Raw genomic sequence first — 56,279 nt, forward strand, 5'->3', positions numbered from 1 at the left:
AGAGTTCTGCGTGATGGCGCGAGGCTCGGCCGACACCAGCACCTCTGCAACGCCTGTTTCAGCGATAAACAGTGCGTATGCCACTCAACCGTCACAAAGCTGTAACAAGAGTGCTGCAATGTGTGCGGGCCATCACACGGAGCGCCTTTTCCATGATACGCCTGATGAAGTCTGCTGCACTTGCCGTTGCGGTATCTCTTAGCGCCACTTCGGCAACCTTCGCCGCAGAAAACGTGCGCCTGACCGGTTCCGGCGCCAGTTTCCCAGCACCGATCTACCTGACCTGGTTCAAGGATTTCAGCAAGAACACTGCTGGCGTCACCGTTGACTACCAATCCAAGGGGAGCGGGGCAGGGGTTCAGGACTTCCTGAACAAGACCGTCGACTTCGCCGCCAGTGACTCGGCGATGAAAGACGAAGACATCGCCAAGGTCGGCGAAGGCGTACAAATGCTGCCAATGACCGCCGGCGAAATCGTTCTGGCCTACAACCTGCCAGGCAATCCCAAGGGGCTGAAACTGTCGCGTGAAGTGTATTCGAACATCTTCCTCGGCAAGGTCACCCAGTGGAACGACCCACAGATCGTTGCCGCCAACCCCGATCTGAAGCTGCCTGCCACGCCGATCACCGTAGTTGTTCGTGCTGACTCCAGCGGTACCACCGCGGTGTTCACCAAACACCTGTCGGCAATCAACCCTGCGTTCAAAGAAGCACTGGGTGAAGGCAATACCGTCAACTGGCCAGCCACTGACAAGTTCATCAAGTCGCCGAAAAACGACGGTGTAACCGCTACTGTTCGCCAGACCCCAGGCGCCATTGGCTACATCGAATACGGCTTCGCCAAGCTGGCCAAGGTCGACTTCGCCCAGCTGGAAAACAAAGCCGGCAAATACGTCGTGCCTAACGCCGAGAGCGGTGCCGAAGCGTTGGCTGCGGTGAAAATGCCGGAAAGCCTGGTCGCTTGGCTTCCTGATCCGGACGGTGCCAAGTCGTACCCGATCACTTCCTACACCTGGATGCTGTTCCGCAAGGACAACGGCAACCCGGCCAAGGCCAAGGCGATGCGTGAAATGGTCGAGTACAGCCTGACCAAGGGCCAGCAGATCGCCGACTCGATGGGCTACATCCCGCTGCCGCCGTCGGTTGTAGAGCAAGTACGCAAAGCCTCTGCAAACATCCAGTAACACTGCCAGGTCGCTGCGGACTGAGCCTTCAGCCCGCAGCGTTTGCTCCCTGTCCCGGAACTCGCCAATGAACACACCTTTTGCCATACCGGATAACCCCGACTCGGCGTGCCGGCCACCGTCCACCAAGGATTTTCTGGTTGACCGCGCCTTCCGCGCGCTCGCCCGCATCGGCGTGGTGCTGATCCTGGCGCTGGTGGTTGCGCTGGTTTTCGAAGTCGGCCGCAAGGCACTGCCCGGTATGGAGAAGCACGGTTTCGACGTGCTGTTCGGCACCGTCTGGGATGTCAACCAAGGCAAGTACGGCATTCTTCCCGCTATTTGGGGCACGCTTTACAGCGCCCTGATCGCCTTGCTGATCGCAGGCTTTTTCGGCGTCAGCATGGCCATTTTCCTGACCCAGGACTTCCTCCCTGCAAAGCTAGCAGCGGTGTTTCGTACCATCGTCGAGCTGCTCGCCGCGATCCCCAGCGTCGTTTACGGCCTGTGGGGCATCTACGTGGTGATCCCGGCGATCCGTCCGTTGACCGCGTGGCTGAACAGCGAACTGGGCTGGATCCCCTTTTTCGGCTCGTCCCTGAGCGGCCCAGGCTTGCTGCCTGCGGCGCTGGTACTGGCCATCATGATTCTGCCAACCATTGCCGCTGTGTCCCAGGACGCCCTGACCAGCGTGCCGATGAAAACCAAGCAGGCCGCCTACGGCATGGGTACCACCCACTGGGAGGCCATCCTCAAGGTGATGGTGCCAGCCGCTGCAACCGGCATCTTTGGCTCGCTGGTGCTTGGTCTGGGCCGCGCTCTGGGTGAAACCATGGCTTTGGCGATGTTGGTGGGCAACGCCAACACCATCACCCTGTCGCTGTTCGCCCCGGCCAACACCCTGGCCGCCTTGCTCGCGCTGAACTTCCCGGAAGCCGGGCCGAACGAGGTCGAGGTGCTGATGTACGCCGCACTGGTGCTGATGTTCATCACCCTGCTGGTGAACGTGCTCGGCTCGATGATCATGCTTTACGCGCAACGGGGTAACAAATAATGACTGACCTCTCGTCGCCAACAGCTGCAGTGCCAAGCCTGCAGCGCCGGTTCGAAGGGCGCGCCCTGCGTAGCTTGAGCCTGACCACGCTGGTCTGGTGCACGGCGTTTCTGGCCAGCGTGCCGCTGATTTCCGTGCTGTACATGCTGATCATGCGCGGCGGTGCTCGTTTGAGCCTGGAAGTGTTCACCGAACTGCCACCGACCGGTTTCGAAATGGGTGGCGGTTTCGGTAACGCCATGGCTGGTACCTTCGTCATGGTCGGCATCGCTGCCGCCATCGCCGTTCCGGTTGGCATTCTGGCCGCCGTGTTTCTTGCCGAACTGGGCCCTGAGAGCAAGCTGGCAAACGCCTCGCGCTTCGCCGCACGGATGCTCACCGGCCTGCCTTCGATCCTGGCCGGGGTGTTTGCCTATGCGCTGGTGGTCATGACTACTGGCACCTATTCGGCACCGGCCGGTGGCGTGGCGCTGGCGGTGTTGATGCTGCCGATCGTGGTGCTGACCGCTGAAGAAGCCATGAAAATGGTGCCCAAGATCATGAAAGACGCCGCCTACGGCATGGGCTGCACCCGCGCCCAGGTGATCTGGAAGATCGTGCTGCCCACCGGCCTGCCGGCGATCCTCACCGGCGTTATGCTGGCGGTTGCCCGCGCTGCCGGCGAGACCGCACCGCTGCTGTTCACGGCGCTGTTCAGCAACTACTGGATCTACCATGACGGCAGCCTGGCCGTGATGAACCCGACGGCATCGCTTGCCGTACTTATCTACAACTTCTCCGGCATGCCCTTCGACAATCAGCTCGAACTGGCATGGGCCGCCTCGTTGGTATTGGTGATGATCGTGCTGGTAGTCAATGTCGTCAGCCGTATCTTCGGCAAGCCCAAGTACTGAACTCAGGAGCAACTGAATTGAACGTATCCACTGCGCGAAAAGCCGCTCCGTTTGTCAGCCAGGCACCCGTGGTAATGGACTGCAAACTGGACAAGATTTTCTACGGCAACTTCCTCGCTGTGCGCGACAGCCATGTGCCGATCGAGAAGAACAAGATCACCGGTTTCATCGGCCCGTCTGGCTGCGGCAAGAGTACTGTGCTGCGTAGCCTCAACCGCATGAATGATCTGGTCAAAGGCTTCCGCTTCGAAGGCCATGTGCACTTCCTCGGCCAGGATGTGTATGGCAAGGGCGTCGACCCGGTCGTCGTGCGTCGGTATATCGGCATGGTGTTCCAGCAGCCCAACCCGTTCTCGATGAGCATCTTCGACAATGTGGCGTTTGGTCTGCGCCTGAACCGTTACAAGGGTGACCTCGGCGATCGCGTCAAGCACGCGCTGCAGGGCGCTGCACTGTGGGACGAGGTCAAGGACAAGCTAAAGGCCAGCGGCCTGTCGCTGTCCGGTGGCCAGCAACAACGGCTGTGCATTGCCCGTGCCATTGCCACCGAGCCTGAAGTGCTGTTGCTGGATGAACCATGCTCGGCGCTGGACCCTATTGCTACCCGCCGGGTGGAAGAGTTGATGGTCGAGCTGAAGAAGGACTACACCATCGCCCTGGTGACCCACAACATGCAGCAGGCGATCCGTGTTGCTGATACCACGGCGTTCTTCTCGGTGGACATTTCCCAAGGCACACGCACTGGTTATCTGGTCGAGATGGGGCCGACCACGCAGATCTTCGAAAGCCCGCGTGAGCAGCTGACCAATGACTACATCAGCGGCAAGTTCAGTTGATTCGAGCCAGTTTCAGCGCTGTCGCCTTTGTTAAATTGTTTCTCGGGATTGCCAATGTCTGCAACACGTCGTCTTGATCTACGCGCTATAGAGCGCGCACTGCGGGAGGTGCAGAGCCGCTTCGGCGAGCTCAGCCAGCACTTCACCGAGCAGCGCGATCCGTTCACCGACGAGGTGCTGCAGAATGTGCTGGAAGGCTATGCCCTGGTAGACGATTATGTTGCCCGCGGCATCGACCTGTTCGACCTGCAGCAGCTGAACCTGATGCTCGAGATCAACGCCACCGTGCTCTGTGGCCGCGACCCGGCACGGCGGGTGGAGTTCGCTCAGCACCTGGCTGCAACTGAAGAACACTTCTTCAACAACGTCGAAGGCGGCATCAAGGATTTGTACAACTGGTACTGCTCGTACCACAGCGATTCGGTGTGGAAGCGCGCAGCCGGTGTGTATGTGCGCATCCTCAGCAAGCCGCAGCTGTTTATCGAAGGTAACAACCGCACGGGCTCGCTCCTGGTCAGTTACCTGTTGATGCGCGAAGGGCTGCCGCCGTTTGTGCTGACGCTGGACAACGCCGAGGGTTATTTCAACCCGTCCTCGGTCATCCGCAACTCCGCCAAACACGGTGTCAAAGCCTTGTACGAATTGCCCAAGATCAAAAAGAAGTACGCCGCCTTCCTCGAGGCGAAAGCACCGGCCGCTACGGTGTTCTTCCTCAATACGCCGCCTGCGCGCCGTTATCAGGGGACTCACCGATGAGCCGCTCGCCAGTGCTGCAAAAGTGCCAGGCCGGCATTGCTCGTGGCTGGCAAGCGGCAACGCGCCTGCTGGGCCGCCCACAGGTTCGTATTTCGTTTGATATCGACGACACCTTGGCCTGCCACCACCACAATTGCCCGGCCGAGAGCAGCAAGCTGCCAGGGTTCATACATGACTGGCTGGGTGAACCGCTGCGCGCTGGTACTCGTGAGCTGATTCGCGACCTGCGCCGGCAGAATTGCAGCGTTTGGATCTACACCTCGTCCGGCCGCACCCCGGCCTACATCAAACGCTGGCTGCTGCTCTATGGCATCCGCGTCGACGGCGTGGTCAACAATGACCGGCATTTGCACATGATGGCCGAGCATGGGCTGTCACGGCCGCCGTCCAAGCATCCGGGCCTGTTCGACATAGATCTGCATGTGGATGATTCTGACGGGGTTCGGGCTGAGGGTATCGATCACGGTTTCCGCGTCGTGGTCGTCTCTGCGCAGGATGACAACTGGACGCAGAAGGTCTTGGATGCCACTGCCAAGGTGCATGCGCAGCTAGCTTGGCATCAACCGCAGCGCTACGGCCAGCTGACTCGCCAAAGTGTGGCGCCGCAGTGGTCCGCAAATCAGTCGCTTGGCCAGTAGGTTGTCGAAGCTGGCCGTGTATCTGCGCGGAGCCGGCGCGGTAGCAGCCATCGAAAGAGCATCCTGTTCCGTATGCGGAGGATAAAGCGCAGCGACGGTTGCCTGCGAGTGATCGGCACCGCTCAGGCAGTCATGCCTGGAACTTGTTGGGCAACCACAACGCTATCTGTGGAAAAAGCACCAACAGCGCAATTAGTACCAGCAGGGCAAGGCAGAATGGTAGTGCACCGTATATCACGTCGATGAATTTGCCCCGCCCGCGGATACTCTGCACCACGAACAGGTTCATGCCGAACGGCGGAGTGATCTGGCCCATTTCGCACAGGACGATCAGCACGACGCCAAACCACAAGGGATCGAAGCCGAGGCTGACAACGATGGGCACGATCAGAGGGGCGGTGGTGATCAGCATCGCCAGCGTGTCCATGAAACAGCCCAGGACGACATAGAACAGAACGATCGCTATCAGCGTAGCCGTGGGCGAAAGCTGCAACTCGGTGACGAAATTCACCAGTGTGGTGGTCAGCCCGATCGAGGCCAGCACAAAGTTGAGAAAGAACGCCGACAAGGTGATGAAGATGATCATGCCAGTGGTGCGCAGGGTCGCTTCGAACGCCTGGCCCAGGCTCTCCCAGGTCAATGCCCTGCGCCAGAGACCCAGCCCCAGCGCGCTGAGTACGCCAAGTGCGGCAGACTCGCTGGCAGTGGCGAAGCCACTGTAGATAGAGCCGATCACCAACGTAAAGATAGCCAATGGAGGCAGCAGGTCAGGGATGCACGCCAGGCGTTCGGCCCAGGCAGTGTGTTCCTTGCGCCCACCCAGTTGCGGGCGCACCAGGCAAGCACTGACGATCAGAGCGACGAACAACAGGCTGAGGATGATGCTTGGGATGGTTGCGGCCAGATACAGCCTGGGCACCGAGACGTTGGCGATCAAAGCGAACAGGATCATGTTGATCGACGGCGGGATGAGAATGCCCAGCGTGCCGCCGGCGGCGATCGAACCCAGAAACAGCGGCGCGTTATAGCCTTTGCGCTCCTGCTCGGGAATTGCCAGGGTAGAGATGGTGGCGGCGGTCGCCACGCTGGAGCCGCTGGTGGTGGCAAACAGGGCACTGGCACCGATGTTAGCGTTCATCAAGCCGCCTGGCAGCCACGACAGCCATTTCTCGACTGCCTGGTACATACGCCCGGCCACGCCTGAGCAAACCAGCAGCTCGCCCATCAGGATGTACAGCGGGATAGCGACCAGCAGGAACTCGGTGCTGGTGTTCCAGGCGATCTCGCCCATCGCACTGCTCAGTGGCAGGCCTGAAAACAACTGCGACAGCGACATGCCGAGCAGGCCTACGCTGACGGCTGCAGCAACGCTCAGCGCCAGCAGGGCGAGCAACAGCAAGAGAGTGAGGCTCAGCATTGCGTCTGCTCCTTGGCCGGGTTACCTATGGTGTGAAGCTCTTTCTCGATTTCCTGTTCAATGGTGTTGATGCCGATCAGCGTGCTGACGGCCTGCCAGCGCCCGCGCAAGAGGTGGCCGAGGCAGGTGATCATCAAACTGAGCAGGGCTAGAGCGAAAAATGCATAGCCGGCAAACCACAGCGTCTGCGGTATCCATTGCGGCACCTGCAGTGGCGTGTTGGATACCGAGTTGTAGTCGATCGAATCCCCCAACACGCTCCAGGCGTGGTAAACCAGCGCACTGACCATCAGGCCCATGCAAGTCAAGGCGAACAGGTCGAGCATCACGCGGGGTTTGAGGCCAAGGCGGGCATAGACGATGTCGACGCGGATGTGCGAACGCTTGAGCAAGGTCACCGGAAATGCCCACGCGCTGGTAATCGCCAGCACGTAGGCGGCAATCTCGTCGGCACCGCCCACTGATACGCCCAGAGTTTTGCGCAAGATCAAGTCGATACTGATCAGCAGGGCGCATCCGAGCAGGGCGAATCCTCCGACCCAGCTGCTCACCTTGGCCATGGCGTTGATCGCCGTCATGCTGGTACAGGCTGTCTTCATGGCGGTGAACTCCGAGGAAAGTGCTTCATGGGGTCAGGCGCATGCTGATGGCGTTGCCGACAGTGGCGTTCCAGCGCTCGACGCAGGCTACGCCGCAGCGCTTGCCCCAGTCGTTGGCAATCTGCAGTGCAGCCTGGCGCAGGGTCTTCAACTCCTGTGGGTCTGGAGCCGTGACCGTCATGTGGGCGGGTTGATGGATCTGGCAGTCTGCTCTGCCCAGATTGCAGGCCAGGGCATAGCGATTCTCTCGGGCGGTCGCCTGCCACAAGGCGTCCTCCAGCACCTGGGCCTGAGTCTGCAGCAGTTGCTGCACGTCGGGTGGCAGGCGCTGCCAGCGCTTGAGGCCGATGCCATAGAAGCCGATCGACCAGTCCACCGGCAAGTCATACAGGTATTCGGCGACGTCGTACCATTTGGCGGCATTGCCCGAGCCAATACCGGTGATAGCACAGTCGATGACGCCGGTCTGCAGCGCGCTTACCACTTCGGCAAAAGGCAGGGTCACCGGCGCTGCGCCGATGGCCTTGACCAGTTCGGCCATATTGCGCCCGCGTGTGCGAACCTTGCGGCCCTTGAGGTCGGCCAGTGTCTGCACAGGTGCCCGGCAGAAGAACACCTGCGCGGTATAGGGCACGGTGGCCAGCAACTTGATACCGTGGCGCTCGGCCAGGCGCTGCTGCAGCACCGGCTTGTAGGCGTTGGCAATGATACGCGCGCTATCTACGTCGGCGGCCATGCCTGGCAGGTCGATGCCTTCGAAGCTGGCGTCATCACCGGCAACGAAGGCGAACACCGCCATGCCTATATCCACTGCGCCAAAGCGCATGAGACGAATGATCTCCGGGCCTTTCAGGCCGCTTTCGGACAGCCCCAACAGTTGTGCGGTGACTTTGCCATTGGATTGTTGTGGCAGCGTGGTGTTCCAGAATGGCTGCTCGACCGCGCGGAACGTGTAGTTGTGGCTGCCGCCGCCGACCACATTAAAGCGCATCTCGGGGTAGTCCTGGGCAGTTGCCAGCGGGCTTGTCAACACGGCGCCGAGCGCCAGCGGTCTTAGCAGCGAGCTGAGTTTCACGGTAGTCCTCTTGTTTTTGTTCGGGAGCTACGTCAACGCGGCGCCGGGGTCATTCGCGGGGGCGGGATGCCGCGTCGATGGTTGCCCGTGACCCGACAATATCCGGGAACTTCTCGCCTTTGGCCAGGCGCGCCAGGGTGTGCTTTTCGTTGCGCTGAAAATCGATCGCCCGCCGTGCGAGCGCGACCATTTGATCTGGCGGCAGGAAAACGATCCCGTTTTCATCCGCCACCACAGCATCGCCGGGGCGCACAACGACTCCGCCGCACTGGATGGCAGTGCAGAATTCGCCTTCCTGGCCCACCACTCGGGTGGTGATCGCGCTGGCGCCGCGTGACCACACCGGTACGCCATGCTCGCGCAATTCACCCAGATCAGTGACATAGCCGTCGACGATGATACCGGCCACACCGGCCTGCTGGGCGGCATACGCCATGGCGCCACCCAGCGCTGCCGTAATCGACTCGCCGCAGCGGTCCACCACCAGGAAGTCGCCGGGGCGCACACAGCCCATTGCGTAGTGAAGGATGCCACCATCGTTGCCGGGCATGCGCACTGTCACCGCAGTGCCGACGGCGCGAACATTCTGCAAGTGCGCCTTGATCTCTGGGCGAGGGATACCGTGGGTGATGAAGTGGCCGATCGTTGCCGGCTCGGCGTCGATCAATACCTCGAGTATGTCTGGATCGACCTGGGCGGGCAGTGCATGAATTAGATACATAGTGGGTTCTTGTTATGGCGGATGCATTTTCAAAAGGTTTCGGTCATCCTAACAATCACGTTGTGCGCTCGATAATAAAAATCCGTAAGCAGTCCCTGGAGCAGTTTTTATCATGCGTATCACACTGATGCAGATCGAGGCATTTTATTGGACCGCGCGTTTGGGCGGCGTTCATGCAGCGTCCCGGCATCTTCACCTGACCCAGCCGGCCGTGTCGGCACGCATCAAGGAAATGGAGTCGCTGCTCAGCGTCAAACTGTTTGACCGCAACAAGCAACGCATGACCCTGACCGCCGACGGGCATACGGCGTTGCGTCACGCTGAACTGGTGTTGAACAACAGCGCGCAACTTGAACAGTTCGCTGCACAGCAGAAAACACACCGGCGTTTGCGCCTGGGCGCCGACGAGTGTTCAGCCATGGTCGGGCTGACAGCGGTGATCAGTGAAATAAAACTGCACTTCCCGGAAATCACCCTGGAAATCAGCATCGATGTGGGCGCTGCCCTTAATCGAAAGCTGAATGATCATGAACTCGATATTGCGCTGTTGACCAATCCCTCGACGCGTGAAGACGTTACCGACGTGTTCCTCGGCTGGATGAACTTTCAATGGGTTGCCGCGCGGCACCTCGATATCGCCGATGGGCCGTTTCTGGCTCAGCACGCGCGGCAATATTCAATCGTGACCCACAGTGCACCGTCGACGTTGTATTCGGTGGTGGATCGTTGGCTGAAAGAAGGTGGCGCTGTGAGCCATGCCTTTCATTCGAGCAACTCGCTGGCCTTTATCGCCAAGATGGTCTCGGCCGGGCACGCCATCGGTATTCTGCCGGTGCCGCTGATCCGCGACATGCTCGCCGTAGACATGTTGAAAACCTTGCCGTGCGACCCGGTTATCCCGCCTGCAAAGTTCTGCCTGTCGTACCTGACCGAGCGACCGGACATGCAGTTGGGCGAACTTGTTTCAATCATTCGGGCGACCTTGGTCAAACAGAATTTTCTGCTCGATTGATCATGCAGAGGCACTGCCGACCTGGGCTTGCCCAGGCCGGCGATGCGCTCAGACGAGCGCTTGTTTCACTTGCGCAATGCGCTGCCCAGCCTGGTTGAGCCAGGACAGGTCACTGCCCATCAACAGCATGTCGCTACCCATGGCTACCAGCCGCCGGGCGCTTTCCTGGTCCGCTGGGGCGCACGGCACCATCACCTGGATACCACGGGCGTGGCATTTTTCGATGAGCAGCTCAAGGCGCTCCAGCACCTCGGGGTTGCCCAGCCGATAGTCGACCGGCAGTCGGCGTGACAACGAGTAGTCCGCTGGCCCGAAATGCACGGCGTCGATACCCTGTACATCCAGAATCTCATCGATGTTGTCGAAGAACTCATAGCTTTCGGCCATCGGTACAATCACGCTGCGAGCGTTTTCTGCCTCCGTGTAGTGCGCCCAGTCAAACCCCGGTCCGGCGAAACCTGCCGAGCGTACGGAGCTGTCGCCGCCACGGCGACCCAGCGGTGGAAATTTACTGAACTGGATGATCTGGCGCATCTGCGTGGCTGTATGTACCTGCGGTACGATCACTCCCGATGCACCCATTTCCAAGGCCTTGCGGATGTCCCACTCAAGCGTGCCGCGGACCCGTACCAGGCTGGGGATAGCCGCGCAGCGGGCTGCCAGCAGCAGCTTTTCCATGTCTCGATCCACCCCCAGGGCGGTGTGTTCGGCATCGATGAAGACAAAGTCCAGTCCCCAGTTGCCGGCCACTTCGATGGCCATGCAAGCGGTGCTGTAGATATTCATGCCAAAGGTAGTGCCACGCGCCATGCGCGCCGTCAGCGACGTCGGTGCAGTGTTATGGTTCATACTTGATTTCGCCTGGTTCAGATGCGATAGGTTGCGGGTAAACGGTCACGGAACGGGTGCACTTCGAACACGCCGGGATCGCGAATCAGCGACTTGTTGCGTGCTTTGGCCAGGTCGATGTCAACACTGTAGACGCCGTCTTCGAGCCCAGCGCGGACCAAGGTCTTGCCGGACGGTTCGATGATGTGGCTGGTGCCGATGAACTGCATGCCTTCATCCATGTCGTTGCGGTTCGGGGCGACGAAATAGACCATGTTCTCGGCAGCACGCACGGTGCTGAAGATGTCCGGCAACATGCGCGCCTGCTCCGGCCAGGCGGCCGGCAGCACGACGATGTCGGCGCCTTCGAGAGCCAGCGTGCGCACGACCTCGGGGAAGCGAATTTCATAGCAGATAGCTAGGCCGATCCGACCTATCTCGGTGTCGAACACCGGTGGTGTCCACTCGCTGGGGCGATCGGTGAAGCGATCGCCGATCATGAATGGCAGGTGGCGTTTACGGTGCAGGCCGATGATCCCTTGACGGCCGATCAAGGCGGCGGTGTTGAACACCTGATCGGCATGTCGCTCGTAGAAACCTACCACGATAAGGATGCCGCTTTCGGCCGATACCTCCAGCAGCGGTGCCAGCGCATCGAGCGTGATGGCACCACGCTCGAGGTCCTCGCGGCTGTCGAAGGCCCCGCCGGTGACAAGGCATTCGGCAAACGCGATCAGGCGTGAGCCTTCGGCAGCCGTCTGGCGTGCCAATGCGGCGATTCTCTCAAGAGTCTGTACCGGATTGCCGGCCACTGGGTGAATCTGCGCGACAGAGATTTTCATACTGTTCCTTATGGCAAATGATGTGCGCCGCCGAGTGCGGCGCGGAGGGATTCACTGCGCCTGATAGCCCATAGCCTGGTAGACCTTGCTCACCAGTTCGGGATTGATTTGTGCTGCGTACTTGTCGACCACGGGACGAATCTTCGTCTGGATGCGTGCTATTTCAGCGGGCGGCAGGTCGTTGACCTGCATGCCGCTGCTGCGTAATTCGGCGATAGCCTTGATGTCTGCCTCGCGGGAGATCCTGCGTTGCTCCAGGCGCACTTCCTGAGCGACCTCGCCGAGCAGCTGCTGCTCGTCGGGATTCAAGGTGTCCCAGAAGGTCTTGCTGATGAGCACAATCTGCGGGTTGTAGTTGTGTCGGGTAAGGCTCAGGTACTTCTGCACTTCGTTGAAGCGCGAAGCAAGGATCAGCGCTGCGGGGTTTTCCTGACCATCCACCGTGCCGGTTTCCAGCGCTGTATTGACCTCGGTGAAGGGCAGTGGCGTCGGGTTGGCACCCAACGCCCGCCATACATCGAGAAACAGCGGCGACTGCTGGGCGCGAATTTTCAGGCCGGCGATGTCCTCAAGTGTGCCGACCGGGCGGGTGTTGTTGGTCAGGTTGCGCACCCCCAGCTCCCAGAAAGCCAGGCCAACCAGATTGTTCTTGGGCAGTTGATCGGTAAGCATCTTGCCGACCTCGCCATCAAGCATGGCGTCGACCTTGGCGGTATCGGTGTAGAGGAAAGGGAAATCGAGAATGCCGAAATCAGTGACGTTATTGATCATCAAACCGGCATTCCAGGTCATCATCTCCACCACGCCGCCCTGCAACGACGACAGTACCTGCACATCGCCGCCGAGAACGCCGTTGGGGAATGTGCGGACCTTGATCTTGCCGTCGCTGCGCTCTGCTACCTTCTTTGCAAACAGTTCCATGCCGATCGCAGGAGGCGTGCCCTTGGGGCTGGTAGCGGCAAACTTGATGACCCGGGTGTTGTAATCGGCGGCCAGACTCAGGCTGCTGGACAACAGCAGCACGGCGATGAAGGCGAGCTTTTTCATATCGATACCTTTGTTGTAATTGGTTATCAGTGACTGAACCACTGGGCCGGGATGGTGACCAGTTCGGGGAAGATGACCAGCAGGAGCAGCACGATGATTTCTGCAATCAGGAACGGGAACGTGCCTTTGAGCAGCTCTTCGTAGCGCATTCGGCCGATGCCACAGACCACATTGAGTACCGTGCCTACCGGCGGGGTGATCAAACCGATCGAGCAATTGATCATGAACAGCACGCCGAAATAGATCGGGTCGATGTTCGCTGCTGTCACCACGGGCACCAGGATTGGCGCCAGCAGCAGGACAGTTGGCGTCAGGTCCATGACCATCGAGATCAGCAGAATCAGCAGCATCAGCACGACGATCAGCAGGCGCGGGTTATCCATGACGGGCTGGATCAGGTCGATGATTTGCCCAGGAATGTCAGCAATGGTGATCATCCACGCCGGAATCGAAGCGGCAGCGACCAGGAACATGACCGCTGCGGTGGTCTTGCCGGCGCGCAGCAGCAGCCCGTTGAGCGATTCAAGGCTGAGCTCGCGGTAGATGAAGGCGGACACCAGCAAGGCATAGACGCTGGCCACGGCGCCGGCTTCGGTCGGGGTGACCACGCCAAAACGCAGGCCAACCACGATGATCACCGGCAGCATCAACGCCCAGAAACTGTCGATCAGCGCTTTCAGACGCTCTTTGCCACTGGCCTTTGGGCTCAGCTCGACCTCGTTGTTACGCCGCGTCATCAACCACCAAGCAACGACCAGAGCGGCGGCGATCATCAGCCCTGGAGCGATACCGGCGAGGAACAGTTTGGTAATTGACAGGCCAGACGCGACGCCCATCACGACAAAACCAATACTCGGCGGGATGATCGAACCGAGCACCGAGACCGATGCGATCAGGCCACCGGAGCGATTACGGTTGTAGCCGGCGATGACCATCATTGGCAGCAGCAGGGCAGTCAGCGATGCGGCGTCGGCCAGCGCCGAGCCCGATAGGCTCGACAGCAGTACGCCGGCAAAGATAGCGACGTAGCCAAGCCCGCCGCGCAGATGCCCAACCAGCGTGATGGCCAATTTGATGATGCGCTTGGACAGGCCGCCGGTGTTCATCACCTCACCTGCAATGATGAACAGCGGAATGGCCAGCAGGGGAAAGCTGCCTGCTGAGTTGATGATGTTCTGCGCGATGATCTGGCCATCGAACAGGCCCAGCAACCACATCAGCGCTACGCCACAGAGAATCAACGCGTAGGCAATGGGCACACCGATCAGGATGGCGGCCATCAGCACGCCAACGAAAACAGACAGGGCCATTATTCGACTGCTCCATGCTCGGGAGAGGGGGACTGGTCTGAGACCGGCGTAGCGAGTGTGCCGGTTAGATTCCTGACCAATTGGATGCAGATCAGCACTGCGCTGCACACGGAAAACACCAGGCCTGCGCCGTAGAACAGCGCCATGGATACGCCCGTGGAGGGCGCACCGACGTGCAGGTTGATGATCGTCTGCTTCCAGCTACCGTCGAGGAACAACCAGGTGACGTACAGCATCAGTACCTGGGTCAGCGCCAGCAGGCACCGCGCCACCGGTGCCGAGACGCGACGGGTAAGGATGTCGACGCCGATGTGGCCATTTTCATGAAGCATCAACTGGGCGCCGGCGAAGACCAACCAGACGAACGCCAGCCGGGAAATTTCCTCGCTGAAGAACAAGCCCGAATTGAAGCCATAGCGCAGCACCACGTTGGTGAAGATCAGGCAGGTGATGCCGACCAGGCAGATCACCACCAGCGTCTTGAGCGCAATGAAGTAGCTATCGATAAGTGTTTTCATGGCGTCTCCTGGACTGTCATTGCCCAGGGGGCGCCCAGAGTGCCTGTAGCTAAAGTGCGGACAGCGAGGTCCACCGGTATCTGTGAGGGGGGCATGGGGTCACCTTTTTATTATTCGACATACGTTGTCGTATGACTGCCCCGATTGTTTCCGCAAATGCCACGTTCGTGCTGCCTCAAGATTCTTATCACCCAGATAAGAAATTGCGATCATTTTGCAGGGGCCCGGCGTGGGCACCCGCGAGATCAACACCCCTTACGCCTATCGGTTTCGAAAATCACAGGCTTCGTCTATAAGGCTCCTGTTATTATGCGTGGCTGCGCCGAACTATCATTGCTTGGCAGGTAAGCTAGCCTGAGAATTATTCTCGAGTTGGCGCAAGTCAGTGAAAGGAGGGGTATTGATGGAGGTCTGTTACGACCCTGAACGGATGACGCTGAGTTGCGCGCAATCTTCGACGACACTAGGTAGCAACGAAGGCGACATGTTGCTCGCCCTGCTCGAAGGTATAACAGAGAAAGAAACGCTGATCTCGCGGGTGTGGGGTGGGCGAGGGTTGGTCGTTTCTGACAGTAGCTATTACAAGACAGTGCACGCACTTCGCTCAAGCTTTGTTGAGATTGGCCTATCCCGTGACAGCTTGAAAACGTTACCTAAACGAGGGTTGGTGCTGCTGTGCGACATTGCACTGGTGTACACGGAAAATGTCCCTGTGCGCAAGGTGGCTGCTCAACTAGCGCGTGAGCAAGACCGAGTTGAAGAACTGACGGCTGGCGATGGGCGTGCTGTTGATGATCACAGTAAGCCGGCTCATTCGCATGCTCCCCTTGCCGAACCCAACAAGGGCTTGATGATTGACCCGCCTGCATCGCATGGCGGGGTGATAAGAAGAAACAGTCAGTTGTTGTTGCCTGTTCTGGTTGTCCTTGGCGCGTTGCTGCCACTGATTTATGCCTACCTCATATTTCATCAGCCGCCGGACCTGGAAGCATGGAAGCGTGTGTGGAAAGGTGAACATGCAACGCTCTACGCTGAACTCAGTGAAAATAGGTTGAAGGATGAGGTGTTGAAGGCAATGTCCGGGTTTGAGCCGCCGTTGCTGCTAAAAGACACCAACTATTATGTGCGCAAGCCTCTAAGTCAATTACTGGTAAGTTGTGTAAAGCCAGAGAGCCACGGGGAGGCACTGTGCGTAAACTATCTGCGCGTTGGCAAACAGTGATTGCGCTGGCCTCACTTTGCTCGATTGCGGTCTTCGGTGGTTTGATCGCCAGGTATGGCATCTCTGTCTATAGAGATATTCCGCGAGCGCCCTGTAGCGCCTCTATCGATTTCGTCCATGTAGAAGATGGCGTGGGCCTGTGGCGCGGGGTAGGGGACATGACGATTGATCCCAATGAAGGGGCAATCTATGCCTATTATCAGGTGACGTCCCCACAGGGCACCCACTATCTGTATGACCGACGTTTCGACCTGGTGATGACACACCTGGATACGTCCCGTTATCTGTTCAAGACGCGCGCTGTATCAACATTCGAAGGTGATACGGCTGGAGCGGATATTCCCTTCATGGCGCGTGGTTTTCAGGGCGGGGTAATGACATTCAATTTCTTCTCCGACTTTGAATACTACTTCAATGTGAATAACTTGATTGTCGGCGTGTGTCACGTGCCACGCTAGTGAGCGCCCCGGCTGACGCCGCTGGCTAGGCGGCTTGCAGTGCGCGGTAAGAGAAAGTAAGAGACCAGCATTCGAGCTGCTCGATGAGTAAGGTCAAGTAAGATTTAAGTAAAGCCCCTGCCGTTCAGGCCATGTATCGTGGCGTCCAAGTCAAGCAGGGTCTTCCATGACCCGTGCCTATAAAATCAATCTGAGCGCAGGCGTTAGCAGCTGCTGTCGCGTGCTATTACGTTTGTTGAAGTGGGCCGCAGTTCGAAATCAAGCGTTTGCGGGTTGACGAAAATCATGTGTGTGAATTGCGCATGTCTTTAGTAGGGCAGTCGGTGAGGGTCCAGTGTTTAAGGCTATTCTTTGCGGTGTGTTAGTTTTTTTGAGTGAATGCAATCTTTCTCTTGCGGATAACCTCAGGAGCTGCCAAGAGCAGAGAGACAATATTGTTTATGAAATGGATCAGGCAAAACGCTATGGCAACGTCCATAAGCAGCGCGGATTGGAATCGGCGTTGAGCCGAGTTGAACGTTACTGTCAAGACGATGAGCCCGACCAGCGCGTGGATCGATTGTCTCGTGCGCGCACGGATGTCCGCCGCAGAGAGGATCAACTAGAGGCGGCAATAGACTCCGGGTCGTCCCGCATGGTTGAAAAATACAAGAAGAAATTGGCGCAAGCGCGTGCAAGGCTGCGCGACCTGTCAGATGAATGAATGTAGCCGTTTTTCATAGGTTGAGGGTGGTGCTGAGTGGCAGTTGTAAAGTCTTTGATGTGTACGTATGCACTTGTGTTTTGCTCGCTGGTTGCGGGTTGTACTGCGAGCGATTGGGTAAATGTGGCGGGCGGCGTCATGCAGGGTCGGGACGACTATGGTAAATCCCAGCGAGCCACACGTTTGAAAAATGCTAATAACGTTGCCAAGCGAATGAAGGGGAATAATTGTGTTGGCCAATGTAAATAAACTGATTGTGTGCTGTGGTGTGTTGACTTTCATGATCTCAGGCTGTCAATCGACATCTGCGGTAACGACAATGTTCGCCTTCAGCGATACGCCGCTGGCACAGGCCACTGTTAAAACAGGGGTGACCCGCGAAGATATCTTGAAGGTAGCACAGCCCGAAAACAGAACCCGCCTCGCGAGTGGAGGCCTGTGCTTTGACTACACAATGCGTGGAAAAGGAAGAGTCTCACCTTATTATGTTGCTTTCACCACCAATGATCATGTCATGAACTACGGCTGGACAACCTGCGCCGCCGCCGATGCCCGGGGCAACCTGAGTTCTAACGAAGCGCTCAAATAACGGTTCTAATCTTCCTTTGCGAAGTCTCCACGTCTTTAGGTTCTTTTCATGCGCACGCTATGTCTTTCCCCCTTCTGTGGTCTTTTGCTGTTCTCGACTCAGGCGATGGCGATCAATGATTTCTGGGCCGAAACCCTGATTTCCAGTACCAGCACGGCAACTACCTACCTGACATCACGGGATAGAAAGCTGATAGGCACGGCTCAGGATGACGCAACCAGCTTCGTTGCAAGCGGCGGTGACGTCAAAGGGGTCTACCTTGAGGCAGCGATGGATAGGTTGCGCACGTCTTATCCGCAATTGCGTGCCAGTGACATGGACCTGGCGCAATACATACTGACCCGCGATCCTGCCCGATGATCCGCTCTGGATACCAATACGCGCGCTGATGCTTGCGCGTGCAGCGAAGAGAAATGACTTGGTATCGGACGCTATTGTTAAATAGAATCAATACCATTCATTGAAGTGCAGAGCCTCACCCCATGGTTGACGCCGTTACGCCACCCGATCAGCGCCTGAGCGTCCTGTACCGCGAGCATCGCAGCTGGCTGGAGAACTGGTTGCGCCACCGCGTCGGCAATAGCTGGGATGCGGCTGATCTGAGTCAGGATACCTTCCTGCGGGTACTCTCCAGCGCGCAAAAGCTCGAAGATTTACGCGAGCCACGGGCCTATCTGCTGACCGTGGGCAAGCGTCTGCTGAGCAACTTCTACAGCCGGCGTAGCCTGGAGGCGGCCTACCTCGAAGCGCTGGCGCAACTGCCTGAGGAGTGCGTACCGTCTCCAGAGCAGCGCTGGCTGCTGCTGGAAACGCTACAGGCGCTTGACGAACTGCTGGATGGCCTGCCACGGCTGGTGCGCCGGGCATTTCTCTGGAGCCAATTGCACGGCCTGGGCTATCGCGAGATCGCCGAGCGGCTCGACGTGTCGGAACGCACGGTCAAGCGCTATATGGCACAAGCCTACGAACACTGCTTGCTGGTGCAGCTTTGATACGCACGGCGCCCACCAGCGAGATGCAAGAGGTTGCCCGCGCAGCGGCGCGCTGGTTGGCGTTGCTGGAGTCAGGCACGGCCACCGAAGCAGATCACATTCGCCTCCAGCACTGGCGCAACAGCAGCGCCAACCATGAACACATCTGGCAGAAAGCGCAGCAACTGCGCCAGCGATTTGAAGCGCTGCCGCCGGCCTTGGCCATGGCTTCACTGGATCGTCCCGACCTTGCGCGCCGTGCCGCAATCAAGCGCGCATTGGGTATTGCCGCAGTCTTGCCAACCACCTGGTTGATCGCCCGGCAGGTGCCCGTGCAGGTGTGGCTGGCCGATGTGCACACCGCCATCGGCGAACAGAAAACCCTGCAACTGGCCGACGGCAACCTGCTGCAGTTGAACACCGACAGCGCGGTCAATGTCGACCTGAGTAAGCGTGAGCTGACCTTGGTGCGCGGTGAGATGGCACTCAGGGTGAATGACAGCGCTGGGCTGACCATTCACTTGCCGTACGGTCGGGTTGTGGTTGGCCGCAGTGATGTGTGCGTGCGCCTCAATGACCGCGACTGCCAGATCAAAGTCGCCAGCGGTGCAGCCCAATTACACCCGTTGCAGGGGCCGGCGCTGTTCTTGCGTGAAGGTGAGGAGGTCAGGTTGCGGCCTGGCGGGGCGGGTGAGGTCGGCCGCTTCGATGCTTCGCTGCCCGGATGGCGCGAGGGTGTGCTGATTGCCCAGAACCAGCCGCTGGGCGATTTCCTGCGCGAGCTGCGGCGCTTCCGCCCGGGGTTGTTGCGTTGGGCGCCTGAACTGGAAAACCTGCGGGTGATCGGCAGCTTTCGCGTGGACGATACCGACCGTGTGCTGTCTCTGCTGGCGGCGAGCCTGCCGCTCGAGGTGCAGTCACGCACCCGCTATTGGGTCACCTTGATGCCCCTAAACGCTCATGTGTAACAAAACTCAGGCGTAACCCATGTCCCTTTTTTTCGCCTCACCGGTCATTCCAGGTAAGTGAACTGAAAACGAGAGCTTGCCCCCATGTCCGTCGTGATGCCTTGCCGTTCAGGCCCCAGGTCTTTGTTGCGCGTAGGCCTGATGCTGAGCCTGAGCGCTACCCCAGTGTTCATCCCGGTCAGTTGGGCCGATAACGTTGACCGGCGCAGTTACGCAGTGTCAGCTGGTAGTCTGGGTGTCGCGCTGACCCGTTTTGCCACGCAATCAGGGGTGAGCCTGTCGGTGAGCCCTGCGTTGGTCAACGGGCGCTCCAGTGCCGGGCTTTCAGGCAGCTACAGCGTCGAGGAAGGCTTCGCCCAACTGCTCCAAGGCAGCGGATTACGGCTGCAGTCGACAGGCGCTGATGCGTACACCGTGGTGCCAGTAACAGAGGATGCCAGTACCCTGGAAATTGCGCCGACCACGATCAGCAGTGGGCACGTGGCCGATGACGGCGTGCCCTACGCCGGTGGCCAGGTCGCTCGCCGCAACTCGCAGGGCCTGCTTGGCTCGCGTGACTTCATGGACACGCCGTTCAGCATGACCACCTACACCAGCCAGACGGTGAAGAACCTGCAGGCGCGCACCCTCAATGACCTGGTCGCCAGCGACCCCTCGGTACGCGCGACCAACCCTGCAGGTGGCCGCTTCGAGCAGTTCACCATCCGTGGCCTGAGCCTGTTCAACAGCGACGTGTCCTACAACGGCCTGTACGGTGTATTGCCAACGTATTCCATCGACATGGAAATGGCCGACCGCGTCGATATCCTCAAAGGCCCCAGCCAACTGATCAATGGCATTTCGCCGCGCGGCAGCGTCGGCGGAGGCATCAACGTCGTGCCCAAGCGGGCAGGGGACAAACCGCTCACCGAGTTTACCGGTAGCTACGCCTCGGACAGCCAGGTGGGCGGCGCCGTGGATATCGCCCGCCGCTTCGGTGAGGGTGATCAGTTCGGCATGCGCTTCAACGCGGTCAAGCAGTCCGGTGACACCACCTGGGATCACCAGAGCGTCAACCGTGAAATGGCGGTGCTGGGCCTGGATTTTCGCGGTGAAAGGCTGCGCCTGTCCACCGACCTCGGCCACACCCAGCGCGACACCGACGCCCCGCAGGAGCGAGTGCTGATCGGTGCCGACGCCAAGGTGCCAGACGCAAAGGATGTACACCGCAACTACGCCCAGGCCTGGACCAAGGCGCGTACCGAGGACACCTTCGGCACAGTGAACGGCGAATATGACCTGAGCGATTCGCTGATGGCCTATGCCGCGTTCGGCGCGCGCGCGAGCAACCACGACTTTTTGCGCCACAACGTGCCGGTCAGCAATGACGCCGGCGATTTCAGTGTGCTGCCGCGCGATTTTACCCGCGACGAATCGGTGCGCACGGCAATGGCCGGACTGCGTAACTGGTTCACTACCGGCCCGGTCAGCCATGAGCTGAACCTGTCAGCCAGCTACTTCTACATGGACTTCACCAACGGCGGCGCACGCTATGCCGCAAGCCCCAGCAACCTGTATAACCCGGTCGCCATCCCGACACCCGGCACCCCGGCCCGCCCTGATGCCGAGGTGTACACCGAAAACCGGTTCACCGGTGTGGCGTTGGCCGATACCCTCGGCTTCTTTGACGACCGTGTATTGCTGACCCTGGGCGCGCGCTGGCAGCGGGTCGAAGTCGACGACTGGCGCAATGGCGCGAAAGGCCTCACCGGCTATGACGAGGAAAAGCTTTCGCCGTCGGGTGGTGTGGTGTTCAAGCTCAGCGAGCAGTTGTCGCTTTACGCCAGCTACATGGAAGGCCTGAGCCAGGGCAAGATTGCACCCTCGACCTCGCGCAATTCTGACGACATTTTCGCGCCCTTCATCAGCCGCCAGATCGAGGTAGGCGCCAAGTACGACCTCGGTACGTTCGGACTGACCGCCAGCGCCTTTCGCATCAAGCAACCTGCTTACGAAACCAACGCTGCCACGCGCGTGTTTGGCCCCAACGGCAAGCGTGAAAACAAGGGCATCGAGCTGAGTGTGTTCGGCGAGCCGCTCGAGGGCGTCCGCCTGCTCGGTGGCGTGATGTTCATCGACAGCGAGTTGACCGGCACGGTCGGCGGCATTGCCGACGGCAACCGCGCCCCGGCCACGCCTGAATACAACGTCAGCCTGGGCGCTGAATGGGACGTACCTGCGCTGCAAGGATTGACCCTGACCACGCGCGGCATTCACTCCAGCTCACAGTTCCTCGATCAGGCCAATAGCAAGAAAATCGACGGCTGGGAGCGCTTCGACCTCGGTGGGCGCTACGCCTTCAAGGTTTCGGACAAGGATGTGACGGTACGAGCAAGCGTCGAGAATGTGCTGGATGATCGCTCTTGGGTTTCGGCCGGGGCGTCGGATGACAGTGAGCCGGGTTTGAGCTTGTCGACGCCGCGGACGTATCTGGTTTCGGCGACTGTTGGGTTTTGATCGATAGGCTTGAAGGGCTGGCCCGGCACGGGAGTGTGGCGCCGGGCGGGTGTCCGTGACCGAGTCGTGGTCAGGTTGGTTTTCGTGCAGAACCTAGCCCGCAGGTACGAGAATCACGAAGTTCTTCTTCATGTCTTCCAGCACGGTCCATTTGCCCTTGGCGCCAGGTTCGATAATGAACGTGTCGCCAGCGGCCAATGTGACCGGGGCGCAGCCCTCAAGCTCGATGACGCAGCGGCCGCTCAGGACGTGGCAGAACTCCCAGACTTTGTAGGCGATGCGCCACGCGCCGATGCTGGCTTGCCATTCTCCGCAAATGCGACCTTGCTTTTCATCGTGATAGTACTTGGACGTCAGCGTGTGCGGGGTGCCTTCCAGGACTTCTTCGAAAAAGGGCAGGTCGAGGACCGGTTGGATATCCAGTTCGCGGAATACGGTGAGATTCTTGTTCATTGATTGTTCTCGGGCACGTTGTGGATAGGGCGATACATCAAATGGGCTTCACCGGTCACGCGCAGCATCGGGTGCGCAACGATCTGGCAGGTTTTAACGATTTGAAAACCGTGACGTTCGTAAAAGCGGCGGGCACCGTGGTTTTCTGCATAGTCGATCAGGCATAGCCCATCCAGCCCAGCCTCGTCAGCACGCTGCTGCGCGTGGCGGAGAAACTCGACGCCCAGCCCCTGGCTTCGCCATGCCTCATCCAGCGCCAGGCTAGAGATGTACAAGGTGTCGGGTATTTCCATGTCGGCATAAGGCGCGAGGACCGGGTCGGTCTCGGCAGGCGCGTCGTGGCTCGCGCGCAACGCATAGCTATGCATCATGCCGATGACGCGCCCGTTGGACGTGGCCATCAGGCAGTTCTTGTAGGAAAAGTCGCCTTGCTCCCGGGCATAGCGGGCCGCTCCGACACTCAGCAACGCTTCCCCTGGTGCGCCAAGCTTGCTCCAGATGTAATCGGCCATGCCCTCCGAAGTCAGTTGAAAGAAGCGCGCGATATCGTGCGCGTCCGAGGCGTGAGCGGGTCTGAAGTCGATAGACATGTGGGGTGCTTCCATGGGCTCGGGTGGTTAGTTTTGAAGGATTGCGCCTTAAACAGCGGGCAGGGTAGGCGAGTTGGACGCTACCCATCATGCTCTGGGCGAACACCGTCAGCACGACTTGCGACGTTGCGCTCATGCTCATGGTTGTCTGAGGAGTCCCTGTGCCTAGCTATTCTTGATCGGTCGCGCTGCCTTGCATTAGGCAGGTAAGGCCCCGCGCCGCAGCAAGTTGCTTGCTCAGCGCGCGGCGGTGCAGATCACCAGGTGAAGTTCACCGAGGTCAGCAGGGTGCGCTCGTCACCATAGCTGCAGGAGGTGAAGCTGCACTGTACGTAACGCTTGTCGGCCAGGTTGTTGGCATTGACGGTCACGGCCCAGTTGTCGTCGATCCGGTAGCGTGCCATGGCGTCGAACAGGGTATAGGCTGGGGTGGCCGAATCGACGCCCGAGGCCTGTGTTGTACCCATGTAACGGGCGCCGGCGCCCACAGTCAGTTGCGCAAGGCCCCAGTTGACGAAGTCATAGCTGGTCCACAGGGCTGCCTGGTGGTAGGGGGTCTCGTCGGTACGTTGACCCACTTCGGCGGCGATAGCGCTCTTGGTGGTGCGTGCATCGGTATAGGCGTAGGTAGCGATCATGCTGAGTGCCGAGGTGATATCCGCCTTGGCTTCCAGCTCCAGGCCGCGTGAGCGCACTTCGCCGGTCTGGCGGTACTCTTCGGTGGCTGGATCCTGCTTGAGTACATTGGTCTGAGTCAGCTCATAGACTGCTGCGCTTAGCAGCAGATTGCTGTCCTTGGGCTGATAGCGCACACCCACTTCGTACTGTTTGCCTTCGGTGGGATCAAATCTCTGGCCAGTGACTTGCGCAACGGAAACCGGGAAGAACGACTCGCTATAGCTAATGTAGGGCGCCAGGCCATTGTCCGCCAGGTAAACCAGGCCGGCGCGCCAAGTGGTGGCCTCGTCGCTCTGGCTGGCTTTGGCGCCATTGCGGTGCGCCTTCTGCTGCTGGTCGGCCCAGTCGTGGCGGCCACCCAACTGCAGCACCCACTTGTCGTCGAACTTGATCTGATTCTGGAAATAGACACCTTTTTGCAGCGTATCGAGCTGCGAGCCACGGTCTGTGGCGGGGTTTCTGTTGACCACTACGGGTTGACCATAGTTGTAGCGGCTCAAGTCCAGGCTGGGGGCTGACCCTCGGAAGTTATGCGAGTCGTAAGAGATATCGTAGCCGTCGAAACCGACCAGAGCAGTGTGCTCGACGCTGCCGAGCTGCCACTTGGATACGATGTTGGTATCGGTGGCCAAGGTCCGCGCACGCTCATGGCGATCGCTGTATTGCCGTGCAAGGATGCCGGTATTAGCGGCATTGCGGATAGCAGCCGCGGACGTCTGCGCTTGCAGGTATCTCCACTTCACATCGGACTCGGAATAACGCAGCTTGTGATTGACCGTGAAGTGCTCGTTGAAGTTGTGGCTGAACTCGTACCCCAGGGCCGACATCTCGCCGTTCATGTCGTCGTAGTCCGGCTCGCCGATAAAGTCGTGGCGACCGATAGTGAAAGCACCTTTGCCCACACCTTCGACCAACTGATAGGCCAGAGGCGCGGGGAAACGCGTGTCGGTCTTCTGGTAGAAGGACAGCAGAGTAAGTGATGTGTCTTCGTCAGGGCGCCAGGTCAGCGCCGGGGCGATGTAGAACCTGTCGTCGTTCAGATGATCCTGCTGGGTGTCGCTGTTGCGGCTAAGCAGGGTAAGGCGATAGCTGAGGGTGTCGCTACCGGCCAGTGGGCCGCTGAAATCGGCGGAGAGCTGCTTGCGGTCATTGGAGCCCGCCTGCAGATTCAGCTCATGCAGCGGCGCCTCGGTTGGGCGCTTGCTGACGCCGTTTACCATGCCACCGGGCGAGAGCTGGCCGTAGAGCACCGAGGCAGCGCCGCGAATGACCTCGACGCGCTCCAGGCCGTACGGTTCCTGAATGCCGTCGTAGGAGTTGGTCTGCAGACGCAGGCCGTCGCGCAGCGAGCCGCCGGTGGCGGATTCGACCGAGAAGCCGCGGATGCGGAAACGGTCTGCTGTGCGGTTGAAAGCGGTCGAGCTGGCGGTGAACCCAGGTGTATAGCTCAGCGCCTGGGCCATCGTTTCTGCCTGGCGGTCACGGATCTCGTCGCTGGTGACCACCGACAGCGACTGCGGCGTTTCGATGATCGGCGTGTCGGTCTTGGTCGCGCTCATGTTGCGTTTGGCGACGTAACCGAGCACATGCTCGGTGGGCCGTTCGAGGCTTTGCCCGGTAACATTGGTGGCGTCAATCTCCACGGGCGCGGGTCCCGGATTGGCCTCAGCGGCCTGCAGGCTGCCTGAGCAGAGGCTGGCCATGGCCAGTGCCAGTGCCGTAACGCTGAAGGCTGGGTGTCGGGCGGAACGTTCGGGGCTTGGGTGCGTAACTTGGCGCATGGCGAAGGAACATCCTTTGGTCTTCTAATTATGTTCGCGCGAAGCGGAGGACGATCTGTGGCCCTTCACGGCAGTGCGCGGTGGCAGTCAGCAGCAGCGCGCGAACTTTACATCTAAACAAGAAGTATTTGCACTAGCGCGATGATAATAGTTATTAATAGGTCATTACTGCAAGCTGTGGCCTTTATATGCTCCGAAGCTTGGATGCTGCCTGAAAGGAGATTGCCGGCCACGGCGTCGTGATCATTGATTACCTGATTGGGCCATGGCTGGACACATCAACGGGGTGCGCTGCATCGCTGGCGCCCTTGCTGCGCTATCAAGCAGCCACCACCCCTCGCACATCATTCCCAGCGATCAGGTGATCCTGGCAATTGGAACGTAACTCCCTTGCCACCAGCGGGATGTGCCGATAGTCCGAATAACCGGGATACGTCACGAACAGATTGGAGCCCATGCGGATTGTTTCGCGCACACCTGGGTGCAACTCTTGGATCACCCGGTCGGTGAAGCGCAGTTCCAACTCAGTGTGCCGTTGAATCTGCACGGTCTTGTAGGGCGTGTGTACGCCACTTTTCAGATTGTCTGCGTGGGTAATCGTGCCGTCCTCGAAACGTGACGCGACAACGCGGTTTCCGCGTGCGACCGCAGGATCAAAGCGTGATTGCGCCATGAACAGATAATTGTCGCCCGACTCGGCATAGATGTGCCTGGCCTCACGTTGTATATGTTCGATCACCGGATAAGCCGACCGATTGAGCCGGCATGACCAACCCATCGCAATCCTTCCCTTTCATGAGAGGAGGAGTTGCAAGCGCAGCCCAAAGCATTTGAAGAATGGATGAGCTTCGCTATCAGTATTACAAAGATATGTAAAACTTTTGGGTGAAGTTATACAAAAGTCCGTAAGTGTATAGATTTTCGCCGATTGTCAGATTCAGTTCTCAATTCCAGCGATTTCGGTTGTCTACTGGGATAGGTTCGCTATTTTAAGTACCTAGTAGGGAAGACAGGCGAAATTCTAAGGAGGCTTTATGAGAACTCGAGGACAAACGTACTGGGACTGGGCCGACCCTAGCCTTCACCACCGTACTCATGACGAAATTCTGGACGACGGCACCCAGATCGACGTGCAGGTCAGATTATCCCGCACAGGTACCACGCAGATGTTCATTGGTGTCTACGCGCCATCTGGGGTCACGCTGATTGAAGAAGCGTACGATTCCCGGCCTGGAGAGTCCATGACCAGGGCGCTAGCTTGGGGCGTGGGGCGCGCTCGCCGATTTGCTTGTGAGCCATCCTCCATCAAATCTAAGCCTGCTTTGGCGAGTGGAAGATAGCGGCACAACAAGGAGGAGACCAATATCTTCAGTTAACGAATTGAAAATTCCAGTTGGAGCAAGCATGTCGTATCTTTACTCCTGAGTTCAAGCGCGAAGCAGCCTGCCTGGTGCTCGAACAAGGTGAAGCAGCCCGTTCACTCGGCTTGGTCGAGTCGGCCCTGCGCCGGTGGATCAATCAGCTTCAGCAGAGCGCGGCGGCATTACGCCGGCCAGCAAATTGTTGACGCCAGAGCCGCAGTATGTTGCTGGCAACGAATTCAACTAGAGGGACTGGCAGCAATAAACGTCGTGCACGTAGCTATTTCTGGAGAGGAGAGGCCACGGCGCAACCCCTAGGCTGCCCGGATGATCGACTCCTTTGAGCTCTGGCAGTTCTCGCGGTCGGGCCTCAGTGAGTTAACATTGTGAATTTACGAAATGCGTAATCCTTCGATCGTTTCTATCAGTACCTCATATTGCACAGGCTTGGTCAGGTGCTGATCAAATCCGGATAAAGTAGAGGAAACCTTGTCACCATAGCCCGAAAGAGCGATGGCAGGCGTCTTCTGCAGATGGTTGATTTTGCGCAGTTCGCCAATCAGTTGATGCCCGTCCATACCCGGCATGCCAATATCCGAGATGATGACATCGTAGTGGGTAGCTTTGGCGTGCTCGACCACTTGCAAGGGATCATGAAATGCTGTGACCACAGCTTCTTCCATTTCAAGTAACTGTTTCATGATGTCCACTATTTCGGTCGAGTCGTCGACGAGCAAAATCCTGAAGCCGTGCAACCGCGCAGCTTGCACCGGGTGCTGGGAAGGTCCATTGACCGATGACTGAGCACAGAGCGGCAAAGTGATCGTAAAGGTACAGCCGAGGCCGATACCTGCGGAAGTGGCCGCAACGCTCCCACCATGGGCTTCAACCAGCTGCCGAACCAAAGACAAGCCAATGCCAAGGCCTTCCCGCTTGTGCGTGGAATGCTGATGCGCGGCTTGACTGAACAGGTTGAATACACGATCCAGATCCTGTTTCGACAGTCCGACCCCATTATCGACAAACTGTAGATTTACCGTGTCGTTGACTTGCTTGACAATGATGTGGATGACGGGATGCGCTGCGCAGAACTTCAGGGCATTATTGAGTAGATTCCAAATCACTTGTTCAAGGCGTGTGACATCGCCGTTAACCCAGCAGTCACCCCTGGCCTCAGGCTCGATCTCGAGCGTGATGTGGCCTTCAGGACACTCGCTGGAGGCGACGGCAAAAATTTCTTCTAGGATGGCCGTGATTTCAACCGGCTGCTTTTTGAGTTTCAGTTTGCCTGTGCGAATACGGGCGACGTCCAGCAAGTCGTCAATGATTCGCGCTTGGCTGGCAACCGCATCACTGATGGTTTTCACGGCCTTGCTGGCGCGCTCCGCTGCCCGAACTGCCGGTACGCGTCGCAAGATTTCAGCATTGAGCTGTATCAAGTTTAACGGGTGCTTCAGCTCATGAGACATCACAGCGAAAAATTCGTCCTTCATGTGACTGCTGGTCTGGGTTTCTTTAAGGATACGGCTTTGCTGTTCTTGCATGCGCTTGTGCCCAGTGAGGTCGCGGGCAATTTTTACATAACCGGAGAGTGAGTCGCTTGTCAAAGTGGCGACTTCGCCACTGCAGTAGAAGCGTTCGCCCCCTTTACGCACATGCCAACGCTCGTCTAGGCAGCGGCCCTCCAGGCGGGCCTTGCGCAGCTCCTCTGCCGGTACGCCGCTCGCGCGGTCTTCGGCGGAAAATATCAGCTCAAAGTACTTGCCGATAACTTCCTCTTTGACAAAACCAAAAATCATCTCTGCGCCCGTGTTCCAGTCGCTGATCATGCCGTGTTCGTCCATGACAATGATGGCGAAATCGTGGGTACTTTCCGCTACCAAGCGCATGCGTTCCTGCCCCAGTCGCAGACTTTCTTCAGCGGCGCGGCGCTTGGTAATATCGATGAACGTCAGGACCGTCCCATTGATCAGGTTTTCATTTGACCGGTACGGCAGCAAGCGGGCGATATACCAGCGCTGGTTGTTGCTGGGGACTTCGCGTTCGATGATATTCAACGTTTCAAAGACAGCCGCCGCATCGTCGGTAAGCTGCGGATAATCCAGCCGGTGGGTAATGTCGAGCAAGGAACGGCCCGTGTCGCTGGTCAACATGTTGAAAATGTCGGTGGTACGGGGCGTGAACCAGCGAATGCGCATGCTTTTATCGACAAAGATGGTCGCGATGTCGGTGGACGCTATCAAATTGCTAAGGTAGTCGTTGACTTTGTCGGTTTCTTCGACTTTGGTCTTCAGCTCGTAGTTGACGGTCAATAGTTCTTCATTGATCGACTGTAGCTCTTCCTTGCTGGTTTCCAATTCCTCCGTGGCTGAGCGCAGCTCTTCGTTGATGGCTTGGGCTTCCTCGTTCGAGGCTTTGAGTTCCTCACTCGAGACTTCCGACTGTTCAATGGTCTCCTGAAGCTGCAGTTTGGTTTGATGCAGTTCCTTTTCCAGCACGGCCAAGGCATGATCGTCTGCGCTCGACGATGCCTCTCGCCGCTCAGGCGAAGACGGCGGGCCAACCTGAAATACGACCAGGAACACGTCATGATCGGTGGCTTCGTCGCGGTATGGCTCAATGAGCACCCGTACACGTTCGTCGCCGAGTGTCGCCACGCGCGAACTCGCCCGCTTACCGCTTTGCTGGGCCTGGTAAAGCGTTGTGCGCAACTCCAGACGCAGCGCAGGATCGATCAAATTGACCAGATTGCGGTTAACTTCACCGGCGACATAACGCAGAAAGCGCCCCACCCCGTTATCCAGATGCAGAATATCCAAATTGCCGTCGACCACCAGGCTGGGCGGCTGGATGCTTTCCAGCGCCCGCCGATGGATATCGGCAAAGGAAATTTTTCCGGCACGCTTGGGCACCACTGGCACCGACTCATCGGTGCTGCTGCGCATATAGCCTGCGCGTGGAATGGTAGGCGAACGCCGTTCCGTACTGCTGAGTTTCGCGCGATAAATACGATTACGCTTATCAATGGCGACAAACAGTTCAGGGCACACATCGGCGGACTCGGATGAGCCCAGAAACAGGTAGCCCCCGGTACGAAGCGCGAAATGGAACATCTGCAGGACTTCACGCTGAACCTCGCGGTCCAGGTAGATCATCAGGTTGCGGCAGACAATCAAGTCGATTTGCGAGAACGGCGGATCCGCCAGGATGTTGTGCTTGGCAAACAAAACGATATCGCGCACTTCCTTGTTGATCCGGTAATGCGATCCTTCCTTGACGAAGTAGTGGCGTAAACGGGTAGGTGGGACGTCGGTCAAAATGGCTTCGGAGAACTGCCCGGCACGGCCTTTGGCAATGGCGCGCTCATCCACGTCGGTGGCGAACAGCTGAATTTTGCGCTCGCTGTTTTCCAGCGACTGATGCTCCATTGCCAAGATCGCGAGGCTATAGGCTTCTTCACCGCTCGAACAACCTGCCGACCAGACGCGAACCTCTTCTCGCTGGGATGGGTTCTGAGGCTTTCGTGCGAAAATTTCGCCGAGAACGCTTCGTTCCAAGGCTTCAAACGCTTCGCGATCTCGGAAGAAATTGGTGACGCCAATCAACATGTCGCCTAGTAGGGCTTTGGCTTCTTCGGCATGCGCTTCAATGTAGTTGAGGTAGGCGGCCAGATCAGCTTGCGTGGTCACCTGCAGGCGACGCTCGAGTCGCCTCAGCACTGTCGCGCGCTTGTAGTGTTTGAAATCATGCCCGGTACGGTTACGCAGCACAGCGAGTATTTGCCCCAGCAGTTGTTCATCGTCATATTCGGGGGAAACCGCGACGGCGTGGCAAGGCTGCACAGCATTGGAGGCAGGGAGTCGAATCGTTTGAGCGTTGCGCCACAGATCGAGTAGTTTTTGTGGCATCTCGGCAACTGGCAATATGACATCTACCAACTGCGTTTCGATTGCAGCCCGTGGCATGCCATCAAATTCCGCATCCTCCGGGTTTTGCACAAGCGTCACGCCGCCTTGCTCTTTGATTCGCGACAAACCCACCGCGCCGTCCGAACCGGTTCCCGAGAGCACCAAACAAAATGCACGGTGCTTGTGAACGTCTGCCAGGTCTCGAAAGAACAAATCGATGGCTACATGCGCCCCCTGAGGTCGGGTTGCAGCGCTGGCATGCAGGTAACCATCGTTCATCGCCAATTGCCTGGCCGGCGACAACACGTACACGTGATTAGGCTTGATCTCGCAACGCCCGGTCACTTGTTGAACTGGCATTTTGGTGCTCGAAGCGAGGATTCTGTCAATGACGCTTTCGTGATCGGGTGAGAGATGGAGCACCACCACGAATGCCATACCGTTTTCGGCTGGCATATTCTCGAGAAATCTTTTGAGCGCCTGAATGCCACCGGCCGACGCGCCGATGCCAACCACTGGAAACGGCAGCTCGCTCGGCATTACGCCTTTGCGCTGCGGTAATGCGGTTTTGTTCTCGTCAGCGCTCATAGCAAGGTTCTCATCGGAAGGACAAAAGCAGCCAGTCTAGCTCAGCCCGACGCGCAAAAAACAGGCTTGTAAGGACGGCCCTTTGTTCAATCGCTGAACGTAAGCGTACGAACGTTATAATGCTCGTCGTTCGTGGCGGCCGGTGCCGGCGCCAGGGTGTGTGCAACGTTGTTGCTGGCCGGGGGCTCAGGGAAGTCCCTGTCGATAATAGCGAGGTGTTCTAATGCATCTGCATAACAGCGCAGCGCTGAAGCTTTCAGTCGTTTATAGCGTTCGAACTGCTCCGCATCCAATTGGGTGTGAGTCAATATTTGTTCCGCGTCCTCGATGCGTCGATGCGCCTCGCCGAGCAGGCGTTGATTTTGCTCAAGCGCAAAGGCTCGGCATCGTTTCAGTTCATTCGCTTCATCAGGCTGCATCGCCGCGTTCTCCACATAATACCCTTTAACATGTGACTGGCTACGCATCAGTGGGGTGCTATGGAATGTGTTCGAAAATCTGAAACGTGTGAGCGCTTAACGCATCGATTTTTTCAACCGATAAGTTGCATATGGCTCGAGCATGCAACAGAAGCGAACAGGCAACTGATATCCCGAATCAGAGCCCGATGGGACAGGTATCTGCTGCAGCCGTTTGTCCATTTTTTGGCACTCTGCCGAAGGGCAAGTGTTCAACCGTTCACCTAGAGCCTTTCAGGAGCAACGGTCATGCCTCGTGGAGACAAAGACAAATATACCGAGAAGCAAAAACGCAAAGCTGAATACATCGAAGAAAGCTATGAACACAAAGGCGGTTCCAAAGATGAAGCAGAGTCCCGCGCTTGGGCCACTGTCAATAAACAGTCCGGTGGCGGAGAGAAAAAGGGCGGTTCGGGCAAGCACACGCCGGCGAACGAGAAGAAAACCGCGCGCTCCGATTCGGCCAGGCGCGCAGCTAAAACCCGAGAGGGCCACGCACGCACCTCGGGATCTTCGCTGCAAAGCCAGACCAAGGAAAGCCTGATGAAGGAAGCCCGCAGCAAAAACATCAAGGGGCGCTCAAGCATGTCCAAGGCGCAATTGATAGAGGCGCTGCAAAAACACGGCTGAATCGCCAGCATGGGTTGCTGCAAGGAGTTTACATGACGGGCGCCGTTCGCTCACCGTGGTGGAGGCACGCTGTGATCTACCAGATTTATCCACGCTCGTTCGCCGACAGCGACGCCGATGGTCTGGGTGATTTTCGCGGCATCTGCACCCGGCTCGACTACCTGCAGGCGTTGGGGGTCGATGCGTTATGGCTTTCTCCGATATTCCGCGCATGAGGTTCTGCGCTTCTGGCTCGGCCGTGGCGTGGACGGCTTTCGGGTGGATGTGGTGCATTGTATCGGCAAGGACCCCCACTTCGCCGACGACTCGCGCTGCCTGGCGGGTGAAGCGATGGTGCATATCAACGACCAGCCCTACAGCCACGAGATACTGCGAGGCTTGCGTCGGTTGGTCGACAGCTATAGCCCGGGGCGTGTGTTGATCGGTGAAGTCAACATACGCTCCACACGTCAGGTTGCCGCCTATTACGGTGCCAGTGACGAGCTGCATATGTCATTCAACTTTCCGCCGCTGGATGCCACCTGGGATCCGGTCATATTTCGTCTGTGTATCCGCGAAGTGGAAAGCGAGTTGGGTCCCTTGCAGGCTTGGCCGACGTGAGTGTTGTCCAATCATGACAACAGTCGCCACCGGACCCGTTATGGCGGCTCCGAGCTACGCGCCCGTGCAGCGGCAGTGCTCTTGCTGAGTTTGCGGGGCACGCCTTTCATCTACCAGGGTGAGGAACTCGGGCTGGAAGATGTGCTCGTCGACGCGCAGACGCGGGTCGACCCAGGCGGACGCGATGGCAGTCGGGCGCCGATTCCTTGGACGCTCCGCCCCCCGCACGGCTGGGCGGGAGGGTCGACCTGGCTGCCCTTTGCTCCCCAAGCGGGAGCGTCGTCGGTGCAGGCCCAGTCCGGGCAGGCAGGTTCGTTACTGGAGCTCTATCGTCGGTTGATTGCCTGCCGCCGCGCCAGCCTGGCGCTGACAACAGGCGCCTGGCAGGAATTACCTTCGCATCCGCAAGTGCTGGCCTATCGGCGCTGGTGTGATGACGACGAGCGCGTGGTGTGCATCAATTTCAGCGACACCGAACAGGTCTTTGCCCTCTCCGGGCAATGGCAAGTCCAGCTTGCCAGTGATAGGCAAGGTGAAGGCTGCCCGTTCACTGGGCGGCTGGCGGGCGAGCAGGCGGTCATTCTGTACAGAGGGCGTCATGACAACGAATTGGCATCTGACCACGATCATCTACCAGATTGATCCCTCGTTATTTCTGGACAGTGATGGCGACGGCTGTGGTGATCTGGGTGGCATTATCGAGAAGCTGGATTACCTGCAAGCGCTGGGGGTAGGTACGTTGTGGCTGACCCCCATCTACGAAGCCTGCTGGCGCGACGCCGGCTATGACGTGACCGACCATCGGGCGCTGGACAGGCGCTTCGGTAGTGAAACGCAGCTTCTTGAATTGGTGCACGAGGCCAAGCGACGAGGCATGCGTATCATCCTGGAGCTGGTCATGCAGCACGTCTGCGACCAGCACCCTTGGTTCGTCGCAGCGCGCAACGACCGAAGCAGCCCATACCGCGATTATTTCATTTGGTCCGACACGCCTGTTGACGATGGCAATCAGCCGATCTTTCCTTCCGTCGAAGACAGCATCTGGCAGTGGGATGATCAGGCAGGTCAGTATTATCGTCATCTTTTCTACCGTTACCAGCCAGACTTGAACCTGCGCAATCGGCATGTAATCAGGGAAATCGAGCGCATCATGTCGCGTTGGCTGGCGTTGGGCATCGATGGTTTTCGCCTCGATGCCGCATCGCATATGGTCGAGCAGGCGGGCCGCGGCCGTGAGGGCGAAGGTGTCTGGTTATTGCAGCGGCTGCATCGCTGGATCACCCGTATCAACCCAGAGGGTGTTCTGATGGGCGAGGTGGATGTCGAGCCTGAGCGTTTCCCGCATTATTTAGGTGATGGCCAGCGAATGAGTCTGGTGCTGGATTTCTGGCTCAACAATCATCTGTTCCTTGCCATGGCCAGGCAACACGCCGAACCCCTCTACCGGGCGATCGAGCAGAGGCCGCCAGCGCCCGAAAACGCTGGTTATGCGGTGTGGCTGCGTAACCATGATGAATTGGACCTGGAGCGGCTGAGCGAGCAAGAGCGTGCTGAAGTAATGCGCGTGTTCGCCCCTGAGGCGAACATGCGTGTGTATGGACGCGGAATCCGGCGTCGGCTGGCGCCAATGCTCCAAGGCAACATCGATAATCAGGCACTTGCCGTCGCGCTGCTGTTGTCATTGCCGGGGACGCCCATCCTGCGTTATGGCGATGAAATCGGAATGGGGGACGACCTCAACCTGCCCGAGCGTCTCTCGGTGCGCACGCCGATGCAGTGGACGCAAGGGGGCAACGCAGGGTTCTCTTCTACCACTGGCGAACTGGCCACGCCACTCATCGACCAAGGGCCTTTTGCGTATTCGATCATCAATGTGGCCGCCCAACTCCATGCCAAGGAGTCACTCTATGCAAGGGTCAACGCTTTATTGCGCGTGCGCGCTGGCCTGCCGGAAATTGCCAGTCAGCCCATGCGGTTGGTCAGGGTTGACCACCCGGCCGTGTTTGCCATTGCCTACGGCGAGCAGGTCAACGTATTGATGGTCGCTAATCTGGGCGGCACGCGTGCCAAGGTAACGCTAGCACATCAAGGCTTGAAGCCGATCATGGCCGATGCCGAATATGCCGAATATGCCGAATATGCCGAATATGCCGAATATGCCGAATATGCCGAATATGCCGAATATGCCGAATATGCCGAATACGCCGAATACGCCGAATCGCGACACGCCTCGCAAGAACTCAACCCTTATGGATACCGTTGGTTCAAACGCGTGCAGGGCGGGTCAGACCAATAAGCCGATCAATGCGGCGGTCAGGAACAGCGCCAGGATTGCGCCCCGCGCCGTCAAGGCCAACGCGCGGGTTCGCGCCCCGCGGGTGAAGCGTCCGGCGACCTCATGTAGTCCGCGTACCGGCTCGAACAAATTGTCTGCTTGAGCAGGTTGTTGCACTGGGCCTTCCATTTGACCGGTCCAGGCGTCCCGTGCCAGCTTGCGATCCAGCAGGGCGGGGAAGAAGAACGTGCCTACGATGGCACCTAGGGTGGGTAGGCCGACCCAGAGCTCGCGCGGTGGTGCATCGACCACACTTAGAATGGCCCGTGCCGCCACATAGGGATCATGGACAGGCGGAACAGGGCATACCCGCCTATTCAATTTATTGCATGCCCAATCGAACTGCGGTGTGTTGATGGCCGGCAGCTGTACCATGCACAGTTTGATCGCGCTGCGTTGATGAAGCAGCTCGCAGCGCAGCGCATCGGTAAACCCTCTTACCGCGAATTTTGCCCCGCAATAAGCGGCTTGCAGAGGTATTGCCCGATAGGCCAATGCCGAGCCAACCTGAATGATCAGGCCTCGATTACGCGGCCGCATGACAGTGAGCGCAGCCAGGGTGCCATGCACTGTGCCCAGATACGTAACGTCCGTGACCCGTTTGAGCTCGTCTGCTGCGAGCTGCTCTGCGGGCGAGAAAACCGTCACCATGGCTGAGTTGATCCAGATGGCAATGGGTCCAAGCTCGGCCTCCACGCGTCGGGCAGCTTCATCGAGCTCATGCGCATTGGCTACGTCCAGGCTGATAGCCAGCGTGCGCACGGGATAGACCTGCACATCTTCGACAGTTTGTGCCAAACCTTCGGTGCCCCGTGCAATCAGCGCCAAGGAATAGCCCGCCGCTGCAAACACAAGGGCAGTAGCGCGGCCGACGCCGGCGCTCGCCCCACAGATCACCACGACCGAACGATCACTGTTCATTCTGATTGCCTGAATTAACGGCTTCATTGCTGTAGAGACGCCTTGGCCGAAGGGGTTCAATGCACGGCTTCAACGCGTCGATGGGAGAGGGCGCTGATCAGCCCGCGCCAAGGCTCGGACTGATCAGCCATGCCAGCGTGAAACCAGGTCAGCATGCTGACCTGGCCTCAGTCACGCGAGGTCATTCACTTTTGCGACCACCACCGTGGCTGTGCTGGCCACCAACGCGGCCGGCTTCGGATGCACGTTCACGGTCATTGGCGAAGTTGCCGCCTGAAGCTTTCCCCCCTTTGCGCCCGGCCTCGGACGCCTTTTCCCGATCGTTTGCGAAATTGCCTGGGTTGTTTTGAGCAGTGCCGCCTTGATTGCCACGGTTACTTTGATTATTAGCCATGATCTTTCACCTCATGTCAGCACACAGGAAAGTCTGTGTTCAACTAGGACGGTAGGCGCGGCGCGATTGTCTCGGGTGATGTGGACATTTGCCGATGAGTTGCACTAAAGATAAAAGTCGGCAATCTATGGCGCTCAAATGCTTTGGCATCAAGGTATTAGGCAACGTCAACACGCTTTTGACTTGAACCTGAGCTGTAGGGAACCAGTCCACCGTCATATAGAATGGTGAAGGAGGTGGGCATGTCCAAGCCAGGCAGGCTCAGGTCAAGAGCAACAGTGTTGTGCTTTCGCGGGGCCAGGGTGTTGCTGGTGCGCCGCAAATCGCGCAAATGGAATTTTCCAGGGGGCGGCGTCAAGCCGCACGAGGCCCCGTTGAATGCGGCCATTCGCGAACTCCAAGAGGAAACAGGCATTTGCCGTGAGCGCTTGGTCCCGCTGTGTACCCTTCGTGCGGGCGATATTGTTCATCACATCTTCACGATGCAGATCGATGAGCGAGACCACCCTGTGCCGCAAAACGAGATCGTGGCGTGTAAGTGGGTACAGCGCGAAAAATTGGCACCGTCACTGCTCAAGCCCGCTGCTGCCGCACTGCTGGCACGCGAGCTACCCGCACTGATCGCCTGACACGGCTCAAGGACTTGAGCGGCTGTTGGCATCGTCTGGCCTCGGGGACGCTGCAGGGCTATGCACATGCTGGCCGGTCGGGTCCGTGAGCTGAATGATATTGCCGTGCTCCCACCCGTTGCGTGATGAACAACGGGCGTTATCTTTCAGTGCGGTTGCGCAGCACCGCGTAGGCGCAGGCGCCCACCAGCAACGACACGGCGACACCCACTAATAGGGGGACTTTTTGCTGGCCTTCACGCCATCCGCCATGTACCTGGCGCTCGCCGCTTGGCGGGGCGAACAGGTTTCCCGATGAAACGCTGACGGCGGGGCTGTGGCTCCATCCGAGACGCGCCAGCCAGCCTGCCATGTGGCCAAGCCGTGGAACGATATAGCTGGCCAGGTGCGCTACGCGGGCTGCGCTTCCCACCGTCGTGGAAGCCCTCGGTGTGATCGCACAGTTCACCATTGCCTTGGCTACGCGCTCGGGGTCATAGATTGGCCCTGGCGGCTTGAGTGCATGCCCGGTGTAGTTGCCACCGTCACGAAACCCCGGGGTATCCATCACGGCGGGGTAGATATCGCAGACATGAATATCTGCAAACTCGGCGAGCTCGCCGCGCAGGGCTTCGGTCAGGCCGCGCAAGCCAAACTTGCTGGCCGAATACGCAGCCGCATAGGGTTGAGCGACCCAGCTTCCCAGTGACAAGGTATTGATCAAGATGCCGCTTCGCTGCGCCTTGAAGTAAGGCAAGGCGACATAGGCACCGCGCAAGTAGCCGATCAGATCGGTCTGAATCACTTGCTCGTGGGCTTCAAGGGGTGTTTGGTCGAAACGCCCCACGGCACCCACACCTGCATTGTTGATCCATATATCGATGCGGCCTTTGCCGAATTCGGCGGCGCGCGCTGCCAACGCCTGCATATCCGCGCTTCGGGTAACGTCAGTGCTAACCGCAACGGCATCGGTACCGCACTCGGTGCATTCATCGAGTACTTCGAACAGGGCGTTTTCATCGCGTGCAGCGAGGACCAGGCGTGCGCCTTTGCAGGCAAACGCATGCGCTGCAGCGCGGCCAATGCCACTGGATGCACCGGTGATAACCACCACTTTGCCACGCAGCGGTCCTGTGAACGTTTTGCCGTTTGGCTCGCTCAAGGGCTGATCAGCCTCTGGCAATTCATCGTCCACACTGGAAGCAGACATATCAGCCTCGATTCGCGTCAGTTCGAGTGACGTCCCGTCGACCAGCTTCAACGTGAGGTTTTCAATGCGACCGGCAACCCGATCGGGGAAAACCGGTTCGCCCTCGGCATTCAGGCTGTCATAGATAAACCGCTGCCCGTCGAGCCAGCCAACGGCGCTCAGCAGCTCGGGCCCCAGATAATATTTACCGTCCAGAAAAAAGCCTGCAAATTGATGCGCACGTGCAACGTTCTCGACGCAATAGCGTTCTCCTGGCTTCATACCCGTTGCTTTATCGATCATGGCTGACACCTCTGCCTGGTTTCAATGGGTTATGGCGTGGGCATTGCCCAAGCGCATCAGCCATCGGACTGCTCTTCGGGTGGCACCTGATCGTCAGGCCAATCGGGAGCCTGTTGGCCAGGGTCGGGTTTGGGCGCGGGTTCACCTGGGTTCTGAGGGACATCATCGATATACGGGTCGTGTTCGTTGGGGGCTTCCATGGGGTGGCTCCTGTGCATTAGGTTTGCCTTCCATTAGGCAGCCGTCATGCTCTGGCTGTTCCATCTGATTGTTCGGCAATTCAACCCTTGCCGAGGTCCGGCAACTGATCGTAGTGTTTGCCGGCCTGTTGATGGTGGTACTGATCGTCGGGTTGGTGTCTCTCTACCGGATTGCCGGGTCACTTGATCAAACGTGTGCAGTGGGCTTTTGATGAAGACAACGTAGGCCCCACGCTGTTTACCGCTGACGGCGTGTTCGTACTCGATGAATGACGGCAGCCGCTACGCCATGGTCGATGGACGCACTGGGGGAATCGGGCGTTCGGTTGCACATGGATGACTTCGGCACCGGTTACTCTTCACTGGGCTATCTGAACCTACCCGTTGGACAGCATTCAGATCGACAAACGTTTCGTTCAATCCTTAGGCAAGAGTGCGAGTGCATGAAGTGCAAGGTTTCCTGCTCAGCAAACCGGTCGACATCGACACCCTGATACGGCTCATGCTCGCTCGACAGCCGAGAGCTGAAATGCCCCGATGCACTGATTAATGAAGCTACGGCTTATCTTGCCCGAATGTTTTGTGCCCAATATCTTCGAGCGTTTCGTCAGGGATCGCACAATTTCTTTCACCTTCAAGCCGTTGCTGCAGGTCATTAGTGAACACAGAACATCCTGTGTTAACGACATGAGGTGAAAGATCATGGCTAACAACCAAGACAATGACCGTAACAACCAGGGCGGCAACGCCAACACCAACCCAGGCAACTTTGCCAATGATCGGGAGAAAGCATCCGAAGCAGGTCATAAAGGTGGCCAAATGTCGGGCGGCAATTTCAAGAACGATCCTGAACGTGCGTCCGAAGCGGGTCACAAAGGTGGTCAAGCATCAGGCGGCAACTTCAAGAACGACCCTGAGCGTGCCTCAGAAGCAGGCCAGAAAGGCGGCCAGGCCTCTGGTGGCAACTTTGCCAACGACCGGGAAAAAGCCTCGGAGGCAGGCCGCAAAGGCGGCCAGCACAGCCATGGCGGCGGGCGCAAGAGCGATGACGATCGCTGATCACCGTTGAATCGACCGGGGCGGCTCTGGCCGCCCCGGCGAGCTGATGAGGATTTTGCCAATGTTCATGCACAACAAGCGATTGCAATATACCGTGCGGGTCGCCGAGCCCAACCCTGGGCTGGCCAACCTGCTGCTGGAACAATTCGGTGGCCCGCAGGGCGAACTGGCTGCGGCCATGCGCTATTTCACCCAGGCGGTGGCGGAGGACGACCCAGGGCGCAAGGACATGCTGTTCGACATTGCCACGGAAGAGTTGAGCCACTTGGAGATTATTGGCTCAATCGTGGTCATGCTCAACAAGGGGGCCAAGGGGCGCCTGGCCGAGGGGGTTGAAGCGGAAGGTGAGCTGTATCGCTCGCTGACCGGCGCCGGCAACGACTCGCATATCACCAGCTTGCTGTATGGCGGTGGTGCGGCCCTGGTGAACTCTGGCGGCATCCCTTGGACGGCCGCCTACATCGACACCATCGGCGAACCTACTGCCGACCTGCGTTCGAACATTGCCGCCGAGGCCAGGGCGAAGATAGTTTACGAGCGACTGATCAATGTCACTGATGACCCCGGTATCAAGGATGCCCTCGGCTTTTTGATGAGCCGGGAAATCGCCCACCAGATGTCGTTCGAAAAGGCCCTGCACTCGATTCAACCGAACTTCCCGCAGGGCAAGCTGCCCGGTGATCCGGCCTTCAACCGCACCTACTTCAATATGTCTGATGGGGCAGAAGTGCGGGGGTCGTGGAACGAGGGACCGGATTGGAATTACGTCGACCAGCCAGAACCTGCCGTGGATGGCGGCGATGGCATGGCAAGTGTTCAGCTTGACCAGGCTTCGGCTGCGGCTGCCGATGCCATGAAAGTCAGAACTCAATCCAATCCCGAAGCACAACCCTTGACCGGCGCTGAACTGGGCAAGGTCAACGGCGACCAGCCGGCCTGAAAATACCCGCAGCGGAGAGTGTCCGCTGCGGGCCTCATTCTAGCGTTTGGCCTCGGTGTCCGGGTTGGCAGACCGGGCCAGGAACGCCCGGGTAATTTCCGGCAGGTGATCCTTGAGCCACTGAGCCATCGCTTCTTCTTCCTTGAGTATGGACCTGCAGGCTTGCGCGGTGGCGGTGTCACCGGCCGCTTCGGCCGCCTCTATCAATACCGTGTACGACGCGATCTCCATGTTTTCGAATACGTAGCCAGACATGGCGCCCTTGACCACTTCATCGCTCATGACCATGCCACCGACAGCCTGGCCGAACGCCATGAGCTTGCCGGCAAGGTCCTTGAGCGTCGAAGTGCTGCCCCCCAATCGCTCGATGCATTCAAGCAGCAGACGTTGTTGCCCTTGGGTTTCTTCGATGTGCTGAACGATACGTCCCTTGAGCTCCGGATAATGTTCGAGACGTTCGGCCTGGCCCTTGAGCATGCTCTCGGCCTGTTGCTCCATGGCATGTGCGTCGCGCAGCCAGTCCAGCAGATTGTCTTGTACCGTTGTCATTTCAAGTACCTCACTTCCAGTGATGGGTACAGTTGGGAAAACGTCAGTGCTGTAATGATCGATTGAAACGACAGATGGCACCCAAAGCATCAAATTAGAGCCAGTCGTCAGCCATGCTGAACGCCAACGCTCCAGCCTGAATCAACCCAATGAGTCGTCCCCGTCTGCAAGCCTCGGAGAACCCAGCGATGGCCAAGTACCTTTATTTGATCAGCTACATCCTCGACAACCAGCCCGGCACTTGCGAATTTCGCAGCGACGAAGAAGACCTTAGCCGGGAGGCTGCCCGCGAGTACCTGCAAGGCTTGCACCGCAACGAAGCGTCCTCTTTCACGGACGTACAAGTGCAGCGGCAGAAACACGATCATGAACCGGGCACGTCGCCCGGCCATTATCAACAGCCTTGAATCAGGCCGCGGGCAAGGGGGCGAGATGCCCCCTCATGCCCTTGTTCAAGCGCCTCTGAGGCCTCGCTCTTCACGGCCTTCCCTCAGCCGGTTGGCTTCCTCTGGCAAGGCGGTGACTTTGATTGCGCGTACCGGCACGGCGAATTTGGCCCCTACCGTGGAGAAGCGCTCCAGTAGCCGAAAATTGATGGCCTGCTGAATATCCATGTACAGGTTGTAGCCTGGGTCCTTGACGATATAGACACATTCGAACTCCAGCGCTTCCTTGCCGAAGCCGCGCAGATGTGCGCGGTCGAAGCGTACCTGCTGTTGGTCTTTGATGGCTTCTTCCACGATGGCCGGCGCTTTTTTCACCGCCTCGGTAGGCGTGTCATAAGAGAGGCCGAATTCAAACACGATCCGCCGTTCTTGCAGGCGCTTGTAGTTCTGGATCGTGCTGCTGATCATGCTGGCGTTGGCCATCACGATCTGCTCGCCACCGAGGCTACGGATGCGCGTGGTTTTAAGGCCAACGTGTTCGACGGTGCCAGCCAGCGGTCCGATGACGATGAAGTCCCCGACTTCGAAGGGCTTGTCCACCGCAATCGACAGCGAGGCGAACAGATCGCCGAGGATGTTTTGCACGGCCAAGGCTACCGCGATGCCGCCCACGCCCAGACTGGCGACAAAGGCGGTAATGTTCACCCCCAGGTTCGACAGCATTGCCAGCAGCACCACGGACCATAGCAGCACCCGCGCGCCCCAGGCCGAAAGGGTGGCCAACGCACTGCCTTGGTTCAGGCCGGTGGTATTGTGGCGGGCGAAATAGCGGCTCAACCCCAGGCCAATGGCGCGGTTGGCCCACAGGCCGATCTGCAAGGCGGCAACCACGAACCACAGGCTGCTGACCCGAGTCAGCCAGCGCTCTGGCAGGTCGAGCATGCTCAGGCCCACCAGCAACGAGGCGAGGAACAGCAAAAAGTTGCTGGTACCTGACATTACTTTGGCCAGTACCTGGCTCACCGCGCCATCGTGCTCGGACCAATGCCGGACCCGGCGCAACAGAAAACTGATGGCAGCGCGGGCCACCAGAAACGTAAGCAGTGCCACGCACAGTGCTACAAGCACATTGAGAATGGAGATACCGAATACAGTGGTGTCGGTGAACAATGCAATGAGTCGATCATTCATTGGCGGTTAGCCTCCTTGGTTGCCCTGGATTGATAAGCAGGTCAATGTGCTTGGACGTCAATGAGGCGCCGCAGGTCGATCGGATTTCACAAACCCAGCATGTTGTAATGCACGTAGTACATGATCCACAGCGAGAGCCCCACCAGCAGCACGATGATCACGACGGTAAACACCAAGGCTACCAAGCTCCAGCGTTGCTCACGGGCGGTAGTCAGGTGCAGGAAGAACACCATGTGCACGAGGATCTGGATCACTGCGCAGATCAATATCAGCAAGAAGGTGACACTGCGCGAGAGGCTGGGATACAGGGCCAGTGCGAACGGAATCAGCGTCAACAATGCGGCCAGCACGAAGCCAATGTTGTAGGTCTTGTGGCTGGATTGGCTGGCGCCGGCACTGCTGTGAACCTGGCTTTCGCTGCTCATCAGATCACCCCGAACAGGTAGACGACGGTAAATACACACACCCACACGATGTCGAGAAAGTGCCAGAACAGGCTCAGGCAGCTAAGCCGTGTGGAGTTGACGCAGCACAGGCCGCGCTGTTGCACTTGAATCATCAGCAGGGCCATCCACACCAAGCCAACCAGCACATGCAGGCCGTGGGTGCCGACCAGCGTGAAGAACCCGGTGAGGAATGCGCTGCGTTGCGGGCCGTAGCCTTCGGCGATCAAGTGATGGAACTCGTTGATCTCCATGGCGATGAACCCCAGGCCTAGCACAAAGGTGATGCCCAGCCACTGCAGCACTCGAGGCTTGTCTTTGCGATGGTTGGCCAGCATGGCGTAGCCATACGTAATGCTGCTGAACAGCAATAGAAAGGTTTCTGCAAGCACGTAGGGCAGTTCGAAGATGTCCGCCGCGCTGGGACCACCGGCCACCGCCTGGCCCAGTACGGCATAGGTGGCGAACAAGGTGGCGAACAAAACGCAGTCGGTCATCAGGTAAATCCAGAAGCCGAACAGGCTCAGAGAGCCGGCATCCTCGTAACCGTGCTCCTGCTGATGGACAGACTCATTCAGAACGATATGCGACATGGTTCAGGCCTCCGCCATCAGTTGGCGCCGTTCGGTTTCTACGCGTTCGACTTCCTCGGCCGTGACGTAGTACTCGGTATGCTGGTCGTAGCTACGTACGACCAAAACTGCGACTGTGGCAAGCAGGCTGGTAATCACCAGCCACCAGATGTGCCACACCAACGCGAAGCCCAGGACAGTGCTGAGCACGCCGATCACCACGCCCAGGCTGGTATTGCAGGGCATGTGAATCTTGCGGAAATCCGCCTCGATCAATGTCTTGACGCCACGCTCCTTCATTCCCCAGTACGCGTCGATACCGTGGACCACCGGCTGCTCGGCGAAGTTGTAGAACGGCGGCGGCGACGCGGTAGCCCATTCCAGTGTGCGTCCGTCCCATGGGTCACCGGTGTGGTCGCGGTTTTCGTGGCGCTTGCGAATGCTCACGACCAGTTGCATGACCTGGCAGGCCACGCCACAGAGGATGATCAGCACACCAACCATTTCCAGTAACAGGAAGGGGCGCCATTCCGGCACGTTGAAGTGGTTCAGGCGCCGGGTCATGCCCATGAAACCGAGGAAGTAGGAGGGCATGAAGGCAAAGTAGAAGCCGGCCAGCCAGCACCAGAACGCTGCGCGGCCCAGCGGGTCATAGAGCTTGAAACCAAAGGCCTTGGGGAACCAGTAGGTGAGGCCGCAGAGGTAACCGAATACTGCTCCCCCAATGATCACGTTATGGAAATGCGCAATCAGAAACAGGCTGTTGTGCAGCAAGAAGTCGGCGCCCGGCACGGCCAGCAGTACACCGGTCATACCGCCAATGCTGAAGGTGACGATGAAACCTACGGTCCACAACATCGGCGTTTCAAAACGGACCCGACCGCGGTACATGGTGAACAGCCAAGTGAAGATTTTTACCCCGGTGGGCACGGCAATGATCATGGTCATGATGCCGAAGAAGGCGTTCACGTTCGGCCCTGCGCCCATGGTGAAGAAGTGGTGCACCCAGACGATGAACGACAGCACGGTGATCACGATGGTCGCCCACACCAGTGAGTGGTAGCCGAACAGGCGCTTGCGTGAAAACGTCGACGCCACTTCCGAGAAGATGCCGAAGGCTGGCAGAATCAGAATGTAAACCTCCGGGTGACCCCAGGCCCAGATGAGGTTGATGTACATCATCGGGTTGCCGCCCATCTCGTTGGTGAAGAAATGCATGCCCAAGTAGCGGTCCAGGCTAAGCATGAACAAGGTGGCGGTAAGGATCGGGAAGGCTGCCAGAATCAGGATCGACGTGCACAGCACCGTCCAGGTGAATACCGGCATGCGAAACAGTGTCATGCCGGTCGTGCGCATTTTGAGAACAGTGACGAAGAAGTTCAGCCCCGTCAGCAAAGTGCCTATGCCGGATATTTGCAGTGACCAGATGTAATAGTCGACCCCCACCCCAGGGCTGTAACCTATGCCCGATAGCGGCGGGTAGGCGACCCAGCCGGTGCGGGCGAACTCACCAATACCGAGCGAGATATTCACCAGCAAGGCGCCCGAGACGAACAGCCAGAAGCTCACTGCGTTGAGGAACGGATAAGCCACATCACGCGCGCCGATCTGCAGCGGCACCACGATGTTCATCAGGCCGACCACAAACGGCATGGCCATGAAAAAAATCATGATCACGCCATGGGCGGTAAAAATCTGGTCGTAGTGTTCCGGCGGTAGATAGCCGGGTGAGCCATCCGATGCCATCGCTTGCTGCGTGCGCATCATCAACGCGTCGGCGAAACCGCGCAGCAACATCACTAGGGCGACAACGATGTACATCACACCGATGCGCTTGTGATCGACTGAAGTGAACCACTCCTTCCAAAGGTACGTCCATTTGCGCTTGTAGGTGATGGCACCGACCCCGCCAATGCCGATCAGACCGACCACGGCGAGGGTATACATGATGATGGGCTCGTCGAGGGGGATGGCGTCCCAGCTCAATTTTCCGAACATGTGCGTTACTCCTTGCTGCCTTGCGGCGTTTCACCTTGCGGGTCGCTCAAACGCCGCTCGACCTCGCGAGAACGGTTGACGCCCTGATACTTGTCGATGAGTGACTGGAACAGCTGAGGGGTGACCGCAGCGTAATGCTCCACCGGGTGAGCGACGCTCGGTTTGGCCAGCCGGGCATAGCCGTCCGGGTCGAGCTGACGTTCTGAGCTGCGTACTTTGGCGACCCAGGCATCGAAGCCAGCCTGGTCAAGCGCCAGCGCCTTGAAGTGCATGTCCGAGAACCCTGGGCCATTGTAGTTGGCGGCGATGCCGGTGTAGGTGCCTGGGTGATTGGCGATCAGGTGCAACTGCGTCTGCATGCCAGCCATGGCGTAAATCTGGCCGCCCAGTGCAGGGATGAAGAACGAGGTGATGGCGCCATCAGCGGTCACGCGAAAGTCCACAGGCGTATCCACGGGCATTGCCAGTTCATTGACGGACGCAATGCCGAGTTCGGGGTAGACGAACAGCCACTTCCAATCGGTGGCGATCACCTGGACTTTGACCGACGGCTTGTCGGATTCGAGCGGTCGATACGGGTCCAGAGCATGGGTAGAGCGCCAGGTCACGATACCGAGCACGATGATGATGACCAGTGGCACACCCCACACCACCGCTTCGATGGCCCGAGAATGGCTCCACTCCGGGGTGTAGCGGGCCTTCTCATTGGAGGACCGGTAGTGCACCGAGAAGACCAACGCCATGATCATGACCGGGACCACCACAATCAGCATCAGCAGCGTGGCCAGGATTATCAGGTTGCGTTGTTCCAACCCCACCTGGCCTTTGGGGTTGAACAACACCATGTCGCAGCCCGCCACCTGCAACATGACGAGCCCCAGCAGCATCAGCCCGAGCAGCCGGGTGCCCTTTGTGGATACGTTTGCCATGTCCTTGTCCCGTAAATGTTGGCGAATGTTTTGGCTTGTTCATTTAGAAGGATGAGCAGGGCAGGAAGGTTGACTGCAATTCGCCCATAGACGACGAATGGCAATCATCCAAAAAGAACGCTTTGCACAAGCCGGCGGGCTGTTCAACGTGGAAGTACCCAAAAAACTGCAAGTCGTAGCGCTTTCGTTCCGCCACGCGAATGCGACGCTACAGGAGCGATGACCGGTCAGTCAGAATCGCTGAATTTTTTTGCGTTCGTTCGCTCCATTAGCCTGAATCAATGGAGGAGATTCCTATGGCAGAACCGCAGCTTTACGTAATCGAGTATGAGCTACATGGAGAATTCCGGACCTTCATCATCCGGCTTGAGCGGATGAACAACACCGAGGCCTGGCACTGGGCAAGCTGCGATGCGGGGGTGGGGATCATTCCCAGATTTGGCCAGCACAATCTAAAGAAGGTCAGCCGGCCCATGGCGGAACGGTATGGCATTTCCGATGTACGTTGGCGGGCGTCAGGCCAAGGGGCCGAGTTTGTCGCTCCGCCTATCGATGTCAAGAAGTTCTCGAACAGCGGCACGAGCAACGCATAAGCCGCCGTCGGTAGCACGAAAACGCCAGGGATAATCCGTCCTGGCGTTTTAAAAACGAGGTGGGAGCGGTATGTCGCGAGGCGCTTGGGCGTACTGTGAAGACGTTCATAGTATCTCAGCAGCCTTCGAAGAAACCCGGTGATACTTTAGGAGACACGACATGCCTGCAAGTAAGACAGTTGACGACCTGTTTATTCATGAGCTTTCTAGGCGCAAGCCAGAAGAACTAAGGAAAGCCTGGTGAGAGCGCAATGAAGGGATTACTCGACGGGTATGATCGATATCTTTCCGTTGCGCTCCACAATGGCAAATTTGATCTGCTCGACTTTTTCAACTCCTTGGCTATCACGTGCCGATTCGAGGATGTCGTCTTCCGTCAGACGTGCTCTGCGCATGCGGTGGTGCAGAAAACGTCCGTGCTCGACGACCAGCGTTGCATGGCCATCCAGAAGCCGCGCTAATGGTTTGGAATTTAGCTTGGCGAGCGACAGGCCCACATCCAGGACGATCAGCGTCGCGATGACCAGCATGGCGTTGGTAAAGGAAAAGTCATCACCCAGCAACGCCTGCTGGGTCGCCTCGCCGATAATCAGCAACAGCACGAAGTCAAAGGTTGTCAGGTCCGCCAGAGAGCGTCTTCCAGCGATGCGAAACAACAGCATCAATGCGATGTACATGCCTGCGGCGCGAAGGATCGAATCCATGAATGGCTCCTAAGGAAACAGGAAGGTGGAGAAGTGGACTGCACTGGATGGGCCTGCCCTGACCACGCCTTCAAGCGTGCCCACATACTCGCTGCGCAACGTCAGGTAAAGAGTGGCAACCCCATCGTCGCTGGTACCCAGCTCAAGCAAGATAGCCTTGCCTTGTGAGAGCGACGCTTGCGGTTCAGGCTGAATGGTTTCAATGCTGGCTTTGCTCAGCAGCGAACCGTCGAGTTCCAACATGATTGGTTTACGGGCGCTACCGCGCACAGTAATACGCAAGTTGTCAGTCGTTCCGCTTCGGCTGAGCCGTTGATATTCGACATGCAGCCGGCCATCCGCGCTAGTGGTCTGGGCATTACTGAGAGGGCCATTGCCGAAGAGGCCGGCCAATCCAAGCAATACAATGACCACCAGCAGATACCAACCCACGCGTTCGAAGCGCCAGACGCGCTGCTGCATGGCCATGTCTTCCTGGACGGGTAGACTTCTTGAAACCAGTTCATCATTCGCCATGGCCATTTCCTCAAGCGCACTCACTGCGGGAAAGGCCTGAGGCCCGCAATATCGAGCCTCAGCACCACGCTTACAGGATGGGTTTTCCTCCGGTCACAGCATAGCGCGAACCGGAAATGTAGCTGGCTTCATCCGATGCCAGCAAGACGTAGATCGGTGCGACTTCAACCGGTTGGCCAGGACGACCCATCGGGTAGCTCGCGCCGAAGTTCCTGACGGCTTCATCTGGCATGGTGGCAGGAATCAGCGGTGTCCAGATCGGACCGGGTGCCACGCTGTTGACCCGTATGCCTTTCTTGCCCAGCAGTTGGGCGAGGCCTGCGGTGAAATTGGCAATCGCACCTTTTGTGGCGGCATATGCCAACAGGCTGGGTGACGGGTCGTCAGAGTTGACCGAGCTGGTGTTGATGATCGAGCCGCCTTTTGGCATCGAGGGCAGCGCACGCTGGCAAATGCGGAAAATGGCGGTGATGTTGGTATCGAAGGTCTTCACCCACTCATCGTCGTCAATCTCGTCCAGGCTCTCATGAGCCATCTGGAAAGCGGCGTTATTGACCAGAATATCGATACGACCGAACTGCGCCACGGTCTTGTCGACAATGTCGTAGCACTGTTGTTTCTGCGCCAGATCGCCGGGAAGCAGCAGGCACTGACGGCCAGCAGCTTCAACCCAGCGCGCAGTCTCTTGCGCATCTTCGTGCTCATCCAGATAGGAAACGGCAACGTCTGCGCCCTCACGGGCATACGCAATGGCCACAGCCCGTCCGATGCCGCTGTCGGCACCCGTGATCAATGCGACTTTACCTTCAAGCCGGTTGTTACCGGCATAGGTCTGTTCACCACAGTCTGGATAAGGCTCCATCTTGCGCTGTGAACCTGGCACGGTTTGCGGTTGGGATGGAAATGGAGGAGTAGGGTAGTTGCTCATGGTGGGAAGCTCCTGCAGTTAAGAACACTCACCTCAGTTCGAAAGGTTGGAGAAGCCACTGTTGAACTGAATGCCTGTTTTGAACGACAAGCGGTCAAAACGACTTATTGGAGTGCGAGCGACGCTTGCTTGCGAACGGGAGACGGCAAAACCAGCAATAATTCCCAGTAAGGCAGCGCCCACCACCTTGCACACTGCGCCGAGCACTAGGTGGATTGAACAGGTTTCCAAACGATATCTCGCTCCTCGGGCTGCGATCTAGGCCCCATCGCGTCAGCCGGCCCGAAATGCCGCTGCGCTGGTGCTTGAAGTAGGGGAGGGCCACGTAGGCGCCCCCTTCTAGCTACCCTACTGCCGTCAGAAGCTCTCGGCGAGAAGCGAACGTTTGAGTGCTGGAGGAAGTAAGCGGTATCCGGAAAGCTTCGCTGCTAGTTTGATAAAACCAGTCGAGCTTAGCCGAGACACATGGCGATTTTGATAGTCTTCTGGGCTTTTTGATGCAGGCTCGTAAGAGTGTGGGGGCAGCTGCGACAGTGTATGTATGGCAATTTAGGAAATGTCGTTTGATTATATGCGTGTGATACTCCTCCAGTGCAGCGTAGGCTGGATATATGGATATCTGAGTTTATATGTGGCTTCCGCTTCATATTAAACTGCGACGGGGTTGGGGTATTTAAGTGCAGCTGAGAGTGGGTGGTATGTTAATAGCGGCTTATTTTAGTGGTGGCCGGTGCTGTGCTGTGGGATTTATTCTTTTGCAAATAGCCAGAGAGCACACGCCGATCATCGGCTACCGATCAGACGATCCTGTCAGTTGGGCTTCGAAAGCTCTGGAGCAAGGCTTTGCGATTGGTTAAGATGGCTGAACAAAAAAAGAGCCCTCAGAGGTCTGGGAATGAGAAGCTTTCCACTGCCACCGTTGAATAGCCTTATTGCGTTTGAGTCCGCCGCACGAAATCTGAGCTTCACCCAAGCCTCAGTCGAATTGAGTGTCACCCAAGGCGCAGTGAGCAAGCAGATTAAACTGCTAGAAGATTACCTTGGCAAAGAACTTCTGCTGAGAAGTACGAAGAAAATGGAATTGACGCCAGCAGGTGTGGATTACTATGAGGTGGTCAGAAAATCACTGTGTTTGCTGGCGGACGGGACAGACAGAATCCGTGGTGTTCACGGTAGCCAAGAGTTGACAGTGGCTGCAACCACTGCAATGGCGTCTCTCTGGTTGATGCCTAAAGTATCAACGTTTCAAGCTTCCAACGAGGAAATAGAACTCAGGATCGTCGCATCGGATAGCCCTAGTCAACTAGCTCAGTTTGATATTATTTTGAATTATCTTCGTCATCCACCGCGTGGGTGCAAAGCCACAGCCCTGTTTGACGAAGAGATTTTCCCTGTATGCAGCCCAGAGTACTTGCTCAAGAATCCACGGCTAGCCACGCCCGAAGGTTTATCCGATTGTACTTGGCTGTATTTAGAAGATATGCAAAAGGATTGGCTTGGGTGGTCGGAGTGGTTTGAAGGTCTGGAGATAGCCGCGCCAACGCCTAAGCGCAAGCTCAAGATTAATAGCTATTCAATGCTGCTGCAGTCGTGCCTTGACGGTCAAGGTGTCGCACTAGGATGGTCCTATCTGGTGGACGACTACCTGCGGAGCGGATCGCTGATAAAACCAATGACGAATGTTTTGAAAACGGGATCGAAATTCTGGTTGATCGAGTCAGATAGCTATTCTCGCAATCAGAAGGGGGTGGACAAGTTTAGGAATTGGCTGATCGACCAAATGCCATTTATGTAAAACGAGGCGCCATAGGCGCCTCGTCAAACTTTAATAAATGATAGGCGGTTTTGACTCAACTACAAGCATCGTGCACCCATTTGCAGAGTACAACTGATGCTCTGAGTTTATTGTATAGACGATACAGTCCCCCGGCTCATAGTGAGCGCCAGTTGAGTCCTGGACTGATCCAGACAGGATCGTGATCAGCTCGACGTCAGTGTGACGATGCAGAACTGACTGGCATTTACTGTCCATTTTCATCCAGTAACTGCACCATGAGTCATTGGACTCCAGCATGTAATAGGTAATGCCAGGAAGCAGCTTGCCATTAATGATCAGTGTAGACCATACGGCCTGGCTGAGTTCATACCGCTTTGATATGTTTGTCGTCATGGTTTTAGGCGATCTAGTAAGCTGGCACAGCATTACTTGGCGCTGCAAGCAGCTGCTACTCATTGATGCCCGGCAAGGGCGAGGTAGTGAATTCAATATTTTAATGTGTGGGCGGTGCGTTACCCGCCCACAGAATTGATCAGTTGAGTGCAGCAGCCTGCTGTAGGCTCAGTGATCGAGTTTCAGGAGCCATCATCCAGCTCACGATCAAGCCGAAAATGGTAATCGCGGCGGCAGCGTACATGGTGTTTGCGATGCCGTAATCAACCAAGGCAACGGGTACCACGTATGTGCCAGCGGCTGCACCGATACGCGAGATGGATGTCCCCAAGCCCATAGCTTGTGCCCTGATTTCAGTAGGGAACAATTCGTTGGGATAGACCATCGTGAGGACTTGAGCGCCCCCGATGAAAACGGCGTAAGCACCGAAAAGCGCCAGGATTATCGACGGAGGGGCGTCGTGAAACAGCCCTAAGCCGAAGAGCGCGATTCCTGAGAAAAAGAAGCTGCCGATCAGAAGATTTCGACGCCCGAGGCTGTTGATCACACGTGTAGCGACCATGCAACCGACTACAAACAGTGCAGTGATAGTAACGGAGCCAATCGAAGCCCAGTCGTCTTTGATGTTCAGAGCTTGAAGAACCTTTGGTGCAAATGCGTAGACCGCAAAGATTGGAACAATGCAACACGTCCAGAAGATCGATACGAAAAGCATACGACGGCCATACCCGGCACGGATCAAGCTCCAGACAGAGATTTTGAGCTGCCGTGGTTCTTCTGGAAGGTGATCCAGCGAGAACTCATTACCGTACACTGACTTGACAACCTGCTCAGCTTCGCGGAGGCGGCCTTTGGTAATCAGCCAGCGGGCAGACTCAGGCGTACCAATGCGTAGAAGCAACAGCATGAAGCTGAACACTGCGGCGCTGGCGAGTACCAGACGCCAAGCATCTTGGCCGCCTGTACGCAGGATCAGTTCACCAACGACGTACGCCGCTGCGGCGCCAATAAACCAGACGATGACGAACCATCCCAGCTTAGGACCGCGCTCTTTTTTCGGCAAGAATTCAACCAACATTGACGTTGAAACGGGATATTCGATTCCCACCGCTACGCCGATAATCAAGCGGAGGAAGAACAGGGTCTGTGCATCCTGTACCCAGTATTGAGCCAATGAGGCGAGCGTGAATAAAACTGGGCCAACATAATAGATCGCACGTCGTCCAAACTGGTTAGTCAGCCAGCCTCCAAACAGGCCTCCTATAAATATGCCCATCAAAGCGGAAGCGGCGATCATGCCCTCCCAGAAACTATCGAAGCCTAGGGCGGCAGAAGTCGGCATCAATGCGACGCCAATGAGACTCAAAACGTACCCGTCAACGAAAGAGCCGCCTGCAGATCGCCAGGTCAGCAGTCGATGAAAGCGGTTCCAAGGCAGGTCTTCGATACTGTGGACTTTGTTTTTCATGTTATCTCCTGATACGGCTGAATTTTTATTGTTGGTCGTTAGAGAGCAAGGCGTCTTATTACGACCGTAATCAGATAGAGAGTTTCCAGCGGAATTGGGTGGCGCTGATATTAATGGTCGATACTTTCAGTTGTTAAACGGTTTGCGTGGTTTTCCTGAGTTTGGTGAGTAGTGAGTGGTAGCGGCTACTTCATGAGCTAGCCGAGGAACTGCGCTAGCGAGCCTTAAATGTAATCAATGCTTGAGATTGACCAGTCCATAACATCGAATATATTAAGCGCTTCACTGGTTTCGCCTGTGCTGCAAAGGTTCGGCAATCGAACATAAAATGAATTTTAATTCCTTTCCGATTCTCTTTGTTTAGATGCTATTGCAGAGGTGGGGCAATACGAGAATGCGGTATCCAAGTCTCGTAGACAACGTAGTAATTCTCATGCATTTATGAGTCGCAGGAATAAATCTAATTCGGGTCTAGCGGTTCATGTCGCTCATGTTTATTTATTCCTCTGGCTAATAAGTGATGGAGAAATATTCGTTTGTCTGTGTTGGGGCGAGATTTTTAAATGAGGTCATCGACCACCGAGGCCGCTGGAGAAAATAACAATGACAGCCAAAACCCTGATTCCTGTTCACAATCTTGCGAGCGTATTGAACCCGATCGAGCACGCTCACGGCTTGACCAATGAGTTCTACACCGAACAGAAATTCTTTGAACTGGAACGCGATGAGCTGATGGGCAAGGGCTGGACTTGCATCGGATTTGCGAGCGATTTGCCGCAGAACTCCTATGTGAAGCCCCTTGATTTCATGGGGTTACCTTTGTTGATGATGCGCAATCGTGAAGGTGAGCTGAAAGTCTTCCATAACGTTTGCAGCCATCGCGGCGTGAAGCTGGTGAGGGAAGAAGGCCCGATCCAAGGTGTGATTCGCTGCCCTTATCACTCGTGGACTTACGACCTGAACGGCGCGTTGAGAGGCACACCGCATGTGGGTGGTATCGATGTCCACAAGGATGACCGATTCAACTGCGAAAAGCATGGGCTCAAACCTCTGCGCAGCGCGATCTACATGGACATGGTGTTGGTGAACATGTCCGGTGACGCAGCGCCTCTCGAAGAAAAGCTGGCTCCTCTGACCGAGCGTTGGATTCAGTTTCTCGGTACCGACGGTGGGTCACTCATGAGAAAGGAAGCCGACGGTGGATCGATGGCCCTTGAAGTCGAGTGTAACTGGAAGCTCGCGGTTGAGAACTTCTGTGAGGCTTACCACTTGCCCTGGGTTCATCCAAGCCTGAACACGTACTCTCGCCTTGAAGACCACTACAACATTCTCTTTGATCGTCAATTCGCAGGCCAGGGCAGTTACGCCTACAACTTATCGACGATCGCGGGCACAACCCTGCCTGTATTCCCTTCGTGGCCAGCAGACCGGACGAAGACGGCAGAGTATGTTGCGTTTTTCCCTAATACGCTGATCGGAATTCAGGCTGACCACGTCTTCGCCATGATGCTTCAGCCTATTTCCCCGAGCCGCACCATTGAGCACTTGCGCGTTTATTACATCGGCGATGAGGCGCTCGGCGAACAGTACAAGGCATCCCGTGACGCGATCATGGAATCCTGGAAAGTCGTGTTCGGTGAGGATATCGCGTCGGTTGAAGGTATGCAGAAAGGCCGCAGTTCCCCCGGATACAAGGGAGGCGTTTTTTCGCCGGAAATGGACATTCCTACGCATTTCTTCCATCGCTGGGCTGCTGAAACACTTCTCGAAAAAGCGCAGGCGTGAGCCGGGAGAATGCACATGAATCAGAAACATTGGCTGAATTTCATCGACGGTAAATGGTGTGACAGCGACGACACCTTTGAAGTCTTGAATCCTGCGACGAATTACCCCACCGGCACAATCGCCAAGGCTTCAATCTCAGACGCTGTTATGGCTCTGGCGGCCGCGCGTCGATGCGCCGACTCCAGGGTGCTTTCATCCGCGAGACCTGCCGAGCGTGTTACGTGGATGAACCGGATTGCGCAGGAGATCCGCGCCATTGCCGAGGAGGGCGCGAAAGTACTGTGTGCCGAGAACGGCAAGACCCTAGCAGAAGCCAGGGACGAATTCGTCGAGGCTGCGCGGTATTTCGAATATTACGGTGGCATGGCAGACAAGATTGAAGGCGTATCGATCCCTCTGGGTAACGGCTACATGGATTTTACCGTTTACGACCCAATGGGCGTTTCCTTGCAAATCGTCCCGTGGAATTTCCCGGTCTCAATCTGTGCTCGTGCCTTGGCGCCGGCGCTAGCTGCAGGTAATGCTGTGGTTGTGAAATCTCCTGAGTTGTCGCCATTGGGGATGTGCGTTCTCTTCGAGGCGATCGAACGTGCGGGTCTTCCCGACGGCGCGGTCAACCTGCTGTGCGGGAGTGGTCGGGAAGTTGGGTCGTATCTCGCAGCTCGGCAGGAGGTGGATCAGATTGTGTTCACAGGCTCTGTGGTAACTGGGCAAACCATTCTCAAGCTTGCTGCCGAGAATGCGACTCCATGTGTGATGGAACTCGGAGGCAAGTCAGCTGCTGTCGTATTCCCGGATGCCGATCTCGACCAACTCATGGCGAGCGTGCGAATGGGCATCTTCTTTAACGCGGGCCAAGTGTGCTCCGCGATGTCCCGGCTGGTCGTTCACCGCTCGGTTTATGAATCTGTGGTCTCCCGCGTTGAAGATTTGGC

General features: G+C 57.6%; 53 protein-coding genes and 5 pseudogenes (1 of these 58 running past the window's edge). 29 read left to right on the forward strand and 29 right to left on the reverse strand.

Going from position 1 to position 56,279, the window contains the following annotated elements:
- Positions 1-152 precede the first annotated feature (152 nt).
- The 6 genes from pstS to FW789_RS22090 all read left to right on the forward strand — a co-directional run bounded on the left by pstS (position 153) and on the right by FW789_RS22090 (position 5,340).
- Complete coding sequence (gene pstS / locus FW789_RS22065) at positions 153-1,184, forward strand: phosphate ABC transporter substrate-binding protein PstS (protein WP_103437566.1); 1,032 nt, start codon at positions 153-155, stop codon at positions 1,182-1,184.
- Positions 1,185-1,251: 67 nt separating this feature from the next.
- Entirely contained in the window at positions 1,252-2,217 is a 966-nt protein-coding gene (gene pstC, locus FW789_RS22070; RefSeq protein WP_101319855.1) for a phosphate ABC transporter permease subunit PstC, read from the forward strand.
- Complete coding sequence (pstA, locus tag FW789_RS22075) at positions 2,217-3,110, forward strand: phosphate ABC transporter permease PstA (protein WP_103437565.1); 894 nt, start codon at positions 2,217-2,219, stop codon at positions 3,108-3,110. Before pstC ends, pstA begins: the two co-directional genes overlap by 1 nt.
- Positions 3,111-3,184: 74 nt before the next feature.
- Positions 3,185-3,946, forward strand: coding sequence for a phosphate ABC transporter ATP-binding protein PstB (gene pstB, locus FW789_RS22080; RefSeq protein WP_217862385.1), 762 nt, complete (start codon positions 3,185-3,187; stop codon positions 3,944-3,946).
- Between the two features lie 54 nt (positions 3,947-4,000).
- Entirely contained in the window at positions 4,001-4,702 is a 702-nt protein-coding gene (locus FW789_RS22085) for a hypothetical protein (protein ID WP_103437564.1), read from the forward strand.
- The gene (locus FW789_RS22090; protein ID WP_103437563.1) at positions 4,699-5,340 is read left to right on the forward strand and encodes a hypothetical protein; all 642 of its coding nucleotides are present in this window, start codon (positions 4,699-4,701) and stop codon (positions 5,338-5,340) included. The genes FW789_RS22085 and FW789_RS22090 overlap by 4 nt, the downstream gene beginning before the upstream one ends.
- Before the next feature lie 130 nt (positions 5,341-5,470).
- On the opposite strand, the gene FW789_RS22095 is transcribed toward FW789_RS22090, so the two are convergent.
- Genes FW789_RS22095 through FW789_RS22110 form a run of 4 tightly spaced genes read right to left on the reverse strand, consistent with a single transcriptional unit; the run spans position 5,471 to position 9,152 of the window.
- Positions 5,471-6,757, reverse strand: a complete 1,287-nt coding sequence (locus FW789_RS22095; RefSeq protein WP_411564725.1) for a TRAP transporter large permease — start codon at positions 6,755-6,757, stop codon at positions 5,471-5,473.
- Positions 6,751-7,356: a TRAP transporter small permease subunit gene (locus FW789_RS22100; protein ID WP_207073506.1), complete on the reverse strand. Its 606-nt coding sequence runs from the start codon at positions 7,354-7,356 to the stop codon at positions 6,751-6,753. Before FW789_RS22100 ends, FW789_RS22095 begins: the two co-directional genes overlap by 7 nt.
- A 25-nt stretch (positions 7,357-7,381) precedes the next feature.
- On the reverse strand, positions 7,382-8,431 hold the full coding sequence (locus tag FW789_RS22105; RefSeq protein ID WP_411564726.1) for a TRAP transporter substrate-binding protein: 1,050 nt from the start codon (positions 8,429-8,431) through the stop codon (positions 7,382-7,384).
- A 49-nt stretch (positions 8,432-8,480) separates the two neighbouring features.
- Complete coding sequence (locus tag FW789_RS22110; protein WP_181107504.1) at positions 8,481-9,152, reverse strand: RraA family protein; 672 nt, start codon at positions 9,150-9,152, stop codon at positions 8,481-8,483.
- 112 nt (positions 9,153-9,264) lie between these two features.
- Between FW789_RS22110 and FW789_RS22115 the strand changes: the two genes are divergently transcribed.
- Complete coding sequence (locus FW789_RS22115; protein WP_181107505.1) at positions 9,265-10,164, forward strand: LysR family transcriptional regulator; 900 nt, start codon at positions 9,265-9,267, stop codon at positions 10,162-10,164.
- 48 nt (positions 10,165-10,212) lie between these two features.
- On the opposite strand, the gene FW789_RS22120 is transcribed toward FW789_RS22115, so the two are convergent.
- The 5 genes from FW789_RS22120 to FW789_RS22140 are packed head-to-tail and all read right to left on the reverse strand — an operon-like array spanning position 10,213 to position 14,709.
- The gene (locus FW789_RS22120; protein ID WP_411563016.1) at positions 10,213-11,013 is read right to left on the reverse strand and encodes an HpcH/HpaI aldolase family protein; all 801 of its coding nucleotides are present in this window, start codon (positions 11,011-11,013) and stop codon (positions 10,213-10,215) included.
- Positions 11,014-11,030: 17 nt separating this feature from the next.
- The gene (locus tag FW789_RS22125; protein ID WP_181107507.1) at positions 11,031-11,834 is read right to left on the reverse strand and encodes a carbon-nitrogen hydrolase family protein; all 804 of its coding nucleotides are present in this window, start codon (positions 11,832-11,834) and stop codon (positions 11,031-11,033) included.
- A gap of 51 nt (positions 11,835-11,885) precedes the next feature.
- A complete protein-coding gene (locus FW789_RS22130) occupies positions 11,886-12,881 on the reverse strand; it encodes a TRAP transporter substrate-binding protein (protein ID WP_446432046.1) in 996 nt (331 codons plus the stop codon).
- Positions 12,882-12,907: 26 nt separating this feature from the next.
- A complete protein-coding gene (locus tag FW789_RS22135) occupies positions 12,908-14,191 on the reverse strand; it encodes a TRAP transporter large permease subunit (RefSeq protein ID WP_207073510.1) in 1,284 nt (427 codons plus the stop codon).
- Positions 14,191-14,709, reverse strand: coding sequence for a TRAP transporter small permease (locus tag FW789_RS22140; protein WP_207073511.1), 519 nt, complete (start codon positions 14,707-14,709; stop codon positions 14,191-14,193). The genes FW789_RS22135 and FW789_RS22140 overlap by 1 nt, the downstream gene beginning before the upstream one ends.
- Before the next feature lie 484 nt (positions 14,710-15,193).
- On the opposite strand from FW789_RS22140, the gene FW789_RS22145 reads away from it, so the two are divergent.
- The 8 genes from FW789_RS22145 to FW789_RS22180 all read left to right on the forward strand — a co-directional run bounded on the left by FW789_RS22145 (position 15,194) and on the right by FW789_RS22180 (position 22,116).
- Positions 15,194-15,931: a winged helix-turn-helix domain-containing protein gene (locus FW789_RS22145; RefSeq protein ID WP_446432047.1), complete on the forward strand. Its 738-nt coding sequence runs from the start codon at positions 15,194-15,196 to the stop codon at positions 15,929-15,931.
- The gene (locus FW789_RS22150; RefSeq protein WP_411563020.1) at positions 15,898-16,389 is read left to right on the forward strand and encodes a hypothetical protein; all 492 of its coding nucleotides are present in this window, start codon (positions 15,898-15,900) and stop codon (positions 16,387-16,389) included. The genes FW789_RS22145 and FW789_RS22150 overlap by 34 nt, the downstream gene beginning before the upstream one ends.
- A 334-nt stretch (positions 16,390-16,723) precedes the next feature.
- The gene (locus tag FW789_RS22155; RefSeq protein WP_446432048.1) at positions 16,724-17,092 is read left to right on the forward strand and encodes a DUF1090 domain-containing protein; all 369 of its coding nucleotides are present in this window, start codon (positions 16,724-16,726) and stop codon (positions 17,090-17,092) included.
- 229 nt (positions 17,093-17,321) lie between these two features.
- Positions 17,322-17,681 (forward strand): hypothetical protein, encoded by a 360-nt coding sequence (locus FW789_RS22160; protein ID WP_207073514.1) that lies wholly within the window; start codon positions 17,322-17,324, stop codon positions 17,679-17,681.
- Positions 17,682-17,729: 48 nt separating this feature from the next.
- A complete protein-coding gene (locus tag FW789_RS22165; protein WP_207073515.1) occupies positions 17,730-18,041 on the forward strand; it encodes a DUF2388 domain-containing protein in 312 nt (103 codons plus the stop codon).
- Between the two features lie 122 nt (positions 18,042-18,163).
- Positions 18,164-18,673 (forward strand): sigma-70 family RNA polymerase sigma factor, encoded by a 510-nt coding sequence (locus tag FW789_RS22170; protein ID WP_103437562.1) that lies wholly within the window; start codon positions 18,164-18,166, stop codon positions 18,671-18,673.
- Between the two features lie 23 nt (positions 18,674-18,696).
- The gene (locus tag FW789_RS22175; protein WP_411564736.1) at positions 18,697-19,620 is read left to right on the forward strand and encodes a FecR domain-containing protein; all 924 of its coding nucleotides are present in this window, start codon (positions 18,697-18,699) and stop codon (positions 19,618-19,620) included.
- An 84-nt stretch (positions 19,621-19,704) separates the two neighbouring features.
- The gene (locus tag FW789_RS22180) at positions 19,705-22,116 is read left to right on the forward strand and encodes a TonB-dependent siderophore receptor (protein ID WP_446432049.1); all 2,412 of its coding nucleotides are present in this window, start codon (positions 19,705-19,707) and stop codon (positions 22,114-22,116) included.
- 93 nt (positions 22,117-22,209) lie between these two features.
- Here FW789_RS22180 and FW789_RS22185 read toward each other — a convergent pair whose 3' ends face one another.
- The 4 genes and pseudogenes from FW789_RS22185 to FW789_RS22200 all read right to left on the reverse strand — a co-directional run.
- Positions 22,210-22,569 carry a cupin domain-containing protein gene (locus tag FW789_RS22185; RefSeq protein WP_103437559.1) on the reverse strand — a complete coding sequence of 120 codons (360 nt, stop codon included), beginning with the start codon at positions 22,567-22,569 and terminating at the stop codon, positions 22,210-22,212.
- Positions 22,566-23,159, reverse strand: a complete 594-nt coding sequence (locus FW789_RS22190; RefSeq protein ID WP_446432050.1) for an N-acetyltransferase family protein — start codon at positions 23,157-23,159, stop codon at positions 22,566-22,568. Before FW789_RS22190 ends, FW789_RS22185 begins: the two co-directional genes overlap by 4 nt.
- Before the next feature lie 257 nt (positions 23,160-23,416).
- Complete coding sequence (locus FW789_RS22195) at positions 23,417-25,540, reverse strand: TonB-dependent siderophore receptor (RefSeq protein ID WP_446432072.1); 2,124 nt, start codon at positions 25,538-25,540, stop codon at positions 23,417-23,419.
- Between the two features lie 414 nt (positions 25,541-25,954).
- Positions 25,955-26,345, reverse strand: a pseudogene (locus tag FW789_RS22200) (methyl-accepting chemotaxis protein); the annotation flags it as partial.
- 307 nt (positions 26,346-26,652) lie between these two features.
- Here FW789_RS22200 and FW789_RS22205 point away from each other — a divergent pair.
- Together FW789_RS22205 and FW789_RS22210 are read left to right on the forward strand one after the other, a co-directional pair.
- A complete protein-coding gene (locus tag FW789_RS22205; RefSeq protein ID WP_225912978.1) occupies positions 26,653-26,958 on the forward strand; it encodes a hypothetical protein in 306 nt (101 codons plus the stop codon).
- Between the two features lie 53 nt (positions 26,959-27,011).
- Positions 27,012-27,205, forward strand: a pseudogene (locus FW789_RS22210) (transposase); the annotation flags it as partial.
- Between the two features lie 166 nt (positions 27,206-27,371).
- Here the strand turns inward: FW789_RS22210 and FW789_RS22215 are convergent.
- Both FW789_RS22215 and FW789_RS22220 read right to left on the reverse strand, forming a co-directional pair.
- Positions 27,372-31,475 (reverse strand): CheR family methyltransferase, encoded by a 4,104-nt coding sequence (locus FW789_RS22215; RefSeq protein WP_446432051.1) that lies wholly within the window; start codon positions 31,473-31,475, stop codon positions 27,372-27,374.
- 86 nt (positions 31,476-31,561) lie between these two features.
- Entirely contained in the window at positions 31,562-31,894 is a 333-nt protein-coding gene (locus FW789_RS22220; RefSeq protein WP_207073520.1) for a hypothetical protein, read from the reverse strand.
- A 288-nt stretch (positions 31,895-32,182) separates the two neighbouring features.
- On the opposite strand from FW789_RS22220, the gene FW789_RS22225 reads away from it, so the two are divergent.
- From FW789_RS22225 to FW789_RS22235, 3 genes and pseudogenes are all read left to right on the forward strand, one after another.
- On the forward strand, positions 32,183-32,563 hold the full coding sequence (locus FW789_RS22225; RefSeq protein ID WP_446432052.1) for a termination factor Rho: 381 nt from the start codon (positions 32,183-32,185) through the stop codon (positions 32,561-32,563).
- 32 nt (positions 32,564-32,595) lie between these two features.
- Positions 32,596-33,805: pseudogene (locus FW789_RS22230) on the forward strand (alpha-amylase family glycosyl hydrolase).
- Positions 33,762-35,459 carry an alpha-amylase family glycosyl hydrolase gene (locus FW789_RS22235; protein WP_446432053.1) on the forward strand — a complete coding sequence of 566 codons (1,698 nt, stop codon included), beginning with the start codon at positions 33,762-33,764 and terminating at the stop codon, positions 35,457-35,459. The pseudogene FW789_RS22230 and the gene FW789_RS22235 overlap by 44 nt, the downstream one beginning before the upstream one ends.
- On the opposite strand, the gene FW789_RS22240 is transcribed toward FW789_RS22235, so the two are convergent.
- Entirely contained in the window at positions 35,448-36,446 is a 999-nt protein-coding gene (locus FW789_RS22240; protein WP_411564744.1) for an SDR family oxidoreductase, read from the reverse strand. The genes FW789_RS22235 and FW789_RS22240 overlap by 12 nt on opposite strands.
- 154 nt (positions 36,447-36,600) lie before the next feature.
- Positions 36,601-36,789: pseudogene (locus FW789_RS22245) on the reverse strand (general stress protein); the annotation flags it as partial.
- A gap of 266 nt (positions 36,790-37,055) precedes the next feature.
- Here FW789_RS22245 and FW789_RS22250 point away from each other — a divergent pair.
- Positions 37,056-37,442 (forward strand): NUDIX domain-containing protein, encoded by a 387-nt coding sequence (locus tag FW789_RS22250; RefSeq protein WP_207073522.1) that lies wholly within the window; start codon positions 37,056-37,058, stop codon positions 37,440-37,442.
- A gap of 139 nt (positions 37,443-37,581) precedes the next feature.
- Here the strand turns inward: FW789_RS22250 and FW789_RS22255 are convergent, their stop codons facing one another.
- On the reverse strand, positions 37,582-38,913 hold the full coding sequence (locus FW789_RS22255) for an SDR family oxidoreductase (protein ID WP_446432054.1): 1,332 nt from the start codon (positions 38,911-38,913) through the stop codon (positions 37,582-37,584).
- Positions 38,914-38,969: 56 nt separating this feature from the next.
- Positions 38,970-39,113: a hypothetical protein gene (locus FW789_RS22260; protein ID WP_181003803.1), complete on the reverse strand. Its 144-nt coding sequence runs from the start codon at positions 39,111-39,113 to the stop codon at positions 38,970-38,972.
- Positions 39,114-39,406: 293 nt separating this feature from the next.
- Between FW789_RS22260 and FW789_RS22265 the strand changes: the two are divergent.
- The 3 genes and pseudogenes from FW789_RS22265 to FW789_RS22275 form a co-directional block, all read left to right on the forward strand.
- Positions 39,407-39,548, forward strand: a pseudogene (locus FW789_RS22265) (EAL domain-containing protein); the annotation flags it as partial.
- A gap of 267 nt (positions 39,549-39,815) precedes the next feature.
- Positions 39,816-40,172, forward strand: coding sequence for a general stress protein (locus tag FW789_RS22270; protein WP_427117284.1), 357 nt, complete (start codon positions 39,816-39,818; stop codon positions 40,170-40,172).
- Positions 40,173-40,233: 61 nt separating this feature from the next.
- Complete coding sequence (locus FW789_RS22275; protein WP_446432055.1) at positions 40,234-41,112, forward strand: manganese catalase family protein; 879 nt, start codon at positions 40,234-40,236, stop codon at positions 41,110-41,112.
- Positions 41,113-41,151: 39 nt separating this feature from the next.
- Here the strand turns inward: FW789_RS22275 and FW789_RS22280 are convergent, their stop codons facing one another.
- Complete coding sequence (locus FW789_RS22280; protein ID WP_103437550.1) at positions 41,152-41,661, reverse strand: ferritin-like domain-containing protein; 510 nt, start codon at positions 41,659-41,661, stop codon at positions 41,152-41,154.
- Between the two features lie 188 nt (positions 41,662-41,849).
- On the opposite strand from FW789_RS22280, the gene FW789_RS22285 reads away from it, so the two are divergent.
- Positions 41,850-42,068: a hypothetical protein gene (locus FW789_RS22285; protein WP_103437549.1), complete on the forward strand. Its 219-nt coding sequence runs from the start codon at positions 41,850-41,852 to the stop codon at positions 42,066-42,068.
- A 45-nt stretch (positions 42,069-42,113) separates the two neighbouring features.
- Here FW789_RS22285 and FW789_RS22290 read toward each other — a convergent pair whose 3' ends face one another.
- From FW789_RS22290 to cyoA, 5 genes are all read right to left on the reverse strand, one after another.
- Complete coding sequence (locus FW789_RS22290; RefSeq protein ID WP_181107523.1) at positions 42,114-43,238, reverse strand: mechanosensitive ion channel family protein; 1,125 nt, start codon at positions 43,236-43,238, stop codon at positions 42,114-42,116.
- Between the two features lie 86 nt (positions 43,239-43,324).
- Positions 43,325-43,663 carry a cytochrome o ubiquinol oxidase subunit IV gene (cyoD, locus tag FW789_RS22295; protein WP_103437547.1) on the reverse strand — a complete coding sequence of 113 codons (339 nt, stop codon included), beginning with the start codon at positions 43,661-43,663 and terminating at the stop codon, positions 43,325-43,327.
- Positions 43,663-44,274, reverse strand: a complete 612-nt coding sequence (gene cyoC, locus FW789_RS22300) for a cytochrome o ubiquinol oxidase subunit III (RefSeq protein WP_446432056.1) — start codon at positions 44,272-44,274, stop codon at positions 43,663-43,665. Before cyoC ends, cyoD begins: the two co-directional genes overlap by 1 nt.
- A gap of 3 nt (positions 44,275-44,277) precedes the next feature.
- Positions 44,278-46,251: a cytochrome o ubiquinol oxidase subunit I gene (gene cyoB / locus FW789_RS22305; RefSeq protein WP_103437545.1), complete on the reverse strand. Its 1,974-nt coding sequence runs from the start codon at positions 46,249-46,251 to the stop codon at positions 44,278-44,280.
- Between the two features lie 5 nt (positions 46,252-46,256).
- Positions 46,257-47,180 carry a ubiquinol oxidase subunit II gene (cyoA, locus tag FW789_RS22310; protein WP_103437544.1) on the reverse strand — a complete coding sequence of 308 codons (924 nt, stop codon included), beginning with the start codon at positions 47,178-47,180 and terminating at the stop codon, positions 46,257-46,259.
- A 296-nt stretch (positions 47,181-47,476) separates the two neighbouring features.
- Here cyoA and FW789_RS22315 point away from each other — a divergent pair, with 296 nt between their 5' ends.
- Positions 47,477-47,773, forward strand: coding sequence for a DUF6555 family protein (locus FW789_RS22315; RefSeq protein ID WP_103437543.1), 297 nt, complete (start codon positions 47,477-47,479; stop codon positions 47,771-47,773).
- Positions 47,774-48,033: 260 nt separating this feature from the next.
- On the opposite strand, the gene FW789_RS22320 is transcribed toward FW789_RS22315, so the two are convergent.
- The 3 genes from FW789_RS22320 to FW789_RS22330 all read right to left on the reverse strand — a co-directional run bounded on the left by FW789_RS22320 (position 48,034) and on the right by FW789_RS22330 (position 49,921).
- Positions 48,034-48,477, reverse strand: coding sequence for a DUF421 domain-containing protein (locus FW789_RS22320; RefSeq protein ID WP_103437542.1), 444 nt, complete (start codon positions 48,475-48,477; stop codon positions 48,034-48,036).
- A 9-nt stretch (positions 48,478-48,486) separates the two neighbouring features.
- The gene (locus FW789_RS22325; RefSeq protein ID WP_207073529.1) at positions 48,487-48,993 is read right to left on the reverse strand and encodes a hypothetical protein; all 507 of its coding nucleotides are present in this window, start codon (positions 48,991-48,993) and stop codon (positions 48,487-48,489) included.
- A gap of 70 nt (positions 48,994-49,063) precedes the next feature.
- A complete protein-coding gene (locus FW789_RS22330; protein WP_446432057.1) occupies positions 49,064-49,921 on the reverse strand; it encodes a glucose 1-dehydrogenase in 858 nt (285 codons plus the stop codon).
- A gap of 895 nt (positions 49,922-50,816) precedes the next feature.
- Between FW789_RS22330 and FW789_RS22335 the strand changes: the two genes are divergently transcribed.
- On the forward strand, positions 50,817-51,716 hold the full coding sequence (locus FW789_RS22335; protein ID WP_446432058.1) for a LysR substrate-binding domain-containing protein: 900 nt from the start codon (positions 50,817-50,819) through the stop codon (positions 51,714-51,716).
- Between the two features lie 514 nt (positions 51,717-52,230).
- Here FW789_RS22335 and FW789_RS22340 read toward each other — a convergent pair.
- A complete protein-coding gene (locus FW789_RS22340; RefSeq protein WP_446432059.1) occupies positions 52,231-53,559 on the reverse strand; it encodes an MFS transporter in 1,329 nt (442 codons plus the stop codon).
- Positions 53,560-54,162: 603 nt separating this feature from the next.
- On the opposite strand from FW789_RS22340, the gene FW789_RS22345 reads away from it, so the two are divergent.
- Together FW789_RS22345 and FW789_RS22350 are read left to right on the forward strand one after the other, a co-directional pair.
- Positions 54,163-55,344, forward strand: a complete 1,182-nt coding sequence (locus FW789_RS22345) for an aromatic ring-hydroxylating oxygenase subunit alpha (RefSeq protein WP_446432060.1) — start codon at positions 54,163-54,165, stop codon at positions 55,342-55,344.
- Positions 55,345-55,353: 9 nt separating this feature from the next.
- A protein-coding gene (locus FW789_RS22350) for an aldehyde dehydrogenase family protein (RefSeq protein ID WP_446432061.1) crosses the window boundary here: on the forward strand, positions 55,354-56,279 show its 5' portion. Its footprint extends 520 nt past the window's final position; 926 of the gene's 1,446 nt are visible here — the first part of the coding sequence; it begins with the start codon at positions 55,354-55,356; its stop codon lies off the right edge, out of view.

The sequence above is a fragment of the Pseudomonas sp. 1121_17 genome (assembly GCF_052850745.1).

Coding starts and splice junctions, on each gene's coding strand:
- cyoB (WP_103437545.1), bottom strand. CDS start 46,251: ATGTTCGGAAAATTGAGCTGGGACGCCATCCCCCTCGACGAGCCCATC.
- FW789_RS22085 (WP_103437564.1), top strand. CDS start 4,001: ATGTCTGCAACACGTCGTCTTGATCTACGCGCTATAGAGCGCGCACTG.
- FW789_RS22165 (WP_207073515.1), top strand. CDS start 17,730: ATGCGCACGCTATGTCTTTCCCCCTTCTGTGGTCTTTTGCTGTTCTCG.
- pstA (WP_103437565.1), top strand. CDS start 2,217: ATGACTGACCTCTCGTCGCCAACAGCTGCAGTGCCAAGCCTGCAGCGC.
- FW789_RS22315 (WP_103437543.1), top strand. CDS start 47,477: ATGGCAGAACCGCAGCTTTACGTAATCGAGTATGAGCTACATGGAGAA.
- FW789_RS22220 (WP_207073520.1), bottom strand. CDS start 31,894: ATGCAGCCTGATGAAGCGAATGAACTGAAACGATGCCGAGCCTTTGCG.
- FW789_RS22120 (WP_411563016.1), bottom strand. CDS start 11,013: ATGAACCATAACACTGCACCGACGTCGCTGACGGCGCGCATGGCGCGT.
- FW789_RS22225 (WP_446432052.1), top strand. CDS start 32,183: ATGCCTCGTGGAGACAAAGACAAATATACCGAGAAGCAAAAACGCAAA.
- FW789_RS22175 (WP_411564736.1), top strand. CDS start 18,697: ATGCAAGAGGTTGCCCGCGCAGCGGCGCGCTGGTTGGCGTTGCTGGAG.
- FW789_RS22195 (WP_446432072.1), bottom strand. CDS start 25,540: ATGGCCAGCCTCTGCTCAGGCAGCCTGCAGGCCGCTGAGGCCAATCCG.
- FW789_RS22110 (WP_181107504.1), bottom strand. CDS start 9,152: ATGTATCTAATTCATGCACTGCCCGCCCAGGTCGATCCAGACATACTC.
- cyoA (WP_103437544.1), bottom strand. CDS start 47,180: ATGGCAAACGTATCCACAAAGGGCACCCGGCTGCTCGGGCTGATGCTG.
- cyoC (WP_446432056.1), bottom strand. CDS start 44,274: ATGTCGCATATCGTTCTGAATGAGTCTGTCCATCAGCAGGAGCACGGT.
- FW789_RS22115 (WP_181107505.1), top strand. CDS start 9,265: ATGCGTATCACACTGATGCAGATCGAGGCATTTTATTGGACCGCGCGT.
- FW789_RS22250 (WP_207073522.1), top strand. CDS start 37,056: ATGTCCAAGCCAGGCAGGCTCAGGTCAAGAGCAACAGTGTTGTGCTTT.
- FW789_RS22130 (WP_446432046.1), bottom strand. CDS start 12,881: ATGAAAAAGCTCGCCTTCATCGCCGTGCTGCTGTTGTCCAGCAGCCTG.
- pstS (WP_103437566.1), top strand. CDS start 153: ATGATACGCCTGATGAAGTCTGCTGCACTTGCCGTTGCGGTATCTCTT.
- FW789_RS22280 (WP_103437550.1), bottom strand. CDS start 41,661: ATGACAACGGTACAAGACAATCTGCTGGACTGGCTGCGCGACGCACAT.
- FW789_RS22340 (WP_446432059.1), bottom strand. CDS start 53,559: ATGAAAAACAAAGTCCACAGTATCGAAGACCTGCCTTGGAACCGCTTT.
- FW789_RS22215 (WP_446432051.1), bottom strand. CDS start 31,475: ATGAGCGCTGACGAGAACAAAACCGCATTACCGCAGCGCAAAGGCGTA.
- FW789_RS22170 (WP_103437562.1), top strand. CDS start 18,164: ATGGTTGACGCCGTTACGCCACCCGATCAGCGCCTGAGCGTCCTGTAC.
- FW789_RS22270 (WP_427117284.1), top strand. CDS start 39,816: ATGGCTAACAACCAAGACAATGACCGTAACAACCAGGGCGGCAACGCC.
- FW789_RS22325 (WP_207073529.1), bottom strand. CDS start 48,993: ATGGCGAATGATGAACTGGTTTCAAGAAGTCTACCCGTCCAGGAAGAC.
- FW789_RS22260 (WP_181003803.1), bottom strand. CDS start 39,113: ATGGAAGCCCCCAACGAACACGACCCGTATATCGATGATGTCCCTCAG.
- FW789_RS22185 (WP_103437559.1), bottom strand. CDS start 22,569: ATGAACAAGAATCTCACCGTATTCCGCGAACTGGATATCCAACCGGTC.
- FW789_RS22240 (WP_411564744.1), bottom strand. CDS start 36,446: ATGAAGCCGTTAATTCAGGCAATCAGAATGAACAGTGATCGTTCGGTC.
- FW789_RS22285 (WP_103437549.1), top strand. CDS start 41,850: ATGGCCAAGTACCTTTATTTGATCAGCTACATCCTCGACAACCAGCCC.
- FW789_RS22275 (WP_446432055.1), top strand. CDS start 40,234: ATGTTCATGCACAACAAGCGATTGCAATATACCGTGCGGGTCGCCGAG.
- FW789_RS22290 (WP_181107523.1), bottom strand. CDS start 43,238: ATGAATGATCGACTCATTGCATTGTTCACCGACACCACTGTATTCGGT.
- FW789_RS22330 (WP_446432057.1), bottom strand. CDS start 49,921: ATGAGCAACTACCCTACTCCTCCATTTCCATCCCAACCGCAAACCGTG.
- pstB (WP_217862385.1), top strand. CDS start 3,185: ATGGACTGCAAACTGGACAAGATTTTCTACGGCAACTTCCTCGCTGTG.
- pstC (WP_101319855.1), top strand. CDS start 1,252: ATGAACACACCTTTTGCCATACCGGATAACCCCGACTCGGCGTGCCGG.
- FW789_RS22235 (WP_446432053.1), top strand. CDS start 33,762: ATGACAACGAATTGGCATCTGACCACGATCATCTACCAGATTGATCCC.
- FW789_RS22140 (WP_207073511.1), bottom strand. CDS start 14,709: ATGAAAACACTTATCGATAGCTACTTCATTGCGCTCAAGACGCTGGTG.
- cyoD (WP_103437547.1), bottom strand. CDS start 43,663: ATGAGCAGCGAAAGCCAGGTTCACAGCAGTGCCGGCGCCAGCCAATCC.
- FW789_RS22180 (WP_446432049.1), top strand. CDS start 19,705: ATGTCCGTCGTGATGCCTTGCCGTTCAGGCCCCAGGTCTTTGTTGCGC.
- FW789_RS22320 (WP_103437542.1), bottom strand. CDS start 48,477: ATGGATTCGATCCTTCGCGCCGCAGGCATGTACATCGCATTGATGCTG.
- FW789_RS22125 (WP_181107507.1), bottom strand. CDS start 11,834: ATGAAAATCTCTGTCGCGCAGATTCACCCAGTGGCCGGCAATCCGGTA.
- FW789_RS22345 (WP_446432060.1), top strand. CDS start 54,163: ATGACAGCCAAAACCCTGATTCCTGTTCACAATCTTGCGAGCGTATTG.
- FW789_RS22145 (WP_446432047.1), top strand. CDS start 15,194: ATGTTGCTCGCCCTGCTCGAAGGTATAACAGAGAAAGAAACGCTGATC.
- FW789_RS22100 (WP_207073506.1), bottom strand. CDS start 7,356: ATGAAGACAGCCTGTACCAGCATGACGGCGATCAACGCCATGGCCAAG.
- FW789_RS22335 (WP_446432058.1), top strand. CDS start 50,817: ATGAGAAGCTTTCCACTGCCACCGTTGAATAGCCTTATTGCGTTTGAG.
- FW789_RS22135 (WP_207073510.1), bottom strand. CDS start 14,191: ATGGCCCTGTCTGTTTTCGTTGGCGTGCTGATGGCCGCCATCCTGATC.
- FW789_RS22190 (WP_446432050.1), bottom strand. CDS start 23,159: ATGTCTATCGACTTCAGACCCGCTCACGCCTCGGACGCGCACGATATC.
- FW789_RS22095 (WP_411564725.1), bottom strand. CDS start 6,757: ATGCTGAGCCTCACTCTCTTGCTGTTGCTCGCCCTGCTGGCGCTGAGC.
- FW789_RS22255 (WP_446432054.1), bottom strand. CDS start 38,913: ATGATCGATAAAGCAACGGGTATGAAGCCAGGAGAACGCTATTGCGTC.
- FW789_RS22090 (WP_103437563.1), top strand. CDS start 4,699: ATGAGCCGCTCGCCAGTGCTGCAAAAGTGCCAGGCCGGCATTGCTCGT.
- FW789_RS22205 (WP_225912978.1), top strand. CDS start 26,653: ATGAGAACTCGAGGACAAACGTACTGGGACTGGGCCGACCCTAGCCTT.